26 protein-coding genes (1 of these 26 cut by a window edge) are annotated in these 46,443 nt (G+C 38.1%); 16 read left to right on the forward strand and 10 right to left on the reverse strand.

What is annotated here, in order from left to right; translation table 11 throughout:
• From G466_RS0110890 to G466_RS0110920, 7 genes are all read right to left on the reverse strand, one after another.
• Positions 1-1,253, reverse strand: partial view of a carbon starvation CstA family protein gene (locus tag G466_RS0110890; protein WP_026813696.1) — the 5' portion only. 196 nt of this gene lie to the left of the window's left edge; 1,253 of the gene's 1,449 nt are visible here — the first part of the coding sequence; its start codon is at positions 1,251-1,253; its stop codon lies off the left edge, out of view.
• Between the two features lie 15 nt (positions 1,254-1,268).
• Complete coding sequence (locus G466_RS0110895) at positions 1,269-2,933, reverse strand: FAD-dependent oxidoreductase (RefSeq protein WP_026813697.1); 1,665 nt, start codon at positions 2,931-2,933, stop codon at positions 1,269-1,271.
• Between the two features lie 46 nt (positions 2,934-2,979).
• Positions 2,980-4,665 carry an FAD-dependent oxidoreductase gene (locus G466_RS0110900; RefSeq protein ID WP_026813698.1) on the reverse strand — a complete coding sequence of 562 codons (1,686 nt, stop codon included), beginning with the start codon at positions 4,663-4,665 and terminating at the stop codon, positions 2,980-2,982.
• A gap of 388 nt (positions 4,666-5,053) precedes the next feature.
• A complete protein-coding gene (locus tag G466_RS0110905; RefSeq protein WP_026813699.1) occupies positions 5,054-5,620 on the reverse strand; it encodes a gluconate 2-dehydrogenase subunit 3 family protein in 567 nt (188 codons plus the stop codon).
• Between the two features lie 71 nt (positions 5,621-5,691).
• A complete protein-coding gene (locus G466_RS21810; protein ID WP_034235332.1) occupies positions 5,692-7,380 on the reverse strand; it encodes a GMC oxidoreductase in 1,689 nt (562 codons plus the stop codon).
• A 128-nt stretch (positions 7,381-7,508) separates the two neighbouring features.
• Positions 7,509-8,855, reverse strand: coding sequence for a Gfo/Idh/MocA family protein (locus tag G466_RS0110915; protein WP_026813700.1), 1,347 nt, complete (start codon positions 8,853-8,855; stop codon positions 7,509-7,511).
• Between the two features lie 77 nt (positions 8,856-8,932).
• The gene (locus G466_RS0110920) at positions 8,933-9,943 is read right to left on the reverse strand and encodes a Gfo/Idh/MocA family protein (RefSeq protein WP_034235335.1); all 1,011 of its coding nucleotides are present in this window, start codon (positions 9,941-9,943) and stop codon (positions 8,933-8,935) included.
• Positions 9,944-10,359: 416 nt separating this feature from the next.
• On the opposite strand from G466_RS0110920, the gene G466_RS0110925 reads away from it, so the two are divergent.
• The 5 genes from G466_RS0110925 (at position 10,360) to nagA (ending at position 16,114) form a co-directional block, all read left to right on the forward strand.
• Positions 10,360-11,454 carry a LacI family DNA-binding transcriptional regulator gene (locus G466_RS0110925; RefSeq protein WP_026813702.1) on the forward strand — a complete coding sequence of 365 codons (1,095 nt, stop codon included), beginning with the start codon at positions 10,360-10,362 and terminating at the stop codon, positions 11,452-11,454.
• A 116-nt stretch (positions 11,455-11,570) separates the two neighbouring features.
• Positions 11,571-12,329: a glucosamine-6-phosphate deaminase gene (locus G466_RS0110930; protein ID WP_026813703.1), complete on the forward strand. Its 759-nt coding sequence runs from the start codon at positions 11,571-11,573 to the stop codon at positions 12,327-12,329.
• Between the two features lie 34 nt (positions 12,330-12,363).
• The gene (locus tag G466_RS0110935) at positions 12,364-13,395 is read left to right on the forward strand and encodes a Gfo/Idh/MocA family protein (protein ID WP_034235337.1); all 1,032 of its coding nucleotides are present in this window, start codon (positions 12,364-12,366) and stop codon (positions 13,393-13,395) included.
• A 45-nt stretch (positions 13,396-13,440) separates the two neighbouring features.
• Complete coding sequence (locus G466_RS0110940; RefSeq protein WP_026813705.1) at positions 13,441-14,907, forward strand: sodium:solute symporter family protein; 1,467 nt, start codon at positions 13,441-13,443, stop codon at positions 14,905-14,907.
• 7 nt (positions 14,908-14,914) lie between these two features.
• Positions 14,915-16,114, forward strand: a complete 1,200-nt coding sequence (gene nagA, locus G466_RS0110945; protein ID WP_026813706.1) for an N-acetylglucosamine-6-phosphate deacetylase — start codon at positions 14,915-14,917, stop codon at positions 16,112-16,114.
• Between the two features lie 950 nt (positions 16,115-17,064).
• Here the strand turns inward: nagA and G466_RS0110950 are convergent.
• The gene (locus G466_RS0110950; RefSeq protein WP_026813707.1) at positions 17,065-17,562 is read right to left on the reverse strand and encodes a hypothetical protein; all 498 of its coding nucleotides are present in this window, start codon (positions 17,560-17,562) and stop codon (positions 17,065-17,067) included.
• An 87-nt stretch (positions 17,563-17,649) separates the two neighbouring features.
• On the reverse strand, positions 17,650-18,132 hold the full coding sequence (locus tag G466_RS0110955) for an Hsp20/alpha crystallin family protein (RefSeq protein WP_026813708.1): 483 nt from the start codon (positions 18,130-18,132) through the stop codon (positions 17,650-17,652).
• Between the two features lie 457 nt (positions 18,133-18,589).
• On the opposite strand from G466_RS0110955, the gene G466_RS0110960 reads away from it, so the two are divergent.
• From G466_RS0110960 to G466_RS21830, 11 genes are all read left to right on the forward strand, one after another.
• Positions 18,590-21,370 carry an NPCBM/NEW2 domain-containing protein gene (locus tag G466_RS0110960; protein ID WP_026813709.1) on the forward strand — a complete coding sequence of 927 codons (2,781 nt, stop codon included), beginning with the start codon at positions 18,590-18,592 and terminating at the stop codon, positions 21,368-21,370.
• Positions 21,371-21,496: 126 nt separating this feature from the next.
• On the forward strand, positions 21,497-24,379 hold the full coding sequence (locus G466_RS0110965) for an AraC family transcriptional regulator (RefSeq protein WP_026813710.1): 2,883 nt from the start codon (positions 21,497-21,499) through the stop codon (positions 24,377-24,379).
• Positions 24,380-24,966: 587 nt separating this feature from the next.
• On the forward strand, positions 24,967-26,244 hold the full coding sequence (locus tag G466_RS0110975) for an alpha-L-fucosidase (RefSeq protein WP_026813712.1): 1,278 nt from the start codon (positions 24,967-24,969) through the stop codon (positions 26,242-26,244).
• A gap of 504 nt (positions 26,245-26,748) precedes the next feature.
• A complete protein-coding gene (locus tag G466_RS0110980; RefSeq protein WP_026813713.1) occupies positions 26,749-29,952 on the forward strand; it encodes a SusC/RagA family TonB-linked outer membrane protein in 3,204 nt (1,067 codons plus the stop codon).
• Between the two features lie 8 nt (positions 29,953-29,960).
• The gene (locus G466_RS0110985; RefSeq protein WP_026813714.1) at positions 29,961-31,769 is read left to right on the forward strand and encodes a RagB/SusD family nutrient uptake outer membrane protein; all 1,809 of its coding nucleotides are present in this window, start codon (positions 29,961-29,963) and stop codon (positions 31,767-31,769) included.
• Between the two features lie 274 nt (positions 31,770-32,043).
• On the forward strand, positions 32,044-34,518 hold the full coding sequence (locus G466_RS0110990; protein WP_026813715.1) for a hypothetical protein: 2,475 nt from the start codon (positions 32,044-32,046) through the stop codon (positions 34,516-34,518).
• Positions 34,519-34,861: 343 nt separating this feature from the next.
• Entirely contained in the window at positions 34,862-38,221 is a 3,360-nt protein-coding gene (locus G466_RS21815; RefSeq protein WP_034235339.1) for a VCBS repeat-containing protein, read from the forward strand.
• Between the two features lie 190 nt (positions 38,222-38,411).
• Positions 38,412-40,505 (forward strand): glycoside hydrolase family 172 protein, encoded by a 2,094-nt coding sequence (locus tag G466_RS23135; protein ID WP_051315612.1) that lies wholly within the window; start codon positions 38,412-38,414, stop codon positions 40,503-40,505.
• A gap of 39 nt (positions 40,506-40,544) precedes the next feature.
• Complete coding sequence (locus G466_RS23140) at positions 40,545-41,852, forward strand: alpha-galactosidase (RefSeq protein WP_051315613.1); 1,308 nt, start codon at positions 40,545-40,547, stop codon at positions 41,850-41,852.
• A complete protein-coding gene (locus G466_RS23145) occupies positions 41,849-42,616 on the forward strand; it encodes a hypothetical protein (protein ID WP_051315614.1) in 768 nt (255 codons plus the stop codon). Before G466_RS23140 ends, G466_RS23145 begins: the two co-directional genes overlap by 4 nt.
• Positions 42,617-42,664: 48 nt before the next feature.
• A complete protein-coding gene (locus G466_RS21830) occupies positions 42,665-45,103 on the forward strand; it encodes a hypothetical protein (protein ID WP_051315615.1) in 2,439 nt (812 codons plus the stop codon).
• 347 nt (positions 45,104-45,450) lie between these two features.
• On the opposite strand, the gene G466_RS0111015 is transcribed toward G466_RS21830, so the two are convergent.
• Positions 45,451-46,443, reverse strand: a 993-nt coding sequence (locus G466_RS0111015) for a c-type cytochrome domain-containing protein (RefSeq protein WP_026813716.1), incomplete at its 5' end; no start/stop codon positions are given.

Below are 46,443 nucleotides of genomic sequence, written 5' to 3' on the forward strand. Positions count from 1 at the left end.
TAGGCTTTGTTTTCGAACATTAAATATGCCGTTATGGTCCATAGCACCACAGTGGCCAGGGTTTGGTTGCTCCATGCAAAATACCTCCATATAATGCCAAAGTCCACCTGTGTAAGCGCAAAGGCCACTGCAAACAACGGAATACTCAGAAAAATTCTATTCCCTATTTTCTTTTGGTCAGTTTTAAAAATGTCCGCAAGGATCAATCGGGCCGATCTAAAAGCAGTGTCGCCAGAGGTAATAGGCGCTGCTACTATCCCCAACAAAGCTAAAATCCCTCCCACACTACCCAGCATATTAAGCGATATTTCATTGGCAGCCCAAGCGGCATTATTACTATTGGCCATCATAGCACTATTTAGGGACTCTACATTGCCAAAAAATGTCATCGCGGCCGCTGCCCAGATCAAGGCTACAATCCCTTCCGTTACCATGGTGCCATAAAAAATCTTTCTTCCTAAGGTCTCATTCTTCATGCAGCGGGCCATTAGAGGGGACTGTGTGGCGTGAAAACCGGAAATGGCACCACAGGCTATGGTCACGAAAAGAATAGGAAACAAGGGCGTTTCTTCGGGGTTAGTGGTCATATTATATAAATTGGCGGGAACAATTTCCGGAATAGGATAGTCTCCAAAAAGAAGCGCAATTAAGAGTCCCACAGCCATTAAAAGCATTGCCAATCCAAAAATTGGATACAGCTTACTTATCACTTTATCAATGGGCAACAAAGTGGAGAGTATATAATACACCAAAATAATACCTACCCATATCCAAAGGTTCCACATATTCCCCGTCATCCCATCAATGATCTTAGCAGGTCCCATTAAGAAAACAGTCCCCACAAATATCAAAAGTATTATGGTGAAGTAGCGCATCAAATGTTTCATACTTGGACCAAGATAAATACCCACTATCTCGCTAATGCTCAACCCATCATGCCTAATAGATAGCATTCCAGAAAAGTAATCATGTACTGCACCTGCAAATATACTTCCCAAGACAATCCATAAAAAAGCAGAGGGCCCAAACATGGCTCCTGCAATGGCACCGAATATAGGACCAAGGCCTGCTATGTTCAAGAATTGAATTAGAAAAATACGCCATGTTGGCAATGGTACAAAATCCACGTCATCCTGTAATCTTATCGCCGGGGTGGGACGATCTTTGTCCACTCCAAATATTTTTTCAACTAATTTTCCATAAGTGAAATAACCTATGATCAAAAATGCTATGGAAACTAAAAATGAAATCATACTCTACAATTTATACTACTCTACTATCTGTCCTTTAGCAACTAGGACCTCCTTTAATTTATTATAGTCCACCTCTTGAACCGTTGTTTCTTCATCAATTGCCAACACGGCTGCTGCAGCAGCCGATTGTCCCAAAATCAAAAATACTGGCTCCATTCTAATGGAACCGAAAGCAATATGACTGGAAGATACACAAACGGGCACTAATAGATTTTCACAATCTTCCTTCTTTGGCACCAAAGAACTATAGGAAATGGTGTAAGGACCATTGGTACTTACCCCTATATCCCCTTCGTTTTGCACAAAGCCATCGGGTTTTACATAGCGCTGCACGTTATGGGAATCTATATTATAAGAGCCCATACCTATTGGCTTAGGTGTCGGGCTTTTTTTAAGCAATTCATTTTCCGTCATTACAAATTCACCTAGCATCCTTCTGGCTTCCCTCACATAAATCTGATGAGGCCAGTTACCATTGTCCTTAAATTCATCCATTGCCAATCCCCATCTTTGCATTTCCTTCTGTATATCCTCTGGAACCCTAGGATCATTGGCAACGAACCAAAGCAATCCTTTTTGATAATTTTCATGTTCCTTTATAATCTCCTTTCTCCTTTCATAGGTCGCCTCTGGATAGTCATAATTCATACCAATATTATCACTGCTTAAAGGACCGTGGTTATTGGTATCGGTCTTATGGATAGGTAGAGGATCAAATTTTTCAAACCAATCCTTTCTTCCAGTTGCAAAGGACCTCGCCAATAATTCATAATGCAATGGATCATAACCCTCAGGCTTTGGAAAGGGAACTCTATTTTCATTATGATCGGTCATACACAACCGAAAACAATATGCTTGAATCTTATTATCTCCGCTATATTTTTCACCAGGATCTTCTCCTGATATCCTGGGTAACAGACCACTAGTTGGATCTTTTGCAATTATGTATGGAGAGATGTCCGATTGAAACCAATGTTTATGGTGTAAAACCCCTGTTTGCACCCCGTTCCATTCTTCGCCATACGCATCCTTCCCTTCCCTGCCCACATGATAGCTCACTCCTGCCGACGCCATAAGGTCACCTTCATAGGTGGCATCCAAAAACATTTTTCCTGAATAGGCTTTTCCTGATAAGGTAGTGATTGAGATGATCCTGCCCTCTTTCATCTTTACCCCGTTCTTCCTGTCTAACCATTCATTGCGATCTACACGAATTTTTTCTTCAGAAATTAGATCCTCAAACACTTGTTCTGCCACATGGGGTTCAAAAATCCACATCGTCCTATTCTCACCATCCATAGCAGGGGTACCTTGGCCCTTATTGCCATATTCCTCCTTATTTTGCCAAACCCAGGCCTCGTCCGTGTTGTAATGTTGCCAAACCCTGTGATAGAACTCCCTGGCTAGTCCACCAATAACGCTTTTATCCCCCGTATCCGTGAAGCCTAAGCCACTTGAGGACAAGCCGCCCAAATGTATATCCGGCGACACCACAATGACCGATTTCCCGGACCGCTTTGCTTCTACTGCCGCAACAATCGCCGCCGAAGTGCCACCATAAATAATGATATCTGCAGAAGCCTCGAGTTTCCCTTTAACCAGGGATATCTTACAACTGGTTTGCATCATTAGCCCAGCCAATACTAGAAATACGGTTAAATATTTGAATTTACTTTTCATTATCATCCTCGTTGAATTTTGAAATTCCTTAAAAGAAATTAGATTGCTACTTTATCCTTTGGCCATCTTTAAGCAAATGCTCTTTTATTTTGAAATAAGGCACATCTTGAACGTTTGTATTACCATCTATAGCAAGTGCTGCTAACGTGGCTGCAGATTGGCCCAGGACCATAAATACCGGCTCCATACGGATAGATCCAAAAGCGATGTGGGATGCACTAACACAAACCGGGACGATTAAATTTTTACATTCTTCCTTTTTAGGGACTAGGGATTTGTAGCTGATTGGATAGGGCTTAAAACCATGTGCCTCTACATTTCCTTCATTTTGGACATATCCATTGGCATCTACATAGCGCTGCACATGGTGAGAATCCATTCCATAAGCTGCCATACCAATAGCATCTTCAGCCACGATTAATGCCTCACAGTTATGTTGGGTCATTACATAATCACTGATCATTCTTCTGGCCTCACGGATATAAAGCTGTTGTTGCCATCCATCGGCCCTTTCAAACTCATCCTTAGTAGTGCCCCATTTTGAAGCTTCCTCACGCACCTCAGCTGGAATCCTTGGATGATTGGCCAAGGTCCACATCAATCCCATTTGATAGTTCCTATGGTCCTCTATAATCTTTTCACGTTCCGCATAGGATGCCTCTGGGTAATCATAATTCTTGCCAATATAATCGGTGGAAAAGCCAAACTTGTTGTTGGTATCCGTTTTTCTATTCGGCATTTTAGTATTTATCCACGGCAAGAGGGAATTGCCATAGGGGTACATTTCCCTAATTGGCCCTTTCCTTACCTCATAGTTACGGAACAACAGTTCATAATTAACCTCCTCATAATTGGAGGGTTTCTGAAATGGAATCCGATTTTCCGGATGATCTGTAAGACACATTCTAAAGCAGTAAGCCTGAATCGTATAATCCCCTTCCCCTTCCAGTCCTGGTTTCTCATTAATATTTGGCAATAGGCCAGATGTTGGGTCGCCTGGAATAACATAGGGATCCACCCTAGGAAGGAAATTATGGTGTACCGCATTTTTAGAAATTCCTTTTCCCAAGGTACTATTTATATTATTTGCCTGTACTCCATTAAGGGTCTCCCCGTACCGTTCATTGGCCTCTCTACCATAGGTATAAGATACCCCAGACGAAGCCATAAGATCGCCCTCATATGTGGCATCTATAAAGACTTTTCCCTTAAATGACATGCCACTTTCCATGGTAATGGATTGTATTTCCCCATCGACCTTCTTAACCCCAGATTCCCTATTTAGTCTTTCCTTATAGACCAATTTAATGTTCTCCTCATCCATCATTGCCTTATACACCAAAAGGGCAGCAGAAGGCTCAAACGTCCACATCGTAGCTTCTCCCTCCGCTGTTCGGGATTGTTTATCCACCATATAATCGGATTTATGTTCCCAATTCCAATTATCAGGGACATCATAGTATTTTTTGATGTTCTCATAAAACTCCCGAGAAACACCGCCTATAGCCTGTTTATTCCCAATATCCGTAGCTCCTAACCCCCCAGTAGTTAGTCCGCCAACCCAATTTGTTGGTTCTATGAGCACCACAGATTTCCCCATCCTACTACTTTGTATCGCAGCAGCAACTCCGGCAGATGTACCGCCATAAATAACAATATCATATATTTTGGATTGTCCATTTGCGAACTGAACTAGCGCTAGCAACAACAGAAAGTGGAATGATTTTTTCATTGAATTTACTTTTAATTGTGATATCCAGTCCTAGCAATATTCAATAATATCAGGTCAAGACCTTATGGCATGCTACGGATCCTACCTTTAATTTTCAGACAAACCATCTGTACCTTACAGGCAGGAATGCCTCTGAGCATTCAAATCTAATTTAGTTCGTAAAAGCAATTTAGTCCACCTATTCTGTCAGCAAACTATTTCCTTTTAGATGATCCGTCATTCTAAATACCCTTAATATATTCTAATATTTTAGCCGCAATTATAGCAGCAATTTCCCAACAAAATACTTGATTAAAAGCTTGAATAAACCCGCTCTAACACTATCTATATTAGAATATTATATACGATACACATTCTCAAAACATTGAAATAACTACTAGATAGCTGCTCAATTTCCTTTCATGATTCTAGTAGCTGCCGTTACTTCAACATCCCCTTCATATGGTCCAGGGATGGGGACATACTTTAAATTCTGTTTTACTCCTTCCTCAGTGGAGAAGTATATCGCAACCACTAGTTCTTTGAACCTGCGATAAAAGGGTTCTAATCCTGCCCTTTCCTCGCCGTATGCCACTGTATCCAATCTATTGAGATAATCTAGTTTTTCTGCTTCCTTAAGGTCAAAAAATCTATTATCGGTATAGGCCACACAGTTTTCATCAAACTGTTGCAATCCTTTTAGAAAGCTATCCTTATAGGCATCATCATACACTTCTTTAAGCATTAAATCCATATACAGATTCACCTCTACATCAGAAGCACTAGGAGTTTCCGTTCTAGGAAGAATGGTATCCGCAATAGCCCTTACCAATTTGTCCTGATTTTCACTAAACACATAAAGATGGGAACTAGAAACATCACTTTTACAACTTGTCAATCCTGTAAAAATAGCCGGGGCTAAATAAACAGATTTCAAAATCCATGATATTTTAATTACCGCTTCCCTTCTTTCCATAATTCTGCAATTATATTATACTTATCCATACTCTAACCAGCTTTAAATGTGTACTATACATTACATCTCCTTTAAAACACATGGTCTTTCATTTGCTTTACAGCATAATCGCATGCTCTTGCCGTTAAAGCCATATAGGTCAGTGAGGGACTCATATAACTAGAAGAGGTCATACACGACCCATCGGTTACAAAAAGGTTTGGAATATCATGACTTTGGTTGTATCCATTAAGGAATGATGTTTTGGGATCCCGTCCCATTCTAGCAGTACCCATTTCATGCACAGAATCCCCGTGTATACTTGGGCCGTCAATCACCACTACGTCTTTAAGTCCCGCTACTTCCAATATCTCTTTCGCCTGTTCCTTCATATCTTCCCGCATTTTCATCTCATTAGCTTTAAATTCGGCAGATATTCTTATCAATGGAAGCCCCCATTGATCCTTTAATTCTATATCTAATTCCACCTTATTCTCGTAATAGGGCAAACATTCTCCATACGCGGAAAGCGACATTTTCCAATTCCCAGGGAACGGCAAAGAGTTTTTAAAATCTGCTCCCACCCCAGCCTTGGCTGCATTTATCCCTTCTCTATGCGCAGAGCCCCAAAGACCATATCCTCTTAGGAAATCCATTTTATTGCCATCTACATTTCTAAATCTCGGAAGCGCCACCGAGCTTGGTCTATACCCCTTATATATGCTATCCAAATGACCTTCTAGAGTTCCCGAAGCAGAAATATTCTTATGATGATCCATTAAATAATGACCTAAAACGCCACTAGAATTTCCTAGGCCATTGGGAAAACTTTCTGACTTGGAATTTAGCAAGAGTCCCGTTGTTGCAATGGTAGATGCACATAGGAATACCACCCTGGCAAAATATTCGGTTTCTATCTTGGTATTTGCATCCATGACACGTACCCCAGAAACTCGATTACTCCCTTTGTCATATAACAAAGAAATTACAATAGTATTGGATTTTAACGTCAATTTGCCGGTATCTTGAGCTGCAGGAAGCGTAGAACTATTACTGCTAAAATAGGCGCCATAGGGACACCCTGTGTGGCACAAATTACGGGTCATACATTGCGACCTTCCCTTAAACTGCCCAGGCTTGACCTTTGTAAGGTGCGCGGCCCGATTCGGTATTAGTTTACGGTTCTTATAATGCGACTCTATCCTTTGTTTTATTACCTTTTCAGCCCGGTTCATCTCAAAAGGAGGTAGGAATTCTCCATCTGGAAAATGATGTATATTTTCCTTAGATCCGCAGACCCCTATAAACCGTTCAACATAATCATACCAAGGTGCTATATCCTTATACCGTATAGGCCAGTCTACTCCCACTCCATCCTTACGATTGGCTTCAAAATCAAGATCACTAAATCGATAAGCCCCTCGACCCCATATTAAGGAGCGCCCGCCTGTTTGATACCCTCTAAACCACCTATAAGGCTTATCCTCCGGGTGGGTATAGGGATGCTCTAGATCGTTTACAAAAAAAGCTTTGCTAGCCGCATTAAAATTATACTTCTTACTTTGAATGTGGTACGCTTTCTTATCTTCAAGTGTCACGGCCCCGAAGTTCTTAAAGTCCCATGGCGCCTTATTCGTGTTGGCATAATCTTGGGGATGCTTCACTTCCTTGCCCCTCTCCAACACAAGGGTTTCCAGACCTTTTTCCGTTAACTCTTTTGCGGCCCAACCTCCTGTAATGCCGGATCCCACAACTATTGCATCGTATGTATTATTCTTCATAAAAATATAACGTGATCTCTAGGGCTCCTTATCAGTTATGCACCACAAAGTACAACTTACAACCCTTCCCGCGGATCAGGACAAGGTAGCTTCCCAAGGTCTTAAAACAGTTCCTATTCCACTATACATTAAGATAACATCTTCTCCCATCCGGGTTCGTACGCTCTACGCCAGTATTTCATAGCCCCCTTATTGTTCAAGATGTGCCCTGTTTGGGGATCAATATCCAGCGTACTATTAGCGCGTAATGCGATGTTCCCTAGCTGAACTAACAAGGTACTTTGATGTCCTCCAATAATATCTGAATTTAATGGCGTCCCTTTTCGGATGGCGTCAAACAAATTTTGAATATGCAGCACGTCCAGATCCTGGGAAGGATCGGATAAATTACCCGTGCCTATTTGCCGACTACCACTTACTTCCTTAATCAACTTATTATTTAAATCGTACACCTTATAGGAATTGCCCCCTTCTATTACCATAGCACCATCCTCTCCATAAAAAACTACTCCAACACCTACTCCCTCAACGGATCTCCCATTACAACTGCGCCCTTCCCAGGTCATTAAAGTATTGTTTGGAAACTCTAGGTTTATCACCTGTGTATCGGGCGTCTCCCAATCATCCTCATATCTATACCTACCGCCGTTTGAACTCACCTTGGTGGGGTATTCCACTCCCAATCCCCATCTTGCCAAATCCACAAAGTGGGTACCATTATTCAGCGCCTCCCCTGTTCCCCAGTTCCAAAACCAGTGCCAATTGTAATGCACAATATTATCCCTAAAAGCTTCCCGCGGAGCCGGCCCTTGCCATAAATCATAATCCAACCAAGAGGGAACCTCGGATACCTTCCCGGTCCCTATTGAGGGTCTATTATTGGTGTACCAGGATTTGGCAAAATAAGGACGACCTATAATTCCGTTTTTAAGTTCTGCAATAGCTGTAATCACATTGGGCCATGAACGGCGCTGATTTCCCATCTGCACTACTCGGTTGTACTTTTTGGCCGCTGCCACCGCCAATTCCCCTTCTTGAGGGTTATGGCTCGCCGGCTTTTCCAAATAAACGTGTTTCCCTGCCTTGCAGGCCATAATAGCAGCAGGTGCATGCCAGTGATCTGGTGCCGCAACGATCAGGATATCCACATCCTTATCCTCTAAAGCTTTTCTAAAGTCGGTGACGTGTTTGGGTTTCCTATCTTGGATTTTGGTTATACTGCCTATAAATTTTTCGGAGGCTCTAGAATCCACATCACAGGAGTACAACACTTCACAATTGGGCTGCTTGGCAAAGTTGGAGCCCACTGCATGCCCTCGACTATTCACCCCCATAACAGCCACTTTAAGACGCTCATTGGATCCTAATATATTAGCATAGCTTTTGGCGCTAAACCCGGGCAGAACGCCTCCAACAGCGACTGCAGAGGCACCTAATGTTGTTTTTTTTATGAATGACCTTCGTTTGTTTGTCATTTGAAGTTATTTTAACACCTTATTTAAATAGACTTTTTCTCTTGCTCTTTTGCATTTTCAAGGCTGTTTCCCCCTTTTTACATCATTTCTTCCAATGCAACCGCTGTCCCGCCCCTTAGCTTACTTTCATCTGCCGCAGCCATAAAGGCAAAAATCTCCAATGTTTCTTCAGCACTGACTGGCTCCACCCCTGTTTTAAAAAAATTAATGATTTCTATAATCAAGGCATCATATCCGTCCAATATTTTCACCTGTTCCGCCACTCCTTTGCTTCCGTGTACTACACCTCCAAAAGAAGATTTTCCGCCTTCTGGTGTTGCGGTAAAGACCCCAATTCTACCATCATTCCATACGCCTGTGAGCACAGTAGAGGTTGGGGTATCCAATCTGGTCACTTCTTTACATCCAGGGCCCATAAGCGTAAACAGCGCTTCAATGGAGTGAATTCCATAATACGCCATGTCCAAATGCCCTACCTGCCTCCCAGCAGGGCCATAGGTATGGACTCCCAAGACTTTCCCTACTTTTTCATTTCCCTCCTTTATCGCGACAGATTCTGGTGCAAACCGGGTACTGGAGGCCGAAAATGTAGGGGTGTTGTATTTCTTGGAGGCATCAAAAATAGCTATCGCATCTTTTAAGGAATGAGACAATGGTTTATCAATAAACATTGGCTTCCCCGCTTTTAGCACTGGCAATGCTTCATCTAGGTGCCTTCTTCCATCCACAGATTCCAGCAAAACATAATCGACCCTACTTAGGAGCTCTTCAATAGAATTAACGATTTCGACTCCCATACCTTTAATCTCCTCGGTAAACTTATCTAGCCGATCTATGCTCACGGACATATCGACACTTCCCTTGGTGGGATAAGCAGCAACTACATTAAACCCATCAAATTCGGATCTTTCAGGATCATTTATGGCTTTAGTGAAAGCGGTGACGTGTGAAGTATCCAATCCAATCATCCCAATCTTGCCCTTAACCCTACTTTTGCCATTGGCATATAGTGAAATGTCTCCAGCTAGCCCTAATCCAATACTGGCCAAGGAGGTTGATTTTATAAAATCGCGACGTTTATTTCCCATACAATTTAACTATTTTAAGTGCTTATTTATAGATTCCTCCATTATACTTCCCAGACAAATTAATGTTTTTAATCAGAAATTAAGTCCGCTACAAAATACCTAAAGGTATATTTTTGCAATTATACTATTGAAGTTAATATAACCTATCCTAATTTCGAGCCAAATAAACACTTAAAGTATTACTTATGAGTATAACAACTAACTCATTGGATAACACGGCTTATATTAATTAAATTCATATATCACAAATGTAAAACATGAAAAATGTGTGGCTACACATACTTACTATACCATTCTTAGGTTCAAAGCGTAATTTAAATAAAATTCTGCACGTTTAAGCGATAAAATGAATATTAATTTTAAATTTGTGTGCGCACACAACTGTAATTATTGCGCTATCCTATTTTTCTTTGTACGTGAAAAAAGCAAAAAAAACAACAATTCAGGACCTTGCCGACTACGCCAATGTTTCAATTGGAACCGTTGATAGGGTAATCCATAAACGTGGAAAAGTGTCGCCTACGAAACAAAAAAAAGTAGAGGAAGCAATTAAACATTTAAATTTTAATCCCAACCTCTTAGCAAGGACCTTAGCACTGGGACAGCAGTTCTTAATTTGCAGCCTACTCCCCAAAGCGAGCAATCCTAATAGTTATTGGAATCTGCCCAAACAAGGTGTAGAAGAAGGCGTTAGGGATTACAGGGATTATGGTTTCGTCTGTAATCCATTTGAATATGATCTTTTTGATGAATCCAGTTTTATTGAAAATGCCGAGGCTGTTATTAAAATGAATCCCAATGGCGTAATACTGGCTCCTCTTTTTGAAAAAGAGAGCATTAACTTCATTCAAATACTTGAGGCAAAAAATATCCCATACGTCTTTATTGACGGGATGGTACCAGACCAGAACAACCTTTCCTACATAGGACCCGATCTTAAGGGCAGTGGCCACTTAGCAGGCAAGCTGATGAGCACCATTTTAGACAGCTCCGATGACATACTGGTCCTGAATTTTGTAAAAGGCCTAGAAAACAGTCATATCAACACTATCGAAAAAGGATTCCGTGAGTTTTTTGGATCTTCCCAAGAAACAAGGACTGGAAAGATTAATACCCTTACCATACCCTCGGTAAAAGAAGAGGATATAACGCGGGAATTAACAAAATACTATATTAAGAATTCGGGTACAAAAGGCGTGTTCGTCACCAATTCTAGGGCCCATATTATTGCAAAGTATCACGCCATGTACGAACTATCTATAAAGGTAATAGGATTTGATATGCTACAGGCCAATATCCTTGAAATGAAATGCGGGAATATTGATTACCTTATATCGCAAAGACCTATTTCCCAAGGTAGCATGGCCATTAAGACCCTTTTCGAATTTTTTGTTCACCAGAAATCACCCTTGAAAATTCAGCATACCCCTCTAGATATTATTATCAAGGAGAATATAGATTACTATATAAATTTTAACGAATCTAGGGAGGTCGACCAAACCAATACATAACAGTTCCCTTTGGCACTGCAACTTTAAATAAATGCCAGACTCCCCTCCTATCCTATCATTGGAGATTTAAATTTCAATCAATAAAAGAGGAGTAGTTAAAATATAAAAACAACATTATGAAGACTGATCTGACCATTGAAAACATCCCAATATCCATTTATGACAACCATGAGGATATGGGACTTGCCGCAGCTGATTTTGTTGAAGGCAGGTTGAACGAGGCCATTGCCCAAAAAGGGAATGCCCATCTAATTTTGGCCACAGGGGCTTCCCAGTTTACCTTTTTAAAGGCTTTGAAGCGTAAGGAAGTGGACTGGCAGAAAATAACGGTCTTTCACTTAGACGAATACAAGGGCATTGCTGACACCCATCCTGCTAGTTTTAGAAAGTATCTAAAGGAAAGAATCCTGGATGCAGTGAACCCCAAAAAAGTATATTTCCTAAACGGGGATGCGCAAGATATTGAACAAGAAATACAGCACTATACTGCGGCGCTAAAAAATCACCCTATAGATATTGCCTGTATAGGCATAGGTGAAAATGGCCATATCGCTTTTAATGACCCTCCTGTGGCCGATTTTAACGATCCAGAATGGGTTAAGTTGGTAACCTTGGACGAGGCGTGTAAAAACCAGCAAATTGGCGAAGGATGGTTTCCCACCATGGACGACGTTCCCAAACAAGCCCTCACCTTGACTATACCAGCCATACTAAACAGTAAATTCATCAGCTGTGTTGTTCCCGACCAAAGAAAGGCCAAGGCCGTGCACAATACTTTTTATAAACCCATAAGTACGGAGTGTCCGGCTTCGATCTTAAGAAAACATCCTAATACAAGAATGTTTTTGGACAACGGTTCCGCCTCTAAATTATAACGTATCAATATTTAAAAAAATTAAGTATTTAATTATGGAAACAAAAAAATTCGGATTTGGAATTATAGGAACAGGGGCCATAGCGTCGCACCATGCCAAGAGTATTCTAGAGCTCCAGGATTGTAAATTAGTCGCGGTATGTAGTTCCACTCCGGAACGGGCAAATGAAGCCTCTGAAAGGCTTGGAGTCACCGCCTATTCCAATATGACGGAGTTTTTGTCTAGGGACGACCTAGATATCGTGTCCGTTTGTACAGCTAGCGGCAGACATATGGAACCCATAATAGCCGCAGCCATGGCTGGGAAGCATGTAATTGTAGAAAAACCATTAGAGGTATCCATGGAAAGAGCGAACCGCATTATTTCTGTATGCCGTGAACAAAAGGTGAAACTAGGAGTAATTTTTCAAAACAGATTCAATCCTGCCTACCTACAGTTAAAAGACGCGGTCCAAAAAGGTGCTTTGGGAAAGTTGATTTTAGGAAATGCCTACATCAAATGGTATAGGGACGAGGGGTATTATAAGAATAGTGACTGGAAAGGCACCCTCACCGGAGATGGAGGAGCAGCCTTAATAAATCAAGGTATCCACACCATAGACCTTCTATTGGATATTATGGGGGACGTGGAGAGTGTATTTGGAAAAGTAAAAACCATGGTTCATAACATTGAAGGAGAAGATATTGGAGTTGCCATGTTAGATTTTAAAAATGGCGCAATGGGAACCATTGAAGGAGGCACTTCCTTATATCCCGGCTATAAGGACCGTTTAGAGATATTTGGAGAAAATGGCAGCGTCATCTATGAAGGGGGCGAAATCGTCAGCTGGAATTTTAAAAGCGGAGAAACATTGGCCGACAACGCCCACCAGATTTCTTCTAGTGGCGGATCGGATCCTATGGCGGTAGATTATCGATTGCATTTGGCGCAGTTCAAGGACATGGTACTAGCCATCCGCAAGGATCGGGAGCCTGAAGTAAATGGAGAAAAAGCCCTGAAGTCTTTGGAATTGATCACCGCTATTTATCAATCTTCTAAGGAAAAAAGAGTAATCGAATTAAAGTAACATTCAAATGTAAAACCATCCATACACCACCAATAACCAACCACCATGCAATTAAACAATATCGATTATATAGTCATTGGCATCTTCTTTTTATCCATGCTCCTCATTGGGGTCTATGCTTATTTTAAAAACCAGAGTTCAGAAGATTTCTTTGTGGCAGGCGGTCACCTGCCATGGTGGCTATCCGGTATTTCCCATCACGTTTCAGGGTATAGTGGCGCGGTCTTTGTCGCTTATGCGGCCCTCGCCTATACCTATGGCTTTTCCCTATATGTATGGTGGGCATTTACCATAGGAACTGCAGTAATAGCCTCCGCAAAAATTTTCCCTGTTTACTGGGTGCGTTTGCGGAAAAAATTCCAGATCCAGTCCCCCTTGGAGTACCTAGCCATTCGCTATAACGTATTAACCCAACAGCTGATAGCCTGGGTGGGTGTAACGCTAAAACTGTTTGATGTTGGTGCCAAGTGGGCGGCCATCGCCATACTTCTTAACGTTACTACTGGAATTTCCTTCACTTACGGGATATTGATATCTGGAGGCGTGTCGCTGATCTATATAACCATTGGCGGACTTTGGGCTGTAATCCTGACCGATCTAGCCCAATTTGTAGTGCAATTGGTAGCAGGGATAACCATGTTTGTGGTGGTGTTAAACCGCTTTGAAGGTTGGGACTCCGTATTCGGCATTTGGAATGAACTCCCTTCGGAGAACAGTCAATTATTCAATGATCCCTATACCGTAGGTTTCGCCTTGGTCTTTCTCTTTATCAATTTCCTGAGTTATAACGGGGGAAGCTGGCCCCTTGCAACTCGCTATATTTCATCAAATACCGAAAGAGAAGCTTCAAAGGCGGCCTACCTCTCCGGGTTATTATATTTAATCTGGCCCTTGATCCTCTTTTTTCCCATGTGGGCAGCCCCGCTTATTTTACCAGGTTTGGAGGACCCTTCCGAATCTTATGGTTTATTGATACAAAAATTACTACCAAATGGACTTATAGGTATGGTGATCGCTTCTTTGTTTGCCAATACCATGTCTATGACCTCATCCGATGTAAATACAATTTCCGCTGTTATCACTCGAGATATACTTCCGGTAGTGTCCAATAAATTTAAAAATAAAGGAACTTCCTTGTTTACCGCTAGGATCACCACCCTTGTTTTTACCTCCCTTACTATTGTAATCGCGTTTCAATACGACTATTTTGGTGGGGTTCTAGGCCTTATTGTCACTTGGTTTGGGGCACTATTGGGTCCCATTGCGGTACCGTTGTTATTTGGATTGATTCCCATTTTCAAAACCTGCGGCCCCAGAGCTGCTATTTCCTCTGTTTTAGCGGGATTAGTCGCCTTTACTATTACAAAATTAACATCTATGGATAGCATGGCCTTAGAAGTAGGCTTACCGGTAATGGTTAGTATGCTGGTCTTTTGTATATTCGGGTGGCTGCTAAAAGAACCTGTTTCCAAGGAGGTGAATGATTTAGAGGCAGCAATAGCAAATAGGTAAACATACTATGCAAAAGCTCGTTATACACAATGGTAAGATTATTACTCCCACCGGTATAATCACCAAGGGTACCCTTGAGGTGGTAGGCAATAAAATTAATGCCATTTATGAGGGCAATGCCAAGACGAGCAATGGTACCATGATAGATGCTAAAGGTCTATATATCTCCCCAGGTTTTATTGATATTCATGTTCACGGTGGCGGAGGGCACGATTTTATGGATGGGGAGGTTACTGGATTCCTAAAAATTGCAGAATTACATGCTCAATATGGCACTACTGCTATGGTACCTACTACTTTGACGGGAAGCAAAGAGGATTTACTCAACATCTTAGAAATATACGATCAGGCCAATAAGATTAATAATAATGGAGCCGAATTTTTAGGTCTGCACTTAGAAGGACCCTATTTTGCTATGAGTCAAAGGGGCGCACAAGATCCTAAATATATCCGAAATCCAGATCCAGTAGAATACCAGGAAATATTGCAAAGATCAAATAATATAGTACGATGGAGCGCCGCACCGGAATTAAAGGGAGCTATGGAGTTTGGCCGCTATCTTCGGGAAAATAAGGTTCTGGCAGCCATTGCCCATACCGATGCTATTTACGAAGAAGTGGTGGAAGCCGTTGAAAATGGATATTCATTATCTACCCACCTCTATTCTGGTATGTCTGGAGTAACCAGAAAAAATGCCTTCCGATATGCAGGGGTGATAGAAAGTTCCCTTTTGATGGACGAATTGGATGTGGAAATAATTGCTGATGGTGTTCATCTCCCCTCTCCCCTATTAAAATTGATCTACAAGGTGAAGGGACCTCATAAAATTGCCCTGATCACCGATGCTATGCGCGCTGCGGGAAGCCCTCCTGGAGAAAGCGTACTAGGACATAAAGATCATGGCGTAAAAGTTATTGTAGAGGACGGAGTGGCAAAATTACCAGACCGTACTGCCTTTGCGGGGAGTGTTGCAACTGCCGACCGGCTGGTGAGGAATATGATCCAAATGGCGGATGTATCCCTACTCGATGCCGTATTAATGATGACCAGTACCCCAGCACGAATTATAGGGGTAGACCATATCAAGGGAAGTCTATCCGTGGGAAAAGACGCCGATATCGTTATTTTCGATCAAAACATCCAAATTCAGGAAACCATAGTGGGAGGAAGACACGTGTATAGTTGCAGTTCTGAAAGAACAGGCTAGCGTTTGTTTTAGGGAATAGCGTGTTCCCTTGTTAAGCCCTTTAGAAGCCTTTCCAAATCTAAAATACTGAACACCTGCCTTCCTCTATATCTTTAAGTTTCTTCTTTAATAGGAGCATGACCAATTATTGTGATTATGCACACAACGTTACTTTAATATTCTCCGAATAAATAAAATTCTTCATATACGTTTAGCTGAGTCTTACCCAAATATATTCTTTCATTTTACTCAAGTGGTTCTTATTGATTTTTAACGGATTTCGTGAGTCTGCGATTTCTTTGCTTGTCCGATGAAACCGACCAAGGAGGTTCATGAATACTTTAATGTAAAATAATAGACAATGAATAAAACGAACAGGGCCTGAAAGCGAAGGTACTGTGTACCTTTGATTTAAGGAGCCAGCTGTAGCGATGGCCCACACGCCAACTGGCCCCTCGCTACAAATGCAAATCGTTGCATTTTCCGATCGGTCCTGATGAATTTTTTAGATGGAATCTAAAAATCGGATTCAAAACTCCGCGCTTTTTTGGAAATAAAAAAGCTGAATCTCGGAGCTTTTGAATCCTATTCTGCGGATAAGGAAAACAAATCAAGAAGCCTTATTGTAAAGGTTCTTGGCTTACTTTCTTTTTTAGTCGAAAATCTGTAGATTTATGGAAAGAAGAATTAAGCCTAGTTTTGTTTGAATACTTTTTTATTCATCTCCTTCTCTATTGCTTTTTAAATGAATTCATGAATGCTGAGCATTTCATTAATGGAAGAAGTATTGACATGTCACGAAAGGAAGATTCTTGCTATTGCTCCTTCTGGTTAATTAAGTCTCACACAACTTTTGTGACTTATCTCATTATTAACGACACTATAAAAGGTCGACTACAGGCAATAGTAGCACATAAATAATCTCCTACGACTACAATTCCCGTTATACTAACACGAATCTAGTTTTAGCGTTACTCATCACTCTTAGGATTCATTTCATGCAACTCTTCAAATTCTGCCTGATATCGATTTAAAAACTGTTTTTGCATTGTTTCCATTCGTTCTCTTAGGCGATCGATATCCATAAAATCTTGTCCAAATTCGCTTTCAAAGAAGTCATTATTAAAGAATTGTTTGGTAAAAAGGGAATCTTTCGCAAACATATCTTGGAAACGTTGATTGTTAAACTCTTGAAAATTACTATAAAACCTAGATTGTAAGGATTTCATTATACTATCGGGGTTAGATTGCATTAATTCTTCAAGGTTATCGGCGGAGGACCAAGAGTAAATAGAATCGTACCGAATTAGGTTTCCTTTTTCATCATATTCTTTATCTACTTTCCACGTCCCTTTAGGCTGTTCTGTAATTTGCTTATTATTATCTATTTGTTCTTTTTCTATTTTCTCTTGGCCATTACAACTTGTAGTTAAAATTGCAGCCAACGAAAGAAGTGCTAGTTTTTTCATTTCACTTAATTTTAGTAACATTTTTTTCTATATCAATTCAAAAATTAAAGGGAGCCAATTTGTCGGCTCCCCTCTCTCCTATTAGGTTTAAGAAATCTTAATAGTCCTAGCGGGTTTTTGTTTTGCCTCTTCCTTTTTTGGAAGTCGGACATTTAGAATGCCTTCATTGTAATTCGCTATAATCTTATCCTCATCTACAGATTCGGGCAAATTAAAACTTCGTTTAAACGAAGAGTATCCAAATTCGCGTCGCGTATAATTTCCGTCTTTATGCTCATTTTCTACTTCCATTTCTGTAGAGATGGAGAGAATTTGATTATCGAGGTCTATTTTAAAATCAGATTTCTTAAGTCCGGGAACCGCCATTTCAACAAAATATGCTTCTGCAGTCTCTTTGATATTGACTTTCGGTAGGCTGATGCCCGAATTAAAATTTTGAGAAAATAGGGAAGGTAACCCTTCGTTAAAAAAATCGTCGATCCAAGTGGACCAAACAGGAAGATTTGATGATTTATCTGAATTTCTGCTTATCAAACCTCCGTTTTTAGGAACATTTACTAAAGTGCTCATAATTTTAAGATTTTTAGTTAAACAATAAATTCAGCTTATTCAAGAGCAAAATAAATGCCAAACCGTTAACCAACCCACTTCCCTTGCGAGTTATAGAAATTTTATCAAAAACCTGTCTAATTTTCAGCTTAAAACGATGCAAGTCAGTCATAATGACATAGTTAACTGACCAAATTACAGCTATACATACTATCAAATTATTAAAAATGTCTTCTAGTATAACACAAGCACCTGTTTCATTTCTTACTGAATCGCCACTATTCTGTTATCTTCTTTATGAGTACCCTCTCTTTTATAAAATATTGTCTAAATTTAATTTAATAATGAGGATATTAGTGTTCAAGAGTTAGCCTTGCATTAGGTTATCACTAGCACAATTTTTAAACTATCAACACAATTCCATATAGATTTTTATAGGTAAATAAAAAAGTAAATAATAAGAAATACCCGAAGAAAAATGAGATTTAAATTAGCCTTGCTTTTTACTTGTTTGATGCTATTTATTGGTGTCGCCCAAAACAACATCAACATCGAAGAAATGCACATTTCCATGGGGCTGCAAACCTACAGTGCCCCTGTTAAAAATAAAGCCGTAACTGGTGAAGCGTTATCGGTAGCAGGAGTTGAGTATAAAACTGGAATTGGGGTGCATTCCCAATCAAGCTTTAAAATCAAAGTAAATGGTGGAAGTCAATTTACTGCAAAAGTAGGTATAAACGATTCCAATATAAATTATGATTTGGATAGTATCACCTCTATTCCGCTAACGGATGGGAAGCGTATGTTTTATAATATAACCGATACGGAAAAACAGTTTATAGGGGTTGAGGGGAAAGATGGAAAGGTAGACAAAGGCTCGGTAATCTTTAAGTTACTAAACAACGGGGAGGAAATCTATAATAGTGGGATTATGAAAGCAGGGGATCCTGCCAAGGAAATCGATGTGAAAATTAAAAGGGGCACCCTAGAAATGATAGTGGATGATGCTGGTGATGGTAAAAGCGGTGACCATGCGGTATGGATACATCCAAATATCAACTATTTTGAAATCCCTCCTATTATGGTGGCGTATGATTATATAGGGGAAACACCAGTACAATCAAAAGAAATTAACACTAACCTAAAGAAACTGCTTGCTGCCTTACCAGCGATTAAAACGCCATTGAAGCAACCAGATTATGATTGGTTAATAGATAACGAAAAAGCAAAAGCAGAAGTATATAGAAGTGACAATGGCAAGGATATCATAATCTCCAATGGTCTAGTGGCTAGGGTATTTAGGTTATTCCCCAATTTAGCAACGGTAGACTATGTTAACCAAATGACCGGGGAAAGCCTTTTGCGAAGTGTTTCCAATGAAGGTACCTTGATTATAGACGGTAAGGAATACGCTATTGGAGGATTAAAAGGTCAGCCAGAATTTGCCTATACCTTATTAGAATGGATAGACGATATGACCATAGACCCCAATTCGTTTTTAATTGAGGACTTCGAAGTTAAGGAGGTCAGTGATCGTTTGGAATGGAAGCGTGTACGTTGGGCCTCCAATCCAGATATGCCCAGCGGTAAGGAATTGATCTTCACCTTATCTAAGGATGATATTGTGGTAAAAGTCCACTACGTATTGTATGATGGTATTCCCACGCTTAGTAAGTGGATAGAAGTCATTAATGAGGGGGATTTAATGGTTCAGTTGAACGAATTTAAATTGGAACAATTGGCCATGGTAGAAGGTGAGAGTCTTGTGGATGTGCCAAAACATTTTGAAAAGCCAAATATCCATATCGAAACAGACTATGCCTTTGGAGCCATGCAACAAAAGACATCGGATAAGACCACCTTTTGGGAGCCAGACCCACGCTACACCTCCCAAACCAATTATCCCATGCAATTACCGGTTATGTTAGAAGTAAGACCACCATTGGGACCAAATGTGGCTATTGCTAAGGGGGATACACTTACTACTTTTAGGGTATGGGAAACCCCGTTCGATAGTTTTGATAAAGAGCGAAAAGGACTGTTTGTTAGAAAAATGTACCGGACTATTTCCCCATGGACCACAGAGAATCCCATTTTCCTCCATCTTACTTCTACAGATCCCGCTAAAATAAAAACGGCTGTAGATCAATGTGCCGAAGTAGGGTATGAAATGATAATTTTAAGTTTTGGCAGTGGGCTGAATATGGAAAAGGAATCCCCGGAATATTATGCGGAATTTAAGGAGCATGTGGACTATGCCAAATCTAAGGGAATTGAACTTGGAGGCTATTCCTTATTGTCCAGCAGGTGGATAAGCGATGAGGTAGATGTTATAAACCCCGAGACCGGAAAACGTGGGGGAATGATTTTCGGCTCCTCCCCTTGCCTGTGTTCCGATTGGGGCTATGATTATTTCAGAAAGATAAAAACGTTTTTTAATGAAACGGGCATGAGCGTTTTTGAGAATGATGGGTCGTATCCCGGAAATGTGTGTGCCTCAACAACGCATACCTATCACAATGGCCTTGAAGACTCCCAATGGAAGCAATACGCCCAAATCCAAGGTTTGTACAAATGGATGCGGTCTGAAGGCATTTATATGAACGTACCCGATTTCTATATCAATTCGGGAACCAATAAAACGGGAATAGGGTATAGGGAGGTGAATTGGTCCCTTCCCAGGGAGCGACAACTGGTCTTGGGCCGGCAGAATATATATGATGGCTTGTGGAAAACCATCCCTAGCATGTCTTGGACCTTTGTGCCCTTAACCGAATACCACGGCGGTGGCGCGGCAGCTACTTTAGAACCGTTAAACGACCATTTGGTTGACTATGAGAGCCATATGATGCAGAACTACGGTGCCGGAGTACAAGCGTGCTATAGAGGGCCACGCCTGTACGACACTCCAAAAACAAAAGCCGTAGTTGCCCATGTGATCAACTGGTACAAAAAGTACAGGGATATCTTAAATAGTGATGTTATTCACTTAAAAAGGCCCTCAGGAAAGGATTGGGATGGGATTATGCATGCGAATCCCCAGTTAAAGGAAAAAGGCTTGGCCATGCTTTTCAACCCCTTATCTAAAGAGATCGTCAGGGAGATAAAACTTCCATTATATTATACCGGATTAACCAAAACTGCCAAGGTCAGAGAAAAGGAAGGAAAGCTTAAAAGCTATCAGCTGAATAGGGATTATGAAATTACGGTGAAGGTGACTATTCCGGCCAATTCCTATACTTGGTTGGTGATAGAATAATACCTAGTTTTATTTTTAAAATATAAAAAATTAAACAACAGGTTATATTTGATTTCTCAATTCTACATTCCCTTATCTTGAAAATGTAATACAAATTGTATCTTGTTTACAAAAGTAAATATAAAGATGCGAAATAATTATACTATCTTAATTATTGGTCTATTAATGACCGTGTATTGTAGTTGGTCCCAAGAATACAAATTTCAGCATTTTTCCTCAGTAGATGGAATATCGCATAATGAGGTTAGGAAGATTATTAAAGACGATAAAGGTTTTTTTTGGTTTGGGACTCAGAATGGGCTTAATCGTTATGACGGTTATAGGTTCAAAAGATATAAACATATACCCGATGATAATACTTCTATTATCGGGGACAAAATATACGCTTTAACTTCGTCAGAGGATAAATTGTGGGTCGGTACCCTTACAGGTTTAAGTGTAATTAATACAATAACGCTGGAGGTAATCCCTACACCCAATATACTTAAAAGCGTAGAGAATAATAGTGTATATCAATTGTTTTGTGATGGATCCAATAACATTTGGATGTCTACGAAAAATAACAATTATACCATCGATGCTGAATCCCTAGAAATTAATCCAATTCTTCAGGATTACAATATTGCCTGTGTTGCAAAGGGACTTGGCAAATATTATTGGATAGGAACAGATAAAGGATTATTACAATATGATCTCGAAAATGCAAGGATCTTAAAAACCTATGATATTGGTTCTTTTGATTACTTTGGGCTAAATAAAATTCACTCCAATTCTTATGGAGAGGTATGGATTACAATTGGAGACAAGATTCTTAGATATCAATCGGAGCGGGACAGATTTATTGAGGTTTACAGCTCCAATTCTTTAAATAGTATATCAGAAAATAGAGATGGAGATATTTTCTTTGGTAGTTACGGTGATGGCCTCCTTAAATATTCAAGGGCTACTGGGTTGTTTGAACCAATTATAGCAAACCCATCTGACCACCACTCGATCAGTAGTAATGATGTATATGATGTATATGTAGATGAAGAAAATATCGTTTGGGTAGGTACCCAGGAAGGGTTAGATTATTATGATTATTCACGCCACAGATTTAACAGCTTAATCCACTTACCCGAGAGTAAGAACAGTTTACGAAGTAGTTTTGTACAAACTATGTTTCAAGACAAGGATGGTAATTTTTGGATTGGAACACGTGAGGGAATTGATTGTGTAGATTTTAAGAAGGGTTACACCAATCCTAAAATAACACATATAAATATGGAAAGTAAGGGATTTGAGCTGCTAAACAGTAGTTACATCTCAAGCATTTTCCGTGATTCGAAAGAAAGATTATGGATCGCTACTATGAGCAATGGACTGTTTATGACACATGAAAAAAGCAACACTTATAAACACTTTACACATAGAAATAATGATTTATCTAGTATTGCCTCTTCTTCTGTCCGTGCAATATTAGAAGATCATTTGGGCAGAATGTGGTTTGGCACAGGAGCAGGATTATCCTTATTACAGGAGGATACTAAAAGTGAATATTCCTTCGAAAACTTAGGTTATACCAAATTCAACACAAAATCAATACCTCTAAACGATATATATTCATTATTTGAAGATAGCAAAAATAGAATTTGGATAGGAATGAATGATGGTGGAATAGCTTTATTACAGGAGCAAGGTGAAGGAAAAAGCTTTATGAGGTTCAAGCATATGCCCTCTAATCCAGAGTCTTTAAGTAACGATGAAGTATTTGTTATTTATGAAGATAGCGAAAAGCAAGTTTGGTTTGGAACCTCTGCAGGGGGGATAAATTTATTGCGAGAAGATGGGAATCCAAAAGTCAATAATGGATATTATTTTAAAAGTTATACGGAACTGGATGGATTATCCGACAATGAAATTAATGCTATTTTGGAAGATGATGAAAGTAATTTATGGATCGCGACTAATACGGGTTTTTCTAAGTTTAACCCAAAAGAAGAAACCTTCACGAACTATTCTACTTATGATGGGGTATTAAAAGGAAAGTTTAGAAAAAATGCAAAATGGAAAACCGTTGATGGGACTCTATTTTTTGGAGGTGCTGCCGGTATAAACTACTTTAATCCCAATAAATTTAAATTGAATGAAACTATTCCAAAACCAGTATTTGTAGACCTAATAATAGATGGCAAGGTTATTAATGTAGGACAAATTCTTGATGATAGTGTAATAATAAATAAACCTTTAAGTTCTGGGTCAGTTATTCAATTACCTAAGAACGACAATCGATTTGAAATAGAATTTGCATCACTAACCTTTTCTTCACCGTACCGAAATAAATATGCCTACAAGTTAGAAGGAAAAGATGAGGATTGGAGACATATTACAGGAAAAGATCCTATTGCTAGGTATTCCAGATTACAAGCCGGCAACTACCGTTTATATTTGAAAGCTTCAAACAATGACGGTATTTGGAACGAAAATCCGATTTACGTGGATATTAAAGTAAGGGCCAATTTTTTGGACAAGATGATTGTTAAAATTGGTTTTACGGTTTTACTTCTTATATCGTTAATTTTTGGAACGCTAGGCTTAAAAAAGTTTAAGAACAGGGACCTAAACAAACTACCCAATCCAAAGGTTAAAAAGTCTCCCAGACAAATAGACCCTAATTTAGAAAAAGAAAACTTGGCCAAAATCGAGGAGCTAAATCATGTAATGAACATAGACAAGATTTATTTGGATTCTAAATTAGGATTGGCCCAATTAGCAGAAAAAATTGAAATAAGTAATAATCATTTGTCCTTTCTTCTTAATGAGTATATAGGTAAGAATTTTTATGATTATATCAATTATTATAGGGTAGAAGAAGTTAAGAAGAGACTTAAAGACCCAAACTATAAAAGGCAAACACTATCCTCCATCGGAGGTGATTGCGGCTTTAATTCAAAATCTGCTTTTAATAGAATTTTTAAAAATTTAACAGGAAAGACACCAAATGAGTATCAAAATATCCATTGGGACTAAGGGTTGATAGTTGTTTAAGGTGTTGCATATTGAATAAATACCCAATACGAATATTTATTATCAAAATATCTCACTCGATAAGACGACAGTGCAGATTCCAAGAAAATTAGTTTTGTTAGGATTACTCTAATATGGGTCATAATCATCCTGTAGGGTGGAGACCTCGAGAAATAGCGACGTTCTTTAACTCAATTTTTAAAGATGGTATTCTCCTGGCTAAAATCACCGGTATAGAAAAACGGAACGCTGTTATAAAATTTGATTTCGAGAGTATGGTAGCCTTAAAAAATGCAAATTTTTATTATACCAATGACACTCTGAATATAAATGCAAATCGAATGTGGAATTCTTTCCAGTAAAAATTTCAGTGAGTGGGATAGAAAGCCCCCTCCCACAAGAAGGGTTTTTATTGGGGGTATCTATATATTACGGATGTAATGGATTTGGGAGTGTCTAGTGAATTGATAATTAATAAAAATATTACGAGGGTTGTCACCATAAAGAATTACGCCATGTGATGTCCCTATAATAAATTAGAGATTAAAAACAATCAAATGCATTCATAACCTAATAAATAAACTTAAAACATGAAAAAAAGATATTGGACTCTGGTCGTTGTATTAATTGTGTTATCCTCATGTAAAACAACTGAAAAAGACGCTATAACGTTTGTTGGCGAGTTGTTTGCAAAGAATGTTATAGGCCTTCAAGGGAATATCCTAAAGCAAATTGAAAAACCGGAATATTCTTGGTACATCTCTACCTCCCAGAGCGGTGAATGGAAAGAATTACCAGGAATATGGACCAATGAAATTGTTCTGCTCACTTCATATGTGGGTAATTTCATCAAATGTGAAATCACCTATATTGAACCAAAAAGTGACAAAAGGATAGGCGTCTCTGTAATATCATCCCAAGCTGTGGAATATAAGGGAAATCCCAACACAGATTGGTTTAAGGATGCGGGTTTCGGTATAATGGTACATTATTTAAAAGAGGCTATTATTCCTGAAGGAGGGGCAGAGGAATGGAATAGAACCGTTGATAGTTTTAATGTGGATAGGTTTGCTAGACAAGTCAATGAAGCCGGGGCCGGTTATGTGATGTTTACCTTGGGTCAAAACTCTGGATATTATTGCTCCCCAAATAAAGCATTTGATCGAGCTCTTGGAATAGGGCCAGGTGAATTATGTTCCAAAAGGGATCTACCGAAGGATTTAATAAACGCCTTGAATAAATACAAAATTCCTTTGATACTGTACCTGCCAAGTAATCCTCCGATAAATAATAAAAATGTTTCGGAGAAGTTAAGATATGCCTTCCAAAAGGATTCCGCTACAAGCCAATTTAATCAGCCCATATTGGAAAATATGATAGAGGAATGGAGTTTACGCTATGGCGAGGGTGTTAAGGGTTGGTGGTTTGATGGGTTATATTCTTGGAACGATATTAGAAGTACCCGTATGGACATGTCTCTTAAACATAATATAAGTACCCATAGCCTAGCTGCTAAATCCGGTAACAAAAAAAGTATAGTTACCTATAATAGTGGCTTTGGAAAGATTCATGGGAATACTCCGTATGATGATTATACCTCTGGGGAAAAATCTACCATTGATGAGTATCCGTTAAGTAGATGGGCAGAAGATGGGGTTCAATGGTTTTTATTTACCTATTTAGGTGAAAAATGGGGCGGTCATGGGCAACAGTTTATTACCGATTCCTTGGTGAATAAGGCTGTGAATATTGTTAATAATAAAGGGGTATTATGTCTAGAGGTAGTAACCAATGCCAAGGGAGAGATTCTCCCCGGTCATTTCGATCAAATTAAAGCGGTTGGCAGCAATCTAAGGGAACTTAGGTAATTTAATTGTTGTATCATAAAAGCATATTATTTTCTAATTTACTTCTAACCTTAGGGCATATTATGCAAGAACCACATTGCATGAAAGGCTCAATACATCCAATATCACTATCTGAATGTTAAAATTTGGTCTCTTAACTTCTGTAATTTGGTATTTCAATTCCAGAAAATGATTTTGACGTGTAGGTTGCTACCAGTTTCACTAATGTCTTCCCTATTTGTAACGTCCTAATGCTCATTAGGACAATTTTTTTTATGTTTTCCAGTCCCAATTTTCCCTTTAGGTCGATTTAGAGTTAATTATATGTTAACATCGCAGTAAGAAAACTAAATAACCATTCAATTCTAACTAATAGTGTTAAAAACATATACTAAATATAATAAGCATGACTTACGTATTAATAATTTTTGGATCATAAAAAGTCCCAATTGACTACTTGGACAGAGATATTCTAAAATTAGAGATATCCAAACAAAGGATTAAATAACAATCAAAACCTTAAAAATGAATTTAAACAATTTAAAGAAGCACAGAAAAAGTAGTGCTTATAAGATAAAGGTCTTTCTCTTTATTTTAGTAGCATTTACTTCTTTTTCTATTTTGGGCAGTCCAATGTTCAATAAATCAATAGAAAATGTTCAAGGCACAATTTCTGGGGTAATAACGGACGAGACTGGTTCTCCTCTCCCTGGAGTGAACATTTTAGTAGTAGGAACTAATAAAGGCGCCCAATCTGATTTTGATGGGAACTACAGTATAACGGCTAATCAAGGTGATATACTTCGATTCTCTTATTTAGGACTAAAAAGTCAAGACCTTGAAGTCGGCCTTAACAATACTATAAATGTAATCATGAAAGAAGACATCAATTCTTTGGATGAAGTTGTTGTTGTCGGGTATGGTACGACTATTAAAAGAGAGCTTACTAGTTCAGTTGTCACCGTGAGTACGGAAGAACTAAATGAGATTCCTGCCACCTCTTTAGGTAATGCAATTGCAGGTAGATTAGCTGGGGTGAATATTGCGCAGACTAATGGTAAGCCAGGAAGTACTTCTCAGATCACTGTAAGGGGTGCAACATCAGGACAATTTGCCGGTAGTAATGAACCTCTTTATGTAATTGATAATGTAATTGCATCCAAATCAATCTTTGATGCTTTAGATGTAAGTGAAGTAGCGAGTATAACAGTTTTGAAAGATGCTGCCTCCGCTGCTGTCTACGGTGCTAGAGCGGCAAATGGAGTCGTCCTTGTTAATACTCATTCAGGAAAATCAGGCAAAACAGTAATAAACCTAACTTCAACTGTTGGTACTACAGAACCCACAAATGTACCGCCTATGACTACTGCTTTTGAACAAGCAAGGATTATTGAAAATCAAAGAGATTTTAATGGTATTCCCCAAGATGACCCCAGCAGGTTTAGTCAGGCAGAAATGGACTTTCTAAGAGCAAACGACTGGGGCTCATTTGCAGATCAATCAGCTACGAACCCTCTTTTAAACAGAGTAGCAATTACCGCATCTGGAGGATCAGAAAAGATCAACTATTTTATGTCTGGGTCATATGTTAAACAGACGGGAGATTTTAGCAAACTATCCTATAAAAAAACAAACTTTAGAGCGAAGGTGTCTGCAGATATCACGGACGACCTAAATGTTTCAATAAATATGAACACCAATAATGATGTTAGAGATGAATTTTATTGGAGATGGAATGGTAGTGACGACGATTTTGGAGATTTCTATAGAACTGCCAATAGAACTGGAGCATGGGGCCCTGGGGTTCATAATGGTGAGTATGTAGCCAATTTCAACGGCTGGAATCCTGTTCATTTGGCAGATGGTGGGGCTGGGAATAGAGAACGAACTTCTAGAAATATAGGTACAATTATAGATGTTAACTATACTGCGCCATTTTTAGAAGGTCTAACTATTGGCGCAACATATAACAAACTTAATATTAGAAGAGATGAAACGCTATTAAGGAAAATTGTGGAAGATGTTACTTTTGGAGTTGATCCGAACAATAGATTTTTACTGACAGATGAAGTTCTTGGTGTACGCTTACGTAGTGATGACGGTGCAGACTCGGACAGTTTGGAAGAAAGAACAGCAGAAGAGGATTCTTATCAGTTTAATGCTCGAATAGGGTATGAAAATAGCTTTGGTGATAACCACACCATTAATGCCTTTTTAAATTACGAGGCATTTGAAAGATTTGATAGAAACTTTTGGGCTAGAAGAAGAGGTCTACAAACCGAATTTGTAACCCAATTATTTGCTACGGACCCAGCAGTGGAAAGTCAATTTGCCAATGGTGGTGGAGCGGAATTTGGTAGAGCTTCCTATATTGGTGGTATGGGTTACAATTATAAAGAGAAAATTTTCATAAACTCCTCTTTTAGATATGATGGATCTACAAAATTTGCTAAAGATGAACGTTGGGGATTTTTTCCATCCGTGTCTTTAGGTTGGATTGTTAGTGAGGAAGAATTTTTCAACAGCAAACTGGATTTTATTAATTTTTTCAAGATAAGATCTTCCTTCGGTACAACAGGAAACGATGATGTTGGTAATTCTAATTTCCCTTACATTCAAAGTTATAACGTTGGTGGATTAGGGCCTGTTTTCGGGGAAAATGAATCTATTTCCAACTCGGCTGTTATTGGTGCACAACCAGATTTGTTTATAACCTGGGAGAAACAAAGTTCTTTTAACTTGGGATTAGATATTCAATTGTTAAAAAGTAAATTGTCCGCTTCATTAGATTATTTCTATAATAAGAAAACGGATTTGTATGGAAGTAGACAGTTATTTATTCCTAGCTCCTCAGGATTAACCTTAGGGCCAACAAATTACGGAGGGATCAATATCAAGGGCTTTGAAATGGTTACATCTTATAAGGATAAGCTAGGGGATGATTTTTATTATGATATTGGATTTAATTTAGGATACGCCAAAGATGAATACGCAACTTTGGATGAGCCGGAAACTCGAAGACCATACGAGTTGCTAAACGGACACGGTACCAGCAGGATATTTGGGTATACTGTAGAAGGCATAATACGGGACCAAGCACAATTGGATGCCTTAATAGCTTCTGGATATAAAATTAACGGAGCGGTTCCACAAATAGGGGCACTTTATTATAAAGATTTAAGAAGTAATCCCCAAGATGATCCTAATGGAAATACTCCTGACGGTATAATTGATGGAAACGATCAAAGTTATATAGGCTCAGCTTCGAACCCTCCGATAAATTACGGTATCAGGCTAAATCTAAATTATAAACGATTTACTCTACAAACTTTTGCTCAAGGTTTTGCTGGGCATCAAAAGTACCAACCTGCCAACAATAGGTTTCAATTTGGTGATATTGGTAACTCTTCACATACACAATGGTTAGATGCTTGGAGCCCAACTAATACCAATGGTGCCCTACCAAGGTTCGGGTCACCAGCAGCAGATTGGAATTCAACATTTTGGCTTCTAGATGCAGATTTCCTGAGACTTAAAAATGTAAATCTAGCCTATGATATCCCTGATAATATTTCTTCTAAAATTGGGGCAGAGCGGATAAATATTTTTGCTAATGGTACAAACTTATTTATGATTTATAGCAAAATAGATCAGTTTGATCCAGAAACAAGCGGGAGAGGCATTCCTGTAAATAGAACCTACAGTTTAGGAATCAATGTTACTTTTTAAAAAATAGAATGATGAAATCAAAAAATATAAGTAAAATTTGGATACTTTGTTCCCTACTGTTTTTGCAATGTAGTGAAGACGTACTGGAAAAGAAAGATTTAGGTGCAATTAGTTCAGATGTTATTTGGAACGATTCACATCTTGCCGAGGGGTTTTTAAACAACATATACCTAAGAGCCTTGCCTGGATGGGACGTAAATGCATCAAGAATGACCGATGATGCCCAAGGACCAGATGCCTTAATGTATGGAGAAGCTTCTCCAAGTTCACAAAATCGTTATTCCGGAAGTTATAATACAATAAAGGACATTAATTTATTGTTAAGAGATGTTGGCTCTGGTAGCATCAGTATCGAAGATCAAGATCAAATGAAGGCACAGGCATTATTTTTCAGGGCATATCTTTATTTCAAATTAGTGTCTACCTACGGAGGAGTGCCTTTAGTACTGGAAGTAAAGGACCAATCCGATATAAGTGCGCTTCAAATACCCCGAAACAAAACCTCAGAATGTATTGATCAGATTATTTTAGATTTAGATAATGCTATTCTTGACTTACCTGAAAGTTACGATTCTTCAGATTATGGTAGAATTACAAAAGGAGCAGCCATGGCGTTTAAAGGAAGGGTATTACTTCACTATGCTAGTGAACAATTTGATCCTGCTCAAGATAAGGGGCGGTGGCAAGCAGCATTTGATGCCAATAATGAAGCGAAAATTTATTTGGAATCAATTGGTAAAGGATTACATCCCGATTATGAGAAATTATGGTTTGATGAAGGAGCTAACAATGTTGAAGCCATTATGGTTAGAAAATATTCTTTGGATAGACCTCATAATCGTGAGGCTGGGTGTCGTCCATTTATCGTTGGAACTAATGGGGAATCCTATGATAAGCCAACAAAACAATTAGTAGACGCATTTCCAATGAAAGACGGTAAGGCAATCGACGATCCTACATCTATCTATTCCTATGATCCCACAACACTCTGGTTGAATAGAGATCCCAGATTTGAAGCAACTATAGCTTGGAACGGGTCAATATGGCCGTTGAACAACCCAGCACCAAATAGGACAAGCGATTTAGAATGGACTTTTCAAGAAAGTGCAATAGAAGGCCAAGCAAACTCAAGAATTACAGCTACTAGTTTTAATTGTAGGAAAGCTGTTGATGGCACATTGGAGGGCGGAGCTGCTAGTTTAAGCTCTCCAACAGACTGGATTGAGATTCGATATGCAGAGGTGCTATTAAATTTAGCAGAATCAGCAAATGAAATTTCAAATTCAGGTTTGGCGTATGACATATTAATCCAAATTCGTTCTAGAGCAGGAATAGAGGAAGGTGGAGATAATCTTTATGGGTTACAAGCTGGAATGGACCAAGATCTACTACGCGACGCAATTATGCTTGAAAGAAGATTGGAGTTGGTTTTTGAAGGGAAACGATCAGCAGATCTACGAAGACGTAGAATGTATGAAACAATTAATGGCACGCATAGATATGGGTATGAAATCACTAAGACAGCCGCTTTTGATGCACTTAGTCCAACTAATGAAATTCTAGACGATAGGAAAATATTAGAAGCAGGTATCTTGGATGGTAGTATCAATTTAGATGACCCTTCGGTCTACAATACCTACTTTACTACAAAGTTAAGGAGCTTAGAACGATTTGGAAGTGTTGATGAAGATGGGGACCCAATAAAATATTTAGACAACTATTATTTCTTTGATATTCCTCAAGACGATTTAAATAAAAATCCTAACCTACAACAAACCGCTGGATGGCCAGGAGGGGATTTTGATCCCTTACAATAAAAAATCTGATTAGTTAAGTGTTGAGTTAGTTTTATGTTGGTTGACTAAGAGGTTGAATATTTTCAACCTCTTTTTATAATTCAAAAGTAGTGTTCTTTAAAATGGAATCAAGTGAACAGCAAAATTTAAAACAATGTGCCACAAATTAAAGTAAATATCAAAATCGATTGGTAGGAAGGGTGTCGCTTTATATTTTAAAGTATAAGAAATCCGTCCCTCTTCGATTATTATGAAGTAATTAATTAAAAAATTTAGTTAAATAAGAATTTAGTAAATGCAATATAAAATAATGGCTAAACTATTTTGGATATTATTATCTGTAATAGGTATAACTGCTTGTAATCATTCTCAGGACAATATATTTATCGAAACCGATTATTTCAAATTGTCTCTTGACAACCAAGGTAAATTAACGGAATTATTAGAAAAGGAGTCAGGTGAAAATCTATTGATTAAGGGGTATAATAAATCCCTATTAACCATTCAGAGCAATGGTGTAAAATATCCCATTTCAAGTTGGGTATATGATGGAGAAATATTGATATTGAAATTTAATGGACTGGAAGCTGAAATTAATATGAATATTAATAGTAAAAACAACTATATAACTTTTGAAATTGTTAAAGTTAAAGGTGGAGAATCAATTGAGAAGGTTATTTGGGGTCCCTATCATGTCTTACCTTCAGAAAAAATAGGTCAATCAATTGGGATAGCCTATGATGATAAAACGGCTATCGGATTAATGGGATTAAATCTTAAGAGTCGTGGGGGATTTGAAATTACAACGAGAGAAAGATTTGGAAATGCTGCAAAGAGAATTGAAGGAGGTGCAAGCTTAACTGGTTTTGTTCGTGATCGCTCCAAGTTTCATACTGTAGATAATTGGGAACAGAAGTTAGGACAGGCTGTACCTGTTAAGGATAGCGATGCTGAAATAATAGGTGCTAAATTTGCATTATATTGTGTCCCTGCAGGTAAATTATTGGATGTTGTGGAAGAAATCGTTTTAAACGAAAACTTACCTTACATTAAAACCAAAAATGTCTGGAATAAGGTTTCGAAATACTCTAGTTCGTCAAAATTCATCATGTCCTACAATATAAATAATATCGAAGATTGCATTGATATAGCGGAAAAAGCTGGTATTTCATCAATCTATCATGGTGGCATTTTTAAAACATGGGGAACTTTTCTGCTGGATGATAAAGATTTTCCCAAAGGGTATCAATCGGTTAGGGAGTGTTCAGATATAGCGGAAAAACGTGGTATCAATCTAGGAGCTCATACACTAACAAATTTTATTACTACAAATGATCCATTAGTTTCTCCTATACCTGATCCTGGTCTAGTTTTGGCTGGTATCACTAAACTTGAAGAAAGTATAACTGAAAATGATATCGAATTATTATTACAGGATGAGAACGTGCGTCCGGCATACCATGAGCCAAATATTGAAAAGGTTAACCCTAGGTGGCGCGAGCATACAGCGGTTAGAATAGGAGATGAAATTATAGAGTATTCTTTTGCAACTGCAGAAGGTAAATTGGTTTTAAAAGATTGTAAACGAGGTGCCTTTGGCACTAAAGCTGTTAAGCACAAAAAAGGAGAAAAAGTAAGCAGACTAATGTCTCATGGTTACAAAGTATTTTTCCCAGATATTAACTTGCAGGATCAAATGGCGAAAAACCTAGCTAACTTCTATAATGAGGCTAATCTAAAAAGAATCAGCTTTGATGGTATAGAAGGCGGGCTTGCTTCTGGACATGGACGCTATGGAAGTGATCGTTTTGTAAAGGTTTTCTTTGATAACTTAAAAAATCCAAATATTGTAGCGAATTCATCGGATGTTACACATTTTGGTTGGCATTATTTTGCAAATCAAAGTTGGGGCGAACCTTGGACATCTGATAATTTTAGAGAAGCACATTTAAGCCACAGATTGAATGTACAACAAGCCTTAAAAGAAGACTTGTTACCTCGCAAAATGGGACAATTTAGTATCAATGCAAAAACCACAAAAAAAGATATAGAATGGGTCATGGGTTTGTGTGCTGGTTACGATGCGGGGGTGGATTTTTACATAAGCCCTAATATTGAAGAAATAAATAAAGAAGCTAGTTCTATTTTAACGGAAATTAAAAAATGGGAAGATGCAAGAATGAATGGTCTTTTTACAGAAGCACAAAAAGAAAAACTACGTGATCCGTATACTTTCTATGGTCTGGAGAAGAATAAGGATAGTATTAATTTAGTTTTTATTGAATCGTGGGCACCAGAAGGAGGAAGAACTCAAGGAGAAGATGATTCTAATAGTTTGCCATCTTCAATATTAAAAAGTAGTCCGGACGCGCCTGTATCTTTAGATTATAGACATACGAATATGACCACAGAGCCAGGACAACCTACAGCTGCTATTTGGAAATATTTTTGTGCAGGGCCAAATCAAAACTTACAATTCGTAATTCGTCTTCCTAAAGAATCGAAAGAAAACGTAAAAGGAATTTACCTAAAGGTAGGACCAAAAAAAATTATGATACCGTTTACATTATCACCAGGTGATTTTATATTAAATGAAGGAAATGAAACCTATAAACATTTCTCTAAGGATCTTGATATTAAAAATGAGGTTTTGATATCCGAAGGTTATCTTTCCGTATCAGACGGTGATAACGTAATTGAATTTGATTATCAAGGCAAAGGAAGAGAAGCTGGCCCTGAAATGATAGTAAATTTTAGAACTATAAAATAGTTTGTAAATATAATTTATCACCCAAATATTACAAACACCCTATATCACTTGTTATAAATGTATCAAAAAATATCACCTATTAATGAGGTTTTTAGTATAAAGTGAATAATATACCAGATAGGTATAAAATGGATAAGTAATGGTAGGGAAGGTATAATTTGTTAAAATGTATAGCGCATTTACATGATAGCAGGACTTATAAGGAAAGTGCTATTTGATTTGCCAATGCTTATATATTTACAATTGAAATTCTATTGACCGTGAGGGAGGCGTTTTATTACTTTGGCAGATTATAGGAGAATTTAATCGAAGACTAATCAGAAATAAAAATAATACACTTAAAATGATTAGAGGAATTACCATTATTCAAACCATTTCCATTTTTGTTCTTACTATACCTTGTTACTCCCAAGATTTAAGAGCAAATAACAACGGAGAAACAGTATTTTCATTGCTAGATGCCTCTGAAACCAATATTTATTTCAATAACCAACTTCATCAAACCAATGAAAACAATATTTTCGTTTACAAGGGTTTTTACAAGGGAGGTGGAGTAGCTATTGGCGATATCAATAATGATGGACTTCTGGATATATATTTTACAGGAAATCAAGTGGGAGATAAGTTATATCTCAATAAAGGCAATCTAAAATTCGAGGACATAACGCTTGCCGCCGGAATTTTGGTGAAAGGGGGCTGGTCTACACATGTAAGTATGGTCGATATCAACAATGATGGATATAAGGATATCTATGTATGCAAAAGCCTCTATGATGAAAAGGAAGAATTGAGAGAGAACGAACTTTATATAAATAATGGGGATCTTACTTTTACCGAATCAGCGGTGAAGTACAATTTAAACGATAAAAATAGAACCACAGAAGCTAATTTTTTTGATTTCGACAGAGATGGGGATTTCGATGTTTTATTGGTGAATCAACCTAAGAACTCTTCGTTTATGGCCCCTCCAAACAATGAAAAAAAAATTACACCCACTCAAAATTATAGATTGCTAGAAAATATTGATAATCGCTTTGTTGAAACACCTAACAATGGAGGGGTAAGTAATTTTGGATATGGATTGAGTTCTAGTATTGCAGATTTTGATAATGATGGATGGCAAGATATATATGTTGCAAATGATTATGAAGGCCCCGATTTTTTTTATATCAACAACAGGGATGGAACATTTACCAATAAAATATACGAAAATATAAAGCATACCTCCTACTTCAGTATGGGAACCGATGTGGGCGATATTAACAACGATGGTTGGTTAGATCTTGTGGTGCTCGATATGGTGGCAGAGGATAACTATAGGCTAAAAAGTAACATGGGTTCTATGAATCCAACTGAATTTTGGAACAATGTAAGTCGAGGTGGACATTATCAGTACATGTTCAATACACTACAACTAAATAACGGGGTAGATGTTCATGGTAATTTGCTATTTAGTGAAATAGCCCAAATGGCCGGTATTTCTAGTACGGATTGGAGTTGGTCACCTTTATTGGCCGACTTTGATAATGACGGTCAACTGGATCTTTTTGTTACCAACGGTATACGACATGAGATTGGAAACACTGATGCACTAAAGAAGTTGGATGAATATATAGGTGAAATCGATAGGAAATACAATAAGGAGAATAACAAAAACTTTGATGTTTGGAAGTATGCCAGTTTGGAGAAGTTGCTGTCTTTCTTTCCTTCTGAAAAAATTCAGAATTATATGTATCGGAATATAAATGGTCTGATGTTTGAAAAAACATCTGATGAATGGGGCTTGTCCCAGAAGACATTTTCCACAGGTGCTGCCTATGGGGATTTAGATAATGATGGGGATTTAGATCTGGTCATAAACAATATTGATGAGGTTGCTTACATATATAAAAACAATATTTCTGAAAATAAGGCGAACAATTATTTAAGGATAAAATTAAAAAAGGGAGAGGTTCTTCAAAGCTTTTTTGGAACAAGGATTTCCTTATTTCATAAAAACGGAGTACAAACCTCACAATTGACCAATGCTCGTGGAATAAACTCCAGTAGTGAGGATGTAATTCATTTTGGTTTAAATCAAATTAGCAATATAGACAGTTTAAGAATTGACTGGTTTAATGGTCAGACATCCTTATATAAAAATATTACGGTAAACCAAACATTGGAATATGATCTTAATGGGGCCGAAAACAGCAAGCAGCCTTCCGACAAATCGGGTTTATTACTATTTGAAGATGTTACTGATACCGCCAAAATAAGTTATATACATAAAGAGAATAAGTTTGACGATTTTGGGCGTGAGGTATTACTGCCTCATCGCATGTCTACTTTAGGTTCAGGGATTGCTGTCGCAGATATTAATAGTGATGGTTTGGAGGATTTTTATATTGGTGGCCCAAATGAAAGTTTAGGAAAACTATATAAGCAACAAGCCTCAGGCTCTTTTATAGAAAGTCCCTTAAAGCTTATTCCAGACCTTAACCGGGAGGATATGGGAGCCGTTTTTTTTGATGCCGACAATGATGGAGACCAAGACTTATATGTGGTTTCTGGCGGAAATGAGTTTGAACTGGATTCTGAAAACTACCAAGACAGGTTGTATCTAAACGATGGGAATGGTAATTTCAAACTATCTGAAGGAGCTCTTCCCGATATTAATGCTAGTGGGTCAAGGGTTAAGGTGGCGGATTATGACAATGATGGTGATTTAGATCTATTCGTCGGCGGAAGACAAGTTCCAGGTCATTATCCAGAACCGGCTGATAGTTATCTGTTAAAAAATCAGCTTGTGGAGACCGGAACATTGAGCTTTGTAAAAACCGATACAAATGTGCTGGATAAGTTGGGTATGGTGACAGATGCCGTATGGACGGACTTCGACGGGGATGGTGATTTGGATTTGTTGATTACTGGTATGTGGATGCCCATTACCGTTTTGGAAAATGTTGAAGGGCAATTTAAGAACAGTACCGAAAAATTCAATTTGCAAAATACCACCGGATGGTGGTTCAGTATTTCGAATGGTGATTTGGATGGCGACGGTGATGAAGATTATGTATTCGGAAATTTAGGATTAAACTACAAATACAAGGCAAAAGAAAACGAACCATTTTCAGTGCACTATGGTGATTTTGATGAAAATGGCAAGAACGATATAGTGTTGAGTTATTATAACTACGGCACACAATATCCGCTTAGAGGTCGGTCTTGTTCCTCTCAACAAATTCCAGAGATAAAAAAGAAATTCGCAACCTACAATGAGTTTGCTTCTTCCACCCTCCGGGAAGTATATGGTGATTCTAATTTAGAAAAAGCCCTGCATTATGAAGCCAAAACCTTTGCAAGTATTAGTATGGAAAATTTGGGAAATGGTAAATATGAAATTAGACCATTGCCAGATTTAGCCCAAATTTCTAATATAAATAGTTCCGTGATTTATGATTTTGACAATGACGGAATAAAAGATATTGTAATTGCTGGTAATCTATATGGGTCAGAGATAGAAACCACAAGAAATGATGCTAGTTTGGGTTTATTTCTAAAAGGACAAGGCAAGTTTATTTTTGAGCCTGTACCTATGGTGAGATCAGGACTAAACATTTCTCAAGATGTTAAGGAATTAAAACTCATTGGATATGGGAACCAGAAAGCACTTGTAGTGGCAGTAAATAATGGTAGAGCAAAACTTATAAAAATTCAATAATTGGAACAGGGATTATTCCATTATCTATAATGATGTTGAGATTGAACCTATTGGTATTGTATCAATGGTCATTAGTCTATATTAATGGAGTTTGGGATGTCCCAATCTTCCCTTAAAGACGAAAATCTTGACAATATATTTTAAACTTGTTTTTGTTATCAACTAATTTTCAACACGCAACTTTGAGTTTATGAAACATATAACAACTTCACTGGGATTAATAATGATTATATTTCATTTATTCATCGGTCCCAGTTTGTATGCCCAAGAGACCGAGGTAAACATCACAACCTTATTGGAAGAAATGGTAGATCGCGATTTGATTACCCAGTTTCCAACATCCAACTATAAATCCAAACAGGCAAGTAGCTATAATAGGGAGTCAGTTTCCCCTGATTTACCGGGCTGGTTTGCGGATAGTGATGGTGTTTCCTATATCAGGACTGAGGAATTAAACGGAAAAAAGGAATGGGTATTGATGGAAGATGAAGGGCCTGGTGTAATAACTAAAATTTGGGCCGTCGCCTTTTACTATGGACTGGACAACACTTTGGGCGCCAATATTAATATCTACTTGGATGGAAATCCAGAACCGGTTATATCAACGAACTTTTTCGATCTTGTGAAAGGAAATGATTTTGTACAACCACCCTTTGCAGATGAAACAGCTAGGGCAGGTAATTTATATTTCCCGATACCCTATGCCAAGGGCTGTAAAATAACAATGGACAAAAAAGCCTTCTATAATATAATTAACTATAGAAAATATCCATCTGACACGAAGGTGAAAACATTTACCATGGAAGACTTTGATAATACCAAAGACTTACGAAATAAGGTGGGAAAAATATTAACAGAATATAGTCCTGCTAAAGGAATTGAAAAAAAATTGAAAAAATCAATTGCCCCTATGGAAACCTTAGTTGTAAACCTGCCAAAGGGAAATCAAGCTGTTCAAGAGTTTCAAATAAAGTTGTCGAATACCTCCGATATGGCCCAAGCGTTGCGGTCTGTGGTTCTTCGTTCAAATTTTGACAATAAAGAAACCATTTGGGCTCCAGTGGGCGACTTTTTTAATAATGTAGGAAAGGTCCAAAGCTACGATATGTGGGAGCGTTCTGTTACAGAGGATGGGAACATGATCTGTCGATGGGTAATGCCTTATAAAAATAATGGACAGTTGCTGGTTCAGAATTTGGGAAACGAAGAGGTAACCGTTAATATTTCCGTTACCACCAAACAAATGGAATGGACCCCCAATTCCATGCATTTTTACGCTACATGGCAAATGGATGACCCTACTCCTACCTTTCCATTGTTTGATTATAATTTCTTGAGTGCAACGGGAAAAGGGGTAATTGTGGGAGACGAGTGGACGGTACTTAACCCAATAGAAGGCTGGTGGGGAGAAGGTGATGAAAAAATATATATAGATGATGATTTGGATAGAAACTTTCCGTCTCACTTTGGTACAGGTACGGAAGATTATTACGGCTGGGCCGGTGGAGTGGTTCCTACCCCAAAAGATCAATTTTCAAAACCATTTTTGGGTAATATTATTGTTGGGGAAAGATCCAAAGGTTATAATGTTTGTACGCGTACGCGCGTATTGGATGCCATTCCTTTTAGAGATCAAATTAAATTTGATATGGAATCCTCATGTGGAAGGCGTAGCAAATCCCATTTCCTACAATATTCACAAATCACCTTCTGGTATGGGATCCCTGGGGTAACCCATAATAAGCCTGCACTACCCTCTTTTGCTTCTGCCAAGTTACCCACTATAGAGGATTTGGAAATGGAAATAGAAAAAGCAAAGGGGTCTCAATATATTGTGGACGGAGCCATAGAAGCCGAAATACTTTCTGTAGCTAATAAAAGCGAAGGAGTAAAGGAAAATCACAGTGAAATTCCAATGTGGGGAGAATTAAGCTCTGGGGAACTTAAAAATCTATGGTTTGAGAAGCCAGGTGACTTTGTAGAGTTCCATATTACAGAACAATTTGAAACCTCCCAAATCTTTCTATGTACTGCTGTTGGCCCTAACAGCGGCATGTTTGACGTCTATGTGAACGGAATCAAAAAAAATAGTCAAGACCTTTATTCTAATCATGCAGGAATTATAAATCCGTATTTAAACCTAGGAGAATGCGAACCAGTGAACAATTCCTTTGTTATACGCTTACAGTTTGTTGGGAACAACAAAGAAGCAAAAATGACTAATACTATGTTTGCATTGGGTGTTGACTTTTTTCTCATTAAAAACAATTTCCTTAAAAACTAAGTAACTAATACTAAATAATCAACTTTATAAATAATTTAAATGAAATATCTAATAAAGCTATTTATTATCTTATTCCTGTTTATTGCAGGAAGCTGCAAATCTAAAAGTGAATATACCATTGGAAACCAAACTATTTCAAGAACTATAAAAATTAGTGATGACGGGCATCTATTTACCTCGGAAGTCCATAATAAAATTGCAGGTACATTATTGCTTCCAAGGGATAAAGAGGAATTTAGATTACGGATCTCCGAAGGTACACATATAGAGGGATCAGACGTAGTATTAACCTCAGAGGATTTTAAATTTAATAAAGTAATCCATGAAGATAGTAACTCCCTTAGCTTTCTTTTAAAAAACAAGGAGCACCAATTGGAAGTGGAGGTACATTATGAAGCAGAGAAGGACAATTTTTATATTCATAAATATCTAAATATAAGATCTACCAAACCAGTTACCATAGAGCGGATAGATATTGAATCAATGTCACTTGATGACATTTATCAACCCTATCAAATCAAACAAATAACTTCTAAAGGGGCTGCACAATGGCGTCCAGGTCTTGGTCAACCCCTGTACGGGTCAAAATCAGCTACCTTTTTTGGTGTAGAATTTCCTGCTGCAGATAATTACGTAGTGGATAAAAAGGGGTATTGTGGCTACCTCTGGGGTAAGGAAATAAAGGCTAATGAAGTATACACGTCCCATAAAGCAGTGATTGGTGTGGGTGATGATTCCGAGTACATACAAGAAACATTTTTTAATTATATAGATCGGATTCGGATAAGACCACTCAGATTACAGGTTCAGTATAACAGTTGGTTTGATTTTTATACTAATGTAGACAAGGAGAGTTTTGGTAGGAGTGTGACCAAGGTACATCAAGAATTAATCGAAAAACGGAAGGTAGATCCGCTTAATGCCTACGTCATTGACGATGGTTGGCAAGATGTACATGCCGACTGGTCTAACAAGGTTTGGAAAGTAAATTCAAAATTCGATACAGATTTCTCTTCCAGCTTCGACGTTGTGAGAATAGCAGATTCAAAATTAGGGTTATGGATGAGCCCAGGCTGTCTTTTAGGAGGAGAGCCGGCGGTGCCGAAATTAAAGGAGCAAGGATTTGAAACCTTAGGGAATTGGATGTCCATGGCAGGACCCAAGTATATGCAATTGTTGGAGGACAGAATGTTGGAATTGACCAAAAATGGAGTTAATTACTTTAAACTAGATGGGATCTTTGGACATCTCAATACTAGGGAATTTGAACTACATGGCTACCAATACGGAATACCTTATATGCCCAGTTGGGAACTGATAGTTTATCAGCATCAGACCCCCTCTTGAATAATTCCAAATTTGATGAATTAAAGACATACTATCTCGTTGCTGGGACAGAGCGGCTAATGGAACTATTTAAGAAACAGCACACCATTGACCCAAATGTATATATTGTAATTTCCAACGGAGCTTACCTTAGTCCTTGGTGGTTAATGTACATAGATGCGGTGTGGATGATCAATGCGGGAGATGCAGCTGGGGGAAGTAATAGAACAGAGGAATTGGTGTATAGAGATGGTATTTATTATGATACATGGGTAAAGGAAAAAACTCAATTCCCAATTAACTCTGTGTTTAATCATGAACCAAAAAAGGTGAAATCAGGAGAAAGTCCGGAAGCTTTTGCTGAGTACTTATGGATGAATCTATCCCGAGGAACCGGTTTTGTGGAACTCTATATCAAAACTCCCGAACTGTCAGAAAGCGATTGGGATGTTTTGGCTGAAGGCTTAAAATGGGTTAGGTCTGCTTTTCCATATTTTAAAAGAGCTAAAATGCATGGAGGTAATCCCAAAGAGTCCAAAGTTTACGGATATACAGGATGGAATACAGAGGGTGGGTACATCTCTGTTCACAACCCTTCAGACCAACCTCAAACCTATAGTTTAACACTTGATCGCAAGTTGGGGTTAATTAAAGGTAAAAAGGAATATGTTATTTCGTCCCCATTGGATAACGCTGCTGAATTTTCACATAACGTATATTCATACGGATCCGAATTTAAAATTAATATAAAGCCTAGAGAAGTAATGATTTTAGAGTTTAGATAATGGCATTAGAAATGGCACTAAAACATTGTTAACCTATATAATAACTACATGAAAAATATTGCCTTAAAAATTTTAATATTCTGTATGTTGGCCCTAACCTTTGGATGTAAGAACCAATCCGACATTTTTTTTCAGGCTGGAAACCTAACTATTGGAATAAATAAAATTGGAGAAATCACAGGTTTAACCGATTCTCAAAATAATATCAAATATGTGTATTCAAACCATGACCCCAAATCCATTCTGGCGATAAGGGTTAACGGGGAATTGGAATATCCGGGCTCTTTTGAATTAAAAGAGGGAAAAGAAGTATTTCTGCTAACATACCCTAAAAACGAAGTCGAGGCAGAAATCAAAGTAGTCAAAAAGGAACGATATCTTACTTTTGAGCTCTCTTCTATCACTAATAAAGATGATATCGAATTAGTACTATGGGGGCCTTTTGAGACCAGTATCAAGGAAACCATTGGGGAAACAGTAGGAGTGGTCCGCAATAAGGATTTCTCAATCGGGATACAGGCCTTGAACAAAAGAACGTTGGGCGGATATCCAACCAGCGAGGATGATTCTACGCCATCCTTCGATATATTTGGAACTACCAGTTTGGTGGATATTGCAGATTCTTTGAATATTCTATATAGAGGGCATACCGCGTTGCCAAAAGATTACGGCAGTTCATTGCAGGCATATACCAGAAATAGAGATAAAGAAAGGATAGTTTCTACAATGGGACATGAACATTATGTAGCCCCTGCATTCAAGGACGACGGCATAATAGGCTCCAAAATAGCCTTATTCGGTTGTGCCCCGGAAGAAGTGCTTAATACACTAGAAGAAATTGAGCTTTCTGAAGGTTTACCGCATCCTACTATAGATGGGGTTTGGAGCAAACGTGCCAAAACTGCCACCGCGGCATATTTAATTCAAGATTTTGGAACGACTACCATAGATGATGCCATAAAGTTAACTAAAAAGGCAGGCCTAAAATACTTATACCATTCTGGTCCTTTTACAAATTGGGGTCATTTCGATTTACACAAAGATGCATTTCCCGAAAATTGGGATAGTATGCAGGAATGTGTACAAAAAGCAGAAGAAACTGGAATTATACTAGGAGCCCATACATTGTCTAACTTTATAACTACTAATGATCCCTATGTGACCCCAGTTCCAGATAAAAGACTTGCTAAAGTGGGTTCCAGTGTTCTCGTAAATAATATAAGTGCTAAAGAAAAAAATATCGAAATTAAAGACCCAACTTTTTTCAACCAAATGAGCAACAATAGCCTTCATGCAGTCGTAATTGGAAATGAAATAATTAGATATGAAAGTGTTTCAGATACTGCACCTTGGATTTTGTTAGATTGTCAACGGGGAGCATTTGGAACACAAGCTAGTAATCATAAAAAAGAGGATGAAATTTCTAAATTGGCAGACCATGCATATAAAACTTTTTTAACTAACATTAATTTGTCTGAAGAAATGGCTACCCGATTGGCTGACCTATATAACAAAACAGGATTAAGGCAAATATCATTCGACGGATTAGAAGGAAATTATTCTACTGGAATGGGAGCCTATGGAGAAATTTTGTTTGCAGATGCTTGGTACAATAATTTATCGCCTAAAATAAAAGATCACTACATAATGGACGCCAGTAGGCCGGGACATTATTTTTGGCATATGTTTACCCGTATGAATTGGGGTGAACCTTGGTATGCCGGATTTAGGGAAAGTCAGACGGCCTACAGGTTATTAAATCAAGATTATTTTCGAAGAAATTTCATTCCTGCCATGCTTGGATGGTTCAGCATGAGGGAGAATACTAGTTTGGAGGATATAGAATGGATGTTGGCAAGGAGTGCCGCTTTTGATGCTGGTTATGCATTAGTAACCACAGTAGACTTAGTGAAAAAGAATGGGTTTGGTGATGAAATATTAGAGAAAATAAAAGAATGGGAAAAAGCAAGATTAGGCGGAGCCTTCAGTAAAGAGCAAAAAAAGCGGATGGAAAATATTGACGATGAATTTTCCTTAGAAAAAGTTTCCGAAAACAGTTGGAACTTGACTCCTTATTCAGTGGAACGATTTGAACATGAGTTAAAAATCAGACAACCAGGAGAACCAGTTTGGTCTGAATTTAAGTATAATAACCCTTTTTCACCTCAACCCCTGCAGTTCATATTGACAACCAAGAACACAGATGCTTCTAAGATAAGCTTTGAGATAGACAACTTCAAAAAAATTGAATTAGATATTTCCATTGCCAAGGGTGAAAGCCTGAAATATGACGGAGGTAATGAGGTAGTGTTATATGATAAATCTTGGAACAGAATCAGAAGCATACCAATTGACCCCGAACTACTTGCGTTAAGCATGGGAGAACATAAAGTAAAGGTAGATTGTATGTTTTCAGCTACCGAGGACGCCAGTTTAAAATTGGAATTAAAAACTGCGGGTAATCCTGAAAAAGTTTTTTCAGAATAATATAGCTTCAAAAAAGATTAGTAGTTAAATATGATATTTCAGAATTATCATCAACCTTTTCAACACGAATTTGTTTTAAATAATAAAGTAGGTAAGTTAACCTTTATGATCCTGAAAAAATATCTTAGATAATCAATTTACATAGAATTGTGAACTTTTTTTAAAAAATTGTAGCATATATTAATGCATTTATCAATTTAAAAATATACTATTATTTTTGGAAATATGACTTGTTCTTAAATAACAATTTAGCCCATTTTAGGATTGAAAAAGAATAAATAAAGAACAGCCGCCTTTATTCTAAACTAAAGAATATACAGCACACCTAATTAGTTTATGAAATTATTTTAATTTCTCAATCCCAATATAATTTCAGGATGACTTCTATTTATCATGAAATTATCTACATCCCCCTGTGTTATCCCTGTTTTCCATGCATAAACTCGCTCTAAACTTTTCATTTTAGCAAAGTTTTCAAAGCTCCGCGCCGTAATTTTAGTTTGATATAAATTGAGTCCCGTTATACTCTGGTTAACCGATATTTCTTTTATGCCACTATCCGTTATCGGATTTTTATCCATCTCCAGTTTTTGAAGGTTTACAAATTGACTGATCGTTTTTAAGTGCCTGTCCTGAACGTAATTATCTTTTAAGGAAAGCCATATAATATTATCCTTTATGGATAACAGTTTCTCCAATATTTTATCCAAATCTTTATCGTTTTTGGACGTAATGAATTGCGGGGGAAGAACTACTTCATATAAACCAGATTCAAAAACTAATTCCCTTATTTTTAACCCTTCTCTCGCTATATCCTTAAGTACTTCGCCACTAACAGTCTGAACATTAGGTAAGGGTATACCGCTCTTACCCGTAACGTCTTCTAGACCCAACATGATTGAAGCTATACTTGTTATTTCTTCAGGGGTTTTCAAATCGGCCAGTTTCACTTTAAAGTTGGCATCGGCATTATCGATCCAAAATGTCAAAATTGCTTTCTCTTCATCGGTAAGTGGCGTCTTTCCTTCTGGAGGCATGAAATCTTCGTCAGTTGGATCCAACATAACCCGCCTAATTATTTCGGACTTGGCTATATTTCCTGGGATATAGACTTCTCCGTTTTTTCCTCCTTTTTTCATAGCAATGGTATCTTGAAGTGAAAGTCCACCCTTTTTCTTACTTGAATTATGACAACTGATACATTTCGCATCTAAGATAGGGTTTACCAAATAATCGTAAATAGCTGCTTCCTCTAAGCGGGAGATAGGTGGCAATACTACTTTTTCTGATCTTCCAAACGGTGCATACTTCACCAAATAATCACTTCCATGTGTTAAATT

The organism is Arenibacter certesii DSM 19833 (genome assembly GCF_000429545.1).
Classification (GTDB): Bacteria; Bacteroidota; Bacteroidia; order Flavobacteriales; family Flavobacteriaceae; genus Arenibacter; species Arenibacter certesii.

Excerpts from the sequence above, each read along its gene's own strand:
- G466_RS0110985 (WP_026813714.1), top strand. The coding sequence starts at position 29,961 with ATGATGAAATCAAAAAATATAAGTAAAATTTGGATACTTTGTTCCCTA.
- G466_RS0110990 (WP_026813715.1), top strand. The coding sequence starts at position 32,044 with ATGCAATATAAAATAATGGCTAAACTATTTTGGATATTATTATCTGTA.
- G466_RS0110975 (WP_026813712.1), top strand. The coding sequence starts at position 24,967 with ATGAAAAAAAGATATTGGACTCTGGTCGTTGTATTAATTGTGTTATCC.
- G466_RS23135 (WP_051315612.1), top strand. The coding sequence starts at position 38,412 with ATGAAACATATAACAACTTCACTGGGATTAATAATGATTATATTTCAT.
- G466_RS0110960 (WP_026813709.1), top strand. The coding sequence starts at position 18,590 with ATGAGATTTAAATTAGCCTTGCTTTTTACTTGTTTGATGCTATTTATT.
- G466_RS0110930 (WP_026813703.1), top strand. The coding sequence starts at position 11,571 with ATGAAGACTGATCTGACCATTGAAAACATCCCAATATCCATTTATGAC.
- G466_RS23140 (WP_051315613.1), top strand. The coding sequence starts at position 40,545 with ATGAAATATCTAATAAAGCTATTTATTATCTTATTCCTGTTTATTGCA.
- G466_RS21815 (WP_034235339.1), top strand. The coding sequence starts at position 34,862 with ATGATTAGAGGAATTACCATTATTCAAACCATTTCCATTTTTGTTCTT.
- nagA (WP_026813706.1), top strand. The coding sequence starts at position 14,915 with ATGCAAAAGCTCGTTATACACAATGGTAAGATTATTACTCCCACCGGT.
- G466_RS0110905 (WP_026813699.1), bottom strand. The coding sequence starts at position 5,620 with ATGGAAAGAAGGGAAGCGGTAATTAAAATATCATGGATTTTGAAATCT.
- G466_RS21810 (WP_034235332.1), bottom strand. The coding sequence starts at position 7,380 with ATGAAGAATAATACATACGATGCAATAGTTGTGGGATCCGGCATTACA.
- G466_RS0110935 (WP_034235337.1), top strand. The coding sequence starts at position 12,364 with ATGGAAACAAAAAAATTCGGATTTGGAATTATAGGAACAGGGGCCATA.
- G466_RS0110900 (WP_026813698.1), bottom strand. The coding sequence starts at position 4,665 with ATGAAAAAATCATTCCACTTTCTGTTGTTGCTAGCGCTAGTTCAGTTC.
- G466_RS0110950 (WP_026813707.1), bottom strand. The coding sequence starts at position 17,562 with ATGAAAAAACTAGCACTTCTTTCGTTGGCTGCAATTTTAACTACAAGT.
- G466_RS21830 (WP_051315615.1), top strand. The coding sequence starts at position 42,665 with ATGAAAAATATTGCCTTAAAAATTTTAATATTCTGTATGTTGGCCCTA.
- G466_RS0110965 (WP_026813710.1), top strand. The coding sequence starts at position 21,497 with ATGCGAAATAATTATACTATCTTAATTATTGGTCTATTAATGACCGTG.
- G466_RS0110895 (WP_026813697.1), bottom strand. The coding sequence starts at position 2,933 with ATGAAAAGTAAATTCAAATATTTAACCGTATTTCTAGTATTGGCTGGG.
- G466_RS0110955 (WP_026813708.1), bottom strand. The coding sequence starts at position 18,132 with ATGAGCACTTTAGTAAATGTTCCTAAAAACGGAGGTTTGATAAGCAGA.
- G466_RS0110920 (WP_034235335.1), bottom strand. The coding sequence starts at position 9,943 with ATGGGAAATAAACGTCGCGATTTTATAAAATCAACCTCCTTGGCCAGT.
- G466_RS0110980 (WP_026813713.1), top strand. The coding sequence starts at position 26,749 with ATGAATTTAAACAATTTAAAGAAGCACAGAAAAAGTAGTGCTTATAAG.
- G466_RS0110940 (WP_026813705.1), top strand. The coding sequence starts at position 13,441 with ATGCAATTAAACAATATCGATTATATAGTCATTGGCATCTTCTTTTTA.
- G466_RS0110915 (WP_026813700.1), bottom strand. The coding sequence starts at position 8,855 with ATGACAAACAAACGAAGGTCATTCATAAAAAAAACAACATTAGGTGCC.